The organism is Sphingomonas arabinosi, assembly GCF_036663715.1.
Lineage (GTDB): Bacteria > Pseudomonadota > Alphaproteobacteria > Sphingomonadales > Sphingomonadaceae > Sphingomonas.
Map to the genome: position 1 here is coordinate 171,652 of NZ_JAXOJN010000005.1, position 56,332 is coordinate 227,983.

56 protein-coding genes and 1 tRNA gene (2 of these 57 running past the window's edge) are annotated in these 56,332 nt (G+C 65.5%); 30 read left to right on the top strand and 27 right to left on the bottom strand.

Features of this window, described 5'->3' with window-relative positions:
- Positions 1-984, top strand: the 3' portion of a protein-coding gene (locus U1708_RS10715) for a Gfo/Idh/MocA family protein (RefSeq protein ID WP_332745463.1). Its footprint begins 114 nt before the window's first position; 984 of the gene's 1,098 nt are visible here — the last part of the coding sequence; the start codon falls outside the window, past its left edge; the stop codon is at positions 982-984.
- The gene (locus tag U1708_RS10720; protein WP_332745465.1) at positions 984-1,475 is read left to right on the top strand and encodes a cupin domain-containing protein; all 492 of its coding nucleotides are present in this window, start codon (positions 984-986) and stop codon (positions 1,473-1,475) included. Before U1708_RS10715 ends, U1708_RS10720 begins: the two co-directional genes overlap by 1 nt.
- Here the strand turns inward: U1708_RS10720 and U1708_RS10725 are convergent.
- From U1708_RS10725 to mutL, 11 genes are all read right to left on the bottom strand, one after another.
- Positions 1,454-2,395: a DUF979 domain-containing protein gene (locus U1708_RS10725; RefSeq protein ID WP_332745467.1), complete on the bottom strand. Its 942-nt coding sequence runs from the start codon at positions 2,393-2,395 to the stop codon at positions 1,454-1,456. The two genes, U1708_RS10720 and U1708_RS10725, sit on opposite strands and share 22 nt — an antisense overlap.
- Entirely contained in the window at positions 2,392-3,057 is a 666-nt protein-coding gene (locus tag U1708_RS10730; RefSeq protein WP_332745469.1) for a DUF969 domain-containing protein, read from the bottom strand. Before U1708_RS10730 ends, U1708_RS10725 begins: the two co-directional genes overlap by 4 nt.
- A 5-nt stretch (positions 3,058-3,062) precedes the next feature.
- Positions 3,063-3,887 carry a subclass B3 metallo-beta-lactamase gene (gene bla / locus U1708_RS10735; RefSeq protein ID WP_332745471.1) on the bottom strand — a complete coding sequence of 275 codons (825 nt, stop codon included), beginning with the start codon at positions 3,885-3,887 and terminating at the stop codon, positions 3,063-3,065.
- Between the two features lie 181 nt (positions 3,888-4,068).
- The gene (gene guaA / locus U1708_RS10740) at positions 4,069-5,625 is read right to left on the bottom strand and encodes a glutamine-hydrolyzing GMP synthase (protein ID WP_332745472.1); all 1,557 of its coding nucleotides are present in this window, start codon (positions 5,623-5,625) and stop codon (positions 4,069-4,071) included.
- Between the two features lie 159 nt (positions 5,626-5,784).
- Positions 5,785-6,207, bottom strand: a complete 423-nt coding sequence (gene rplQ / locus U1708_RS10745) for a 50S ribosomal protein L17 (protein WP_056482675.1) — start codon at positions 6,205-6,207, stop codon at positions 5,785-5,787.
- A gap of 252 nt (positions 6,208-6,459) precedes the next feature.
- Positions 6,460-7,530, bottom strand: a complete 1,071-nt coding sequence (locus U1708_RS10750; protein WP_176499632.1) for a DNA-directed RNA polymerase subunit alpha — start codon at positions 7,528-7,530, stop codon at positions 6,460-6,462.
- A 115-nt stretch (positions 7,531-7,645) separates the two neighbouring features.
- Positions 7,646-8,035 carry a 30S ribosomal protein S11 gene (rpsK, locus tag U1708_RS10755; RefSeq protein WP_031395237.1) on the bottom strand — a complete coding sequence of 130 codons (390 nt, stop codon included), beginning with the start codon at positions 8,033-8,035 and terminating at the stop codon, positions 7,646-7,648.
- 84 nt (positions 8,036-8,119) lie between these two features.
- Positions 8,120-8,488, bottom strand: coding sequence for a 30S ribosomal protein S13 (gene rpsM / locus U1708_RS10760; protein ID WP_056015521.1), 369 nt, complete (start codon positions 8,486-8,488; stop codon positions 8,120-8,122).
- 154 nt (positions 8,489-8,642) lie between these two features.
- Positions 8,643-8,888: a hypothetical protein gene (locus U1708_RS10765; protein WP_332745480.1), complete on the bottom strand. Its 246-nt coding sequence runs from the start codon at positions 8,886-8,888 to the stop codon at positions 8,643-8,645.
- Between the two features lie 169 nt (positions 8,889-9,057).
- The gene (locus U1708_RS10770) at positions 9,058-9,375 is read right to left on the bottom strand and encodes a hypothetical protein (protein WP_307086020.1); all 318 of its coding nucleotides are present in this window, start codon (positions 9,373-9,375) and stop codon (positions 9,058-9,060) included.
- 122 nt (positions 9,376-9,497) lie between these two features.
- The gene (gene mutL, locus U1708_RS10775) at positions 9,498-11,303 is read right to left on the bottom strand and encodes a DNA mismatch repair endonuclease MutL (protein WP_332745484.1); all 1,806 of its coding nucleotides are present in this window, start codon (positions 11,301-11,303) and stop codon (positions 9,498-9,500) included.
- A gap of 172 nt (positions 11,304-11,475) precedes the next feature.
- Between mutL and U1708_RS10780 the strand changes: the two genes are divergently transcribed.
- From U1708_RS10780 to U1708_RS10815, 8 genes are all read left to right on the top strand, one after another.
- Entirely contained in the window at positions 11,476-12,519 is a 1,044-nt protein-coding gene (locus U1708_RS10780; protein WP_055878614.1) for a rod shape-determining protein, read from the top strand.
- Positions 12,520-12,625: 106 nt separating this feature from the next.
- Positions 12,626-13,498 carry a rod shape-determining protein MreC gene (locus U1708_RS10785; RefSeq protein WP_332745488.1) on the top strand — a complete coding sequence of 291 codons (873 nt, stop codon included), beginning with the start codon at positions 12,626-12,628 and terminating at the stop codon, positions 13,496-13,498.
- 10 nt (positions 13,499-13,508) lie between these two features.
- The gene (gene mreD / locus U1708_RS10790; protein WP_332745490.1) at positions 13,509-14,039 is read left to right on the top strand and encodes a rod shape-determining protein MreD; all 531 of its coding nucleotides are present in this window, start codon (positions 13,509-13,511) and stop codon (positions 14,037-14,039) included.
- Entirely contained in the window at positions 14,036-16,108 is a 2,073-nt protein-coding gene (gene mrdA / locus U1708_RS10795) for a penicillin-binding protein 2 (protein ID WP_332745492.1), read from the top strand. The genes mreD and mrdA overlap by 4 nt, the downstream gene beginning before the upstream one ends.
- Positions 16,105-17,211, top strand: a complete 1,107-nt coding sequence (rodA, locus tag U1708_RS10800) for a rod shape-determining protein RodA (RefSeq protein ID WP_332745494.1) — start codon at positions 16,105-16,107, stop codon at positions 17,209-17,211. Before mrdA ends, rodA begins: the two co-directional genes overlap by 4 nt.
- Before the next feature lie 157 nt (positions 17,212-17,368).
- Positions 17,369-17,444: transfer RNA gene (locus U1708_RS10805), tRNA-Lys, on the top strand.
- A gap of 207 nt (positions 17,445-17,651) precedes the next feature.
- Positions 17,652-18,239, top strand: a complete 588-nt coding sequence (locus U1708_RS10810; RefSeq protein ID WP_332745496.1) for a hypothetical protein — start codon at positions 17,652-17,654, stop codon at positions 18,237-18,239.
- 159 nt (positions 18,240-18,398) lie between these two features.
- A complete protein-coding gene (locus U1708_RS10815) occupies positions 18,399-18,659 on the top strand; it encodes a hypothetical protein (RefSeq protein WP_332745498.1) in 261 nt (86 codons plus the stop codon).
- Positions 18,660-18,878: 219 nt separating this feature from the next.
- Here U1708_RS10815 and U1708_RS10820 read toward each other — a convergent pair whose 3' ends face one another.
- The gene (locus U1708_RS10820; protein ID WP_332745500.1) at positions 18,879-19,994 is read right to left on the bottom strand and encodes a nucleoside hydrolase; all 1,116 of its coding nucleotides are present in this window, start codon (positions 19,992-19,994) and stop codon (positions 18,879-18,881) included.
- 309 nt (positions 19,995-20,303) lie between these two features.
- Between U1708_RS10820 and U1708_RS10825 the strand changes: the two genes are divergently transcribed.
- Positions 20,304-21,617, top strand: coding sequence for a metal-dependent hydrolase family protein (locus tag U1708_RS10825; protein WP_332745502.1), 1,314 nt, complete (start codon positions 20,304-20,306; stop codon positions 21,615-21,617).
- Between the two features lie 24 nt (positions 21,618-21,641).
- Here U1708_RS10825 and U1708_RS10830 read toward each other — a convergent pair whose 3' ends face one another.
- Positions 21,642-22,907 (bottom strand): arsenic transporter, encoded by a 1,266-nt coding sequence (locus tag U1708_RS10830; RefSeq protein WP_332745504.1) that lies wholly within the window; start codon positions 22,905-22,907, stop codon positions 21,642-21,644.
- A gap of 488 nt (positions 22,908-23,395) precedes the next feature.
- On the opposite strand from U1708_RS10830, the gene U1708_RS10835 reads away from it, so the two are divergent.
- A complete protein-coding gene (locus U1708_RS10835) occupies positions 23,396-24,628 on the top strand; it encodes an MFS transporter (protein ID WP_332745506.1) in 1,233 nt (410 codons plus the stop codon).
- An 11-nt stretch (positions 24,629-24,639) separates the two neighbouring features.
- On the opposite strand, the gene U1708_RS10840 is transcribed toward U1708_RS10835, so the two are convergent.
- Both U1708_RS10840 and U1708_RS10845 read right to left on the bottom strand, forming a co-directional pair.
- Complete coding sequence (locus U1708_RS10840; RefSeq protein ID WP_332745508.1) at positions 24,640-26,196, bottom strand: amidase; 1,557 nt, start codon at positions 26,194-26,196, stop codon at positions 24,640-24,642.
- A 117-nt stretch (positions 26,197-26,313) separates the two neighbouring features.
- Complete coding sequence (locus U1708_RS10845; RefSeq protein WP_332745510.1) at positions 26,314-28,938, bottom strand: PAS domain-containing protein; 2,625 nt, start codon at positions 28,936-28,938, stop codon at positions 26,314-26,316.
- Between the two features lie 205 nt (positions 28,939-29,143).
- Between U1708_RS10845 and U1708_RS10850 the strand changes: the two genes are divergently transcribed.
- Both U1708_RS10850 and U1708_RS10855 read left to right on the top strand, forming a co-directional pair.
- The gene (locus tag U1708_RS10850) at positions 29,144-29,548 is read left to right on the top strand and encodes a DUF2147 domain-containing protein (RefSeq protein ID WP_332745512.1); all 405 of its coding nucleotides are present in this window, start codon (positions 29,144-29,146) and stop codon (positions 29,546-29,548) included.
- 162 nt (positions 29,549-29,710) lie between these two features.
- Entirely contained in the window at positions 29,711-30,196 is a 486-nt protein-coding gene (locus tag U1708_RS10855) for an Hsp20 family protein (protein ID WP_332745514.1), read from the top strand.
- 77 nt (positions 30,197-30,273) lie between these two features.
- Here the strand turns inward: U1708_RS10855 and U1708_RS10860 are convergent, their stop codons facing one another.
- The 6 genes from U1708_RS10860 to U1708_RS10885 form a co-directional block, all read right to left on the bottom strand.
- A complete protein-coding gene (locus tag U1708_RS10860; RefSeq protein ID WP_332745516.1) occupies positions 30,274-30,546 on the bottom strand; it encodes a hypothetical protein in 273 nt (90 codons plus the stop codon).
- 171 nt (positions 30,547-30,717) lie between these two features.
- A complete protein-coding gene (locus U1708_RS10865) occupies positions 30,718-31,002 on the bottom strand; it encodes a CsbD family protein (protein WP_307086055.1) in 285 nt (94 codons plus the stop codon).
- A gap of 237 nt (positions 31,003-31,239) precedes the next feature.
- Positions 31,240-32,253, bottom strand: a complete 1,014-nt coding sequence (locus U1708_RS10870; RefSeq protein WP_332745519.1) for a sensor histidine kinase — start codon at positions 32,251-32,253, stop codon at positions 31,240-31,242.
- A gap of 66 nt (positions 32,254-32,319) precedes the next feature.
- Positions 32,320-33,342 (bottom strand): patatin-like phospholipase family protein, encoded by a 1,023-nt coding sequence (locus U1708_RS10875; RefSeq protein WP_332745522.1) that lies wholly within the window; start codon positions 33,340-33,342, stop codon positions 32,320-32,322.
- A 26-nt stretch (positions 33,343-33,368) separates the two neighbouring features.
- Positions 33,369-34,382: an SDR family oxidoreductase gene (locus tag U1708_RS10880; protein ID WP_332745524.1), complete on the bottom strand. Its 1,014-nt coding sequence runs from the start codon at positions 34,380-34,382 to the stop codon at positions 33,369-33,371.
- A 5-nt stretch (positions 34,383-34,387) separates the two neighbouring features.
- Entirely contained in the window at positions 34,388-35,053 is a 666-nt protein-coding gene (locus U1708_RS10885) for an HAD family hydrolase (RefSeq protein WP_332745526.1), read from the bottom strand.
- Positions 35,054-35,470: 417 nt separating this feature from the next.
- Here U1708_RS10885 and U1708_RS10890 point away from each other — a divergent pair, with 417 nt between their 5' ends.
- From U1708_RS10890 to U1708_RS10905, 4 genes are all read left to right on the top strand, one after another.
- Positions 35,471-36,643, top strand: coding sequence for a zinc-dependent alcohol dehydrogenase (locus U1708_RS10890; protein WP_307086066.1), 1,173 nt, complete (start codon positions 35,471-35,473; stop codon positions 36,641-36,643).
- 79 nt (positions 36,644-36,722) lie between these two features.
- Complete coding sequence (locus tag U1708_RS10895; RefSeq protein ID WP_332745528.1) at positions 36,723-37,187, top strand: hypothetical protein; 465 nt, start codon at positions 36,723-36,725, stop codon at positions 37,185-37,187.
- A 115-nt stretch (positions 37,188-37,302) separates the two neighbouring features.
- Entirely contained in the window at positions 37,303-38,568 is a 1,266-nt protein-coding gene (locus U1708_RS10900; protein WP_332745530.1) for an NAD(P)/FAD-dependent oxidoreductase, read from the top strand.
- Between the two features lie 108 nt (positions 38,569-38,676).
- Complete coding sequence (locus tag U1708_RS10905) at positions 38,677-39,735, top strand: CaiB/BaiF CoA transferase family protein (RefSeq protein ID WP_332745532.1); 1,059 nt, start codon at positions 38,677-38,679, stop codon at positions 39,733-39,735.
- A 10-nt stretch (positions 39,736-39,745) separates the two neighbouring features.
- On the opposite strand, the gene U1708_RS10910 is transcribed toward U1708_RS10905, so the two are convergent.
- A complete protein-coding gene (locus tag U1708_RS10910) occupies positions 39,746-40,609 on the bottom strand; it encodes an HpcH/HpaI aldolase/citrate lyase family protein (RefSeq protein ID WP_332745534.1) in 864 nt (287 codons plus the stop codon).
- 232 nt (positions 40,610-40,841) lie between these two features.
- Between U1708_RS10910 and cysD the strand changes: the two genes are divergently transcribed.
- Genes cysD through U1708_RS10925 form a run of 3 tightly spaced genes read left to right on the top strand, consistent with a single transcriptional unit; the run spans position 40,842 to position 44,430 of the window.
- Positions 40,842-41,747: a sulfate adenylyltransferase subunit CysD gene (gene cysD, locus U1708_RS10915; protein WP_332745536.1), complete on the top strand. Its 906-nt coding sequence runs from the start codon at positions 40,842-40,844 to the stop codon at positions 41,745-41,747.
- Positions 41,747-43,684, top strand: coding sequence for a sulfate adenylyltransferase subunit CysN (gene cysN / locus U1708_RS10920; protein WP_332745538.1), 1,938 nt, complete (start codon positions 41,747-41,749; stop codon positions 43,682-43,684). Before cysD ends, cysN begins: the two co-directional genes overlap by 1 nt.
- Positions 43,681-44,430, top strand: a complete 750-nt coding sequence (locus U1708_RS10925) for a 3'(2'),5'-bisphosphate nucleotidase CysQ (protein WP_332745540.1) — start codon at positions 43,681-43,683, stop codon at positions 44,428-44,430. The genes cysN and U1708_RS10925 overlap by 4 nt, the downstream gene beginning before the upstream one ends.
- A 13-nt stretch (positions 44,431-44,443) precedes the next feature.
- Here the strand turns inward: U1708_RS10925 and U1708_RS10930 are convergent, their stop codons facing one another.
- Complete coding sequence (locus tag U1708_RS10930) at positions 44,444-44,701, bottom strand: hypothetical protein (RefSeq protein WP_332745542.1); 258 nt, start codon at positions 44,699-44,701, stop codon at positions 44,444-44,446.
- A 39-nt stretch (positions 44,702-44,740) separates the two neighbouring features.
- Complete coding sequence (locus tag U1708_RS10935) at positions 44,741-45,622, bottom strand: aldo/keto reductase family oxidoreductase (protein ID WP_332745740.1); 882 nt, start codon at positions 45,620-45,622, stop codon at positions 44,741-44,743.
- Positions 45,623-45,717: 95 nt separating this feature from the next.
- On the opposite strand from U1708_RS10935, the gene U1708_RS10940 reads away from it, so the two are divergent.
- The 6 genes from U1708_RS10940 to U1708_RS10965 all read left to right on the top strand — a co-directional run bounded on the left by U1708_RS10940 (position 45,718) and on the right by U1708_RS10965 (position 51,294).
- The gene (locus tag U1708_RS10940; protein WP_332745544.1) at positions 45,718-46,626 is read left to right on the top strand and encodes a LysR family transcriptional regulator; all 909 of its coding nucleotides are present in this window, start codon (positions 45,718-45,720) and stop codon (positions 46,624-46,626) included.
- Positions 46,627-46,684: 58 nt separating this feature from the next.
- Entirely contained in the window at positions 46,685-47,407 is a 723-nt protein-coding gene (locus U1708_RS10945; RefSeq protein WP_332745546.1) for a response regulator, read from the top strand.
- 41 nt (positions 47,408-47,448) lie between these two features.
- Positions 47,449-48,786, top strand: coding sequence for a sensor histidine kinase (locus U1708_RS10950; RefSeq protein ID WP_332745548.1), 1,338 nt, complete (start codon positions 47,449-47,451; stop codon positions 48,784-48,786).
- 75 nt (positions 48,787-48,861) lie between these two features.
- The gene (locus tag U1708_RS10955; protein WP_332745550.1) at positions 48,862-49,575 is read left to right on the top strand and encodes an EF-hand domain-containing protein; all 714 of its coding nucleotides are present in this window, start codon (positions 48,862-48,864) and stop codon (positions 49,573-49,575) included.
- 32 nt (positions 49,576-49,607) lie between these two features.
- Entirely contained in the window at positions 49,608-49,868 is a 261-nt protein-coding gene (locus U1708_RS10960) for a hypothetical protein (RefSeq protein ID WP_332745553.1), read from the top strand.
- Positions 49,869-49,998: 130 nt separating this feature from the next.
- The gene (locus U1708_RS10965) at positions 49,999-51,294 is read left to right on the top strand and encodes a glycoside hydrolase family 130 protein (protein ID WP_332745555.1); all 1,296 of its coding nucleotides are present in this window, start codon (positions 49,999-50,001) and stop codon (positions 51,292-51,294) included.
- An 87-nt stretch (positions 51,295-51,381) separates the two neighbouring features.
- Here the strand turns inward: U1708_RS10965 and U1708_RS10970 are convergent, their stop codons facing one another.
- Positions 51,382-51,996: a cysteine hydrolase family protein gene (locus tag U1708_RS10970; protein ID WP_332745557.1), complete on the bottom strand. Its 615-nt coding sequence runs from the start codon at positions 51,994-51,996 to the stop codon at positions 51,382-51,384.
- An 83-nt stretch (positions 51,997-52,079) separates the two neighbouring features.
- Between U1708_RS10970 and pncB the strand changes: the two genes are divergently transcribed.
- A complete protein-coding gene (gene pncB, locus U1708_RS10975; RefSeq protein ID WP_332745559.1) occupies positions 52,080-53,384 on the top strand; it encodes a nicotinate phosphoribosyltransferase in 1,305 nt (434 codons plus the stop codon).
- A 131-nt stretch (positions 53,385-53,515) separates the two neighbouring features.
- Here the strand turns inward: pncB and U1708_RS10980 are convergent, their stop codons facing one another.
- Together U1708_RS10980 and epsC are read right to left on the bottom strand one after the other, a co-directional pair.
- Complete coding sequence (locus U1708_RS10980; RefSeq protein ID WP_332745561.1) at positions 53,516-53,854, bottom strand: DUF2794 domain-containing protein; 339 nt, start codon at positions 53,852-53,854, stop codon at positions 53,516-53,518.
- Between the two features lie 13 nt (positions 53,855-53,867).
- A complete protein-coding gene (gene epsC / locus U1708_RS10985; protein ID WP_332745563.1) occupies positions 53,868-54,572 on the bottom strand; it encodes a serine O-acetyltransferase EpsC in 705 nt (234 codons plus the stop codon).
- 172 nt (positions 54,573-54,744) lie between these two features.
- Here epsC and U1708_RS10990 point away from each other — a divergent pair, with 172 nt between their 5' ends.
- Complete coding sequence (locus U1708_RS10990; protein ID WP_373458474.1) at positions 54,745-55,512, top strand: sulfite exporter TauE/SafE family protein; 768 nt, start codon at positions 54,745-54,747, stop codon at positions 55,510-55,512.
- A 116-nt stretch (positions 55,513-55,628) separates the two neighbouring features.
- A protein-coding gene (locus U1708_RS10995; protein ID WP_307086111.1) for a hydrogen peroxide-inducible genes activator crosses the window boundary here: on the top strand, positions 55,629-56,332 show its 5' portion. It continues 199 nt past the right edge of the window; the window shows 704 of its 903 coding nt (coding positions 1-704); its start codon is at positions 55,629-55,631; its stop codon lies beyond the right edge, outside the window.

The following is a 56,332-nucleotide window of genomic DNA, read 5'->3' on the forward strand; positions in this document are numbered from 1 at the left end:
GGCTATTACGGGTTGCAGACGATCCTGCCGCAGTTCGTCAATTGCGAACATTCACGGGTGACTGCGCTGGTCAGCGGCGACCGGACCAAGGCACTTGCGACCGCCGCCAAATACGACGTGCCCGAGCGGTCGATCTATACCTACGCCGATTTCGATCGCATCCGTGACAATCCCGATGTCGATATCGTCTATGTCTGCCTGCCCAATTCGATGCACGCCGAATACACCATCCGCGCGGCCGAGGCCGGCAAGCACGTGATGTGCGAGAAGCCGATGGCGATCTCTGTCGCCGAATGCGAGGCGATGATCCGCGCGTGCAAGACCGCGGGCAAGAAGCTGATGATCGGCTATCGCTGCCATTTCGAGCCGTTCAACCTTGAGGCGATGCGGCTGGCGAAGTCCGGCGCGGCGGGCAAGATCCGCTATGTCCGTTCGGAGCACGGCTTCGTCCAGAGCGACCCGAACAAATGGCGCCTGAAGCGCGCGATGGCGGGCGGGGGTTCGCTGATGGACATGGGCATCTACAGCCTGCAGGCCGCACGCTACATGACGGGCGAGGAGCCGATCGCGGTCACTGCCCGTGAATCCACCGACCGCCGCGATCCGCGCTTCCGCGAGGTCGAGGACATGATCGAATGGACGCTCGAATTTCCCTCGGGCGCGATCGCCGGCTGCCAGTCGATGTACAGCGCCAACCAGAACCATATCCTGCTGATGGGCGACAAGGGTCGCGTCGAGCTTGAACCGGCGACACGCTATGACGGTAACAAGATGTGGACCGGACGCGATGGTCGCGAGACTGCTATCACCAGTCCTCCCCCGGGGCCCGGCAAGACGCAGTTCGCGGGGCAGCTCGATCATCTGGCGGAATGCATTCTCGACGGACGCGAGCCTATCGTTTCAGGTGAGGAAGGCCTGCGCGACATGCGGATCGTCGAGGCGATCTATCGCTCCGTCCGCGAAGGCCGGACGGTGAAGCTGTGATGCGGTCGTTGCTTGCGGTTGCGGTGGCGTTCGTTTCAGCCTCTGCCCTGCCCGCGCAGACTGCTACCGATCCGACGAGCTTTGCCGCATCGGCGGATGTTCGCGCACGGATCGTGGCGCTCGAAAAGACGATGAAGCCGGGCCAGGGGTTTGCCATGGCTTCGCTGGTGGAGGCGGACGGGACGAGTGCCGCGCTCGAATATTGGAAGGCGCCGGGCAAGCCTGCGGTGCATCCCGACGAGGCCGAATATGCGACGGTAATGGCGGGGTCGGGGACGCTGGTCTCGGGCGGTACGCTGGTCGCGCCGAAGCTGCGCTTTGCGGGGCTCGTCGAGGGGGATCGGATCGAGGGCGGGACGACCCGGAAGCTCGCGGTCGGCGACGTGTTCCTGATTCCGGCGGGGGTGCCGCACTGGTTCGGCATCGACGGCAAGCTGGTCATGCTCGGGACGAAGATCAGGACGTCAGGTCAGCGGAAACCCAGCCAGTAGAGCAGGCCGATATTGATTGCGAGCAGTGGCAGCGCGGTCGGTATCTGCGCGCGGATGACGGCGTTCTTGTCCTTGAGCTCGAGTAGTGCCGCGGGGACGAGATTGAAGTTCGCCGCCATCGGCGTCATCAGCGTGCCGCAGAAGCCGCTGAGCATACCGATCGCGGCCACTACGGCCGGATCGCCGCCATAGTGGCGCACGAGCAGAGGGATGCCGATCGCCGCGGCCATGACGGGGAACGCCGCGAAGGCGTTGCCCATGACCATCGTGAACAGCGCCATGCCGAGCGTGTAGGCGAGGACTGCGCCGATCAGGCTGCCCTCGGGGATCGCGTGCCCGGCGAGCCCGCCGACGACGTCGCCGACGCCGGCCAGCGCGAAGACTGCGCCGAGACTCGCCAGCATCTGGGGGAGCACGGCGGCCCAGCCGATCGCGTCCATCAGCCTCACACCTTCGGCGAGCGGTGTCGCGATGCGGGGGCGGAACCAGAGCTGCATCGCGATCAGCGCGATCAGGACGCCGCAGGTGAGCGCGACGAGCGTGGCCTGTTTGGGATCGACGAGGCTCGGGACTGCGCGGAAGAGGACGGTCCCGCCGAGTGCCGCGGCGGGGATGATCAGCGCGGGCAGGAATATCCGGTTGCCGAGCCGTGCGGCTTCGGTGCGACGTTCGTCTAGTGTGGTGGTGGCACGTCCGCACCGCCCCATCGCGCCCGATCCGGCGATCGCGACGAGCGCCAGGACCAAGACGCCGTTACCGACGTCGCCTAGTCTTCCGCCGAGCAGGAAGCTGATTGCCAGCACCGCGTAGAAGGCTGCGTTGCCGAAGCGCTTCGGGTTGGTGCGATCGGTCGCGCTCAGGATCGCGAACGCCGCGAACATCAGGCCGGCGACGCCGTAGATGAAGCCGGTGCCGATCACTTGCCGAATCTCCGGGCGCGCGCCAGACGGCGATCGAGCAGCCAGAGGCGGAAGCCGTGGATCAGGAACGCGGCAATCGCTGTCGGGATCGCCCACATCGAGAGGTGGAGCGGCTGGATGACGATGTCGTATCCCTCCAGCACGCCCTTCATCAGCAGGATCGAGCCGATCGCGATGAAGATGTCCTCGCCGAAGAACAGTCCGATGTTGTCGGTCGCCGCCGCCATCGCAGGGATTCGGTCGCCACCGGGCGCGACGCCCTGCGCTTCGGCAGCGGCTTCGGCCATCGGCGCGACCAGCGGGCGGACGCTCTGTGCCGGGCCGGCGATCGAGGTGAGGCCGAGGGCTGCGGTGAGCTGGCGGAACAGCAGATAGCCGATCAGCAGGCGGCCGACCGTCGCGCCTCGGAGCTTAGCGATGGCGAGCCGCGCACGCTCCTGCAGGCCGTGACGTTCGAGCAGGCCGATCACCGGCAGGACGATGTAGATCACGGTGACGTAGCGGTTCTCGTTGAACGCCTTGCCGAACGCGGCGAGGATCGCGAGCGGTGCGATGCCGGCGGCGAGGCCAGTGACGAGCGCGGAGACGGCGACGACGAGCAGCGGATTGAACCGGAGCAGGAAGCCCGCAACGATCACCGCGATGCCGCACAGGACCAGCATGGCGTCTAGCGCGCCTGCTTGGCGAGGTCGGCGTCGAACGCGATCTTGGCCTTCGCGACGATCCTCGGGAGCAACGTTGGGTCGACGAACGCGTCGGTCTCGCCGGCTCCGTAGCGTTCGCCGCGGGCGATCACGTCGGCCAGTTCGGGATGCGACGGGAGGACGATGTCGGCGTGCAGCGTGCCGAGCATCGCGATACTGCGGCGGTAGTCGGCGACGATGCCGGGATAGGCGCGGTTGCCGATCAGGCGGTTGCCCGCGACGCTGACGCTGCACGGGAAGACTATGTCGAGCGGGCGCGGCTTGGCGGGGATACGCATCGTCCAGGTGGTGCAGCCCGGCGTGTGGCCGGGTGTCGCGCGCGCGGTCAGCGTGGTGGTGCCGAGGGTCACCGTTTCGCCATCGCGTATGCCGCGGTCGACGTGCACCTTCGGGAAGCGGATGACGCCGTAGTTGGTCTCGCCGGGCGGCGTGCCGGTTTCAAGCGCGCGGACATCGCGGATGCCGGCGACAACGCGCGCGCCGGTTGCGCGCTTGAGTGCGGCAACTCCGGCGGCGTGATCGAAATGGGCGTGGGTGACGAGGATCAGCTTCACGTCGCGGAGACGGACGCCGGCCTTCTCGATGTTGCGCCCGATCATGCCTGCATTCTCGGCGAGCGTACCGTCGATCAGGATCGCGCCGGCGCTGGTCTTGATGAGGTAGGCAGCGATGCCTTCGCTGCCGACATAGGTGATCGGGCCGGCGATGGGGAACGGCGCCTGCGGACGCGTCCAGGCGGGCGGGTCTGCCGCGCCGAGCAGTAACGGGGCGCTGGCAGCGACGGCCATTGCGCCGACCAGTGATTTGGTGCGGCGACCTAACAATCCTCCCCCGCCAGGACGAGGTGGCAGGCGTAGCCTGACGGAGGGGGCGGTAAGCGCTAACGTCTGCATCATGTCCTCCCCCTCCGTCTGGCAAGGGCCAGCCACCTCCCCCTGGCGGGGGAGGATCGCGTAGTGCGCGTCTAGCTTATTCCCACTCGATCGTGCCGGGTGGCTTGGAGGTGTAGTCGTAGGTCACGCGGTTGATGCCCTTGACCTCGTTGATGATCCGGGTCGCGACGCGCGGCAGGAAGTCGCCGGGGAACTGGAACGCCTGTGCTGTCATGCCGTCGGTCGAGGTTACCGCGCGCAGGGCCAAGACGTTGTCGTAGGTGCGGCCGTCGCCCATCACGCCGACGCTGCGGACCGGGAGCAGCACCGCGAACGCCTGCCAGATCGTGTCGTAGAGCCCCGCCGCGCGGATCTCCTCGAGGTAGATCGCATCCGCCTTGCGCAGGATGTCGCAACGTTCCTTGGTGACTTCGCCGGGGATGCGGATCGCGAGGCCGGGTCCGGGGAACGGATGGCGGCCGACGAAGATCTCGGGGAGCCCGAGCTCGCGTCCCAACACACGGACCTCGTCCTTGAACAGTTCGCGCAACGGCTCGACGAGCTTCATGTTCATGCGCTCGGGGAGGCCGCCGACGTTGTGGTGGCTCTTGATCGTCACCGAGGGGCCGCCGGTGAAGCTGACGCTCTCGATCACGTCCGGATACAGCGTGCCCTGGGCGAGGAACTCCGCACCACCGAGCTTTTTCGCCTCGGTGTCGAACACGTCGATGAAGGTCTTGCCTATGAACTTGCGCTTCAGCTCGGGGTCGGTGATCCCGGCGAGGCCGCTGAGGAACAGTTCCTCGACGTTCACGTGGATGAGCGGGATGTTGTAGGCGCCGCGGAAGAGGCTGACGACCTGCTCGCTCTCGCCGGCGCGCATCAGGCCGTGGTCGACATAGACGCAGGTAAGCTGTTCGCCGATCGCCTCGTGGATCAGCACGGCTGCAACCGCGGAGTCGACGCCCCCGGACAGGCCGCAGATGACGCGGCCCTTGCCGACCTGCGCGCGGATCTCGGCGATCTTGTTGTCGCGGAACTCGGCCATCGTCCAGTCGCCGCTGAGGCCGCAGACGTGGCGGGCGAAGTTGGCGATCAGCTTGCCGCCATCGGGGGTGTGGACGACCTCGGGATGGAACTGGACGCCGTAGAAGCGCCGCGCCTCGTCGGCGACGATCGCATAGGGCGCGCCGGTCGAGGTGGCGACGGGGGTGAAACCGGGCGGGATCGCGTCGACCTTGTCGCCGTGGCTCATCCAGACCTGGTGGCGTTCGCCCTCCGCCCAGAGGCCGTCGAACAGCGCGCATTCGGATTTGATGTCGATAAACGCGCTGCCGAACTCGCCGCCGTCGCCCGAGACGATCACGTTGCCGCCGAGCTGCGCGGACATGACCTGCTGGCCGTAGCAGATGCCGAGGATCGGAATGCCCGCCTCGAAGAAGCGCTGCGGCACGCGGGGGCTGTCGATCGTCGTCACGGAGGCGGGGCCGCCGGAGAGGATGATGCCCTTGGGTTGCATCCGGTCGAACGCGGCCTCGGCGGACTGGAAGGGGGCGATCTCGCTATAGACGCCAGCCTCGCGCACGCGGCGGGCGATCAGCTGGGTTACCTGGCTGCCGAAATCGACGATGAGAATGCTGTCTGGGTGCTCCATGTCGGGCGCATAGCCGGATGGGACCCGTAACGAAAGAGGCCGCGCCCATTGCTGGACGCGGCCTCTACGGTTTCCGTGTTCTCCTGCGGACGCAGGAGGCCAGGGTAACGGACGATTGCGCTTGTGATCCTGGGCTCCTGCGTTCGCAGGAGAACAGTCTTACGCTGCGTCGTCGTACTCAGCGTCCGACATTACCGGACCCGAATCCTGGCCCTTCGCCGAGACGTCGCGGTCGACGAACTCGATGACGGCCATCGGCGAGGCGTCCGACATGCGGATACCGGCCTTGATGACGCGGGTGTAACCGCCGTTGCGATCCGCATACCGGGTCGCGAGCGTGTCGAACAACTTGATCAGCTGCGCATCGTCGAGCAGCTTGCCGTGCGCGAGACGACGGTTGGACAGGCCGCCCTTCTTCGCGAGCGTGATCAGCTTCTCGACGTAAGGACGCAGTTCCTTCGCCTTGGCGACGGTGGTGGTGATCTGCTCGTGCTTGATGAGCGCCGCGCTCATGTTGCGGAAGAGAGCAAGACGGTGGGCCGAGGTCCGCTGAAGCTTACGGCCGCCTACGCGATGGCGCATGTTTAATACCTTTTCGTTCGTTCAGGGGCCGTGTGAGGTACCCGGGAGCTGGTCGCCGTTGAGGCCGCGACCGATCGCCTTTCGTAAAAGAAGGTTAGGCCGGGTTCCGCCAACGACGCTTCCTTGGCCATGCCGTCTTCATCTTCAACCGGGTGGCGCCGCAGCAAAGCCGCGTCGTCGGTCGGGTGAAACCCGCCGGCCGGGCTGGCGTCGTCTCCGGGTTAGCTTGCGCTAACCCGGTGCGACTTGGCCTTACCCCATTATTTCCTGCTCGAGCTTCTTGGCCATCTCTTCGATGTTCTCAGGTGGCCAGCCCGGGATTTCCATGCCCAGGCGAAGACCCATCGACGACAGCACTTCCTTGATCTCGTTCAAGGACTTGCGGCCGAAGTTAGGCGTACGCAGCATCTCGGCTTCGGTCTTGCCGACCAGATCGCCGATGTAGATGATGTTGTCGTTCTTGAGGCAGTTCGCCGAACGCACCGACAGTTCCAACTCGTCGACCTTCTTGAGAAGGTAACGGTTGATCTGCTGGGTATCGCCTGCTGGCTCCGCACCACCGGCAGCGGGTGCTGCCTGGCCGATCGGGGCCGACGAACGCGTCACCGACGAATCGTCGAAGTGGACGAACAGCGCGAGCTGGTCCTGAAGGATGCGACCGGCATAGCCGACTGCGTCTTCGGGGGTGATCGTGCCATCGGTTTCGATCGTCAGCGTTAGCTTGTCGTAATCCAGGTCCTGACCGACGCGGGTCGGGTCGACCTTGTACGAAACCTGACGTACCGGCGAGTACAGCGCGTCGACCGGGATCAGACCGATCGGCGCATCGGCCGGACGGTTTGCGGCCGCGGGCACGTAACCCTTACCGATGTCGGCGGTCAGCTCCATGTTGAGCGTCGCACCCTCATCGAGGTGGCAGATCACGAGATCCTTGTTCATGATCTCGATGTCGCCCGAGACGGCGATGTCGCCGGCCTTGACTTCACCCGGACCCGTTGCCGAGAGCTGGAGGCGCTTCGGCCCCTCGCCCTGCATGCGGATCGCGATCTGCTTCACGTTGAGGACGATGTCGGTCACGTCCTCGCGGACGCCGGCCAGAGACGAGAACTCATGCAGCACGTTCTCGATCTTGATCGAGGTGACGGCCGCGCCCTGCAGCGACGAGAGCAACACGCGACGCAGCGCGTTGCCGAGCGTCAGGCCGAAGCCACGCTCGAGCGGCTCGGCGATGAAGGTCGCCTTGCGCTTGGTGTCGCCACCGGCCTTTTTCTCCAGGCCGCTGGGCTTCTTAAGTTCCTGCCAGTTCTTTGCGTTGACAGACACATGCTTCCCCTAATTTGGGGGCCGACGAAAAGGACTTCCGCCGGCCATTAAAATGCATCCGCGACGCACGTTCGACCTGATCAGGGACGACCGCGCGCGGACAACGTCGGAGAAATCAGACGCGACGACGCTTCGAAGGGCGAACGCCGTTGTGCGGGATCGAGGTCACGTCGCGGATCGACGTGATCTGGAAACCGACTGCCTGAAGTGCGCGCAGTGCCGATTCGCGACCCGAGCCGGGGCCCTTGACCTCGACTTCGATCGTGCGGACGCCGTGCTCGGCGGCCTTCTTGCCGGCGTCTTCCGCTGCGACCTGGGCCGCGTACGGAGTCGACTTGCGCGAGCCCTTGAAGCCCATTGCGCCCGCCGACGACCACGAGATCGCGTTGCCCTGGGCATCGGTGATCGTGATCATGGTGTTGTTGAAGCTGGCATTCACGTGAGCGACGCCAGAGGTGATGTTCTTGCGCTCGCGCCGCTTAATGCGCTGAGGTTCGCGTGCCATGGTGTATTTCCTGACCTGTATCTGCGTGGAGCCGGGCGGCCCGTTGGGCCCAGCGCCGGCGGAGTAATCCATTCGAAAAGTGGATTACTTCTTCTTGCCGGCGATCGGCTTGGCCTTGCCCTTGCGGGTGCGCGCATTGGTATGCGTGCGCTGGCCGCGGACCGGGAGGCCCTTGCGATGACGCAGGCCGCGATAGCAGGCGAGATCCATCAGGCGCTTGATGTTCATCGAGGTCTGGCGGCGCAGATCGCCCTCGACGGTGTGATCGGCGTCGATCGTCTCGCGGATGTGCAGGACTTCCTGGTCGGTCAGGTCCTGGACGCGTGCGGTGTCGGCGATGCCGAGCTTCGCGACGATTTCCTTGGCCTTGGTCGAACCGATGCCGTGAATGTAAGTCAGCGCGATCACCACGCGCTTGTTGGTCGGGATATTAACACCCGCGATACGTGCCATGAACTTGGTTCTCCTGCTCCACGAGGTCCGGCATGGCTGCACGAACCTCATCTCTTAGCGATGAACCGAAACGCACGATAGCGACGAACGCAAACAAGCGCCGCCGGAACCGTCGTGTCGGGGAGAATTCGAATAAGCGCGCGCCAACGCGCTGTCAAGCGAGCGGTTCCGCAGGAACGGCCACGGCCTGGCGCATCGCGAGCCAGCGGCGGAACGAGACGACCGTCCAGATTATCTCGACCACGCCGAACGGCCACGCGCCCTGGAGGAACCCGTAGATCGAGCCGAGCACGCACCCGAACGCGAAGCCGAGCGTCCACCAGTGCGGACCGGCTTCCTTGGCGTAGCATAGCAGGGTGAAGGATACCGCGGCTAGGCCGAATAGGGAAAGAGCGTCCATATTGCCCCTATGGCGACAACTAACGGCCGGTGCCATGGTTGGTACGGCACCGAGGACGAACGTTCATTTCGTGACGCTGTCCACTCTTACGGATATCCAGGGTACGCCGTGGATACAAAAAAGGCCCCCGCCGGACGGCAGGGGCCTTCGTATTTCGGTAGTGCGTGACTTACTTCTCGCCGTTGTCCTTGACGCCGACGGTCGGCACTTCGACGGTTTCGGTCTCGGTCTTCACCTTAGGGACCTCGACCGTCGTCTTCGACGTTCCGACGACGACTTCCTTCGAGTCCATATCGACCTTGGGCAGGGCACCGCCCTTGACCGAAACCTCGGGAAGCGCGCCGCTCTTGGTGACGTCGGCGCTCCAGAAGCCGGTAGCGAACAGCAGGCCGACGATCACGGCGATGACCAGCAGGACGATCGCGATCGTCCGGCCCGGGCCGCGGCGTTTCACGACAACGGTATCGGTGGTGCGGTAATCTGACATCATACTCTCCCTGTTACTGATCGGAAAAACACTCCGAAGAACAGGTTGTTCCGTCGTCGCAACGGTATCGGTGAAAGATGGAATTCGGTCAGGCCCCGCGTGTCGCGCTTACACCCCTCCACTCATTTTCGTCCGAACAGTTTCTCGATGTCACCGTGCGCGAGCTTAACCCAGGTTGGGCGGCCGTGATTGCATTGGCCCGAGTGCGGAGTGACTTCCATTTCGCGGAGGAGCGCGTTCATTTCGGTGACGGACAATATGCGGCCGGCGCGGACGGAGCCGTGGCAGGCCATCGTGCCGGCTACCGCGTCGAGGCGTTCTTTCAGGGAGAGCGCTTCGTCGAAGGCAGCGAGTTCGTCGGCGAGGTCGGTCACGAGGCCTTTGGGGTCGCTTTGGCCTAGGAGCGCGGGGGTGGCGCGGACAAGTATTGCGTGGGGGCCGAAGCGTTCGAGGTCGAGGCCGAATTCAGAGAGTTCTTCGGCGCGGGATTCGAGCCGGTCGCAGGCGGATTCGTCGAGTTCTACGACTTCGGGAATCAGGAGGGCCTGGGACGCGATGGTGCCGCCGATCAGGGCTGCGCGCATGCGTTCTAGGACGAGGCGTTCGTGGGCGGCGTGCTGGTCGACGAGGACCAGGCCGTCTTCGGCTTCGGCGACTATGTAGGTTTTTGCGACTTGGCCGCGCGCTACGCCCATGGGGAAGGCGGTGGTTTGGGGTGGGGGCGTCCAGGCGGGTTCGGCTCTTGCCTGTGGGGGGGACGCGAAGAAGGTTGGGCGGGAGTCGTTTACTGCGCCGTAACTGCGGTTTTCTAGCGGTAGCCTTTGGGGCGTGCCCTCACCTTCCCATCCGCTTTGCGGACGGGCCCCTTCCTCTCCCCCGAGGGGAGAGGAGGTTTGTTCGGGTTGCCACATCGAGAGGGCGGACTCGCTGGCGCGTTGGCTGCGGTGACCCGCGGCGTCCAGGGCTCGGCGGAGGCCGGAGACTATGAGGCCTCTGACCATCGCGGGGTCGCGGAAGCGGACTTCGGTCTTGGCGGGATGGACGTTGACGTCGACCTGGTCGGTGGGGATGTCGAGGAACAAGGCGACGACGGCGTGGCGGTCGCGCGGGAGCATCTCGGCATAGGCGCCGCGGATCGCGCCCATCAGCAGGCGGTCCTTCACGGGCCGTCCGTTGACGAAGAGATACTGGTGGTCGGCAATGCCGCGATTGTAGGTCGGCAGGCTTGCGACGCCGCCGAGTACCAAGCCTTCGCGTTCGAGATCGATCGCGACCGAATTGTCGGCGAGCGCGCGGTCGGTGAGCGTCGCCACCCTGCCCGGCCGGTCCTCGACCTGCGTCGCCGACAGCGCGCGGCGGCCGTCATGTTCCAGCGTGAAGCCGATATCGGGCCTAGCCATTGCGAGCCGGCGGACGACGTCCAGGCAGGCGGCGTACTCGGCGCGGGGGCTGCGGAGGAACTTGCGGCGGGCGGGGACGCGGGCGAACAGGTCCTCGACCACCACGCGCGTGCCGGGCGGAAGGGCTGCGGGGCCTTCGCGCTCGACCCGGCCGTTGTCGACGGTGCGCGCCCAGCCCTCGCCGCCGCGGATCCGGCTTTCGATCGTGAGCCTCGCGACGCTCGCGATCGAGGGCAACGCCTCGCCGCGAAAGCCCAATGTCACGACCGACTCGATATACTCGTCGGGCAGCTTGGACGTCGCGTGGCGTTCGAGCGCCAGGGCCATGTCGGCGGGGGTCATCCCGCAGCCGTCGTCGGAGACTTCGATCCGCGAAGTTCCGCCCTCCACGAGGAGAATCGCGATGCGCCCTGCGCCTGCGTCGATGGCGTTTTCGACTAACTCCTTCAACGCGCTGGCGGGTCTTTCCACCACTTCACCGGCGGCGATACGATTGACCAGATGCTCGGGGAGACGCCGTATTGACATGGGTTTGCGTCTAGACCAAGCGACGGCATCCCGCGACCCGCAAACGCCACTTAATATAGTATAGGCACCCGGTGCTCGAAAACACCGGCGGGCTCCGCGAGATGATGTGTGTGCGCATGTTTTGCTGGCGGTTCGCCCCGTCCGGCGGACAGGATTACGGGACCCTGATTGAATGGCCTTCTACTCGCGTTTCTTCAAGTTCATGTCGCACGACATGGCGATCGACCTCGGCACCGCGAACACCGTCGTCTACGTCCGTGGCCGCGGCATCGTCCTGAACGAGCCGTCGGTGGTCGCGGTCGAGACGATCAACGGGATCAAGCGCGTCAAGGCTGTCGGCGACGACGCCAAGATGATGATGGGCAAGACGCCGGGCAACATCGAGGCGATCCGGCCTTTGCGCGACGGCGTGATCGCGGACATCGACGTCGCCGAGCAGATGATCAAGTATTTCATCCAGAAGGTCCACGGCCCACGCAAGTTCGCGCGCTGGCCCGAGATCGTGATCTGCGTGCCGTCGGGCTCCACCAAGGTCGAGCGCCGCGCGATCCGCGATGCCGCGTCGAACGCCGGCGCCTCGCAGGTGTGGCTGATCGAGGAGCCGATGGCGGCGGCGATCGGCGCCGACATGCCGGTGACCGAGCCGATCGGTTCGATGGTCGTCGACATCGGCGGCGGCACGACCGAAGTCGCGGTGCTGTCATTGCGCGGGCTCGCCTACACCACGTCGGTGCGCGTCGGCGGCGACAAGATGGACGAGGCGATCGTCAGCTACGTCCGCCGCAACCACAACCTGCTGATCGGCGAAGCGACGGCGGAGCGGATCAAGAAGGAGGTCGGCATCGCCAAGCCGCCGGTCGACGGAATCGGCATGATCATCCAGATCAAGGGTCGCGATCTCGTCAACGGCGTGCCGAAGGAGATCCAGATCAACCAGGGTCAGATCGCCGAAGCGCTGAGCGAGCCGGTCGCGACGATCGTCGAGGGCGTTCGCGTCGCGCTGGAGAACACCGCGCCGGAACTGGCCGCGGACATCGTCGATCAGGGCATCGTGTTGACCGGCGGCGGCGCATTGCTGCAGGGGCTCGACGAAGTGCTGCGCGACGAGACCGGGTTGCCGGTGACGGTTGCCGAGGACCCGTTGACCTGCGTCGCGCTGGGCACTGGTCGCGCGCTGGAGGACCCGTTGTTCCGCGGCGTGCTGATGAGCGGATAAGAGTTTGGTTTTGCTTTAAGACACACGGACACGAAATCGCGTCGACCGAGTCGCAGGGGTAGGTCCCCCAGCGCTTCGGCGGCGCCAGAGACAGGGGGACAGGCGCATGGCGCCAGCCCGCGACCGGCGCACGGGGTTTTCCCGGCGTCGGCAATATGGTGTGTTCATGGGCTATGTGCTCGCCGTCGCCGGAGCGGTGGTGGGCCTGGTGCTGCTCGTCGCGTCCACGTTCAATCCGCCCGCGTTTTCGGCGCTGCGCATGGGTGTCGCGGGGGTGACGACGCCGGTGTCGACGGGGCTGGCGACGTTCGGATCTTCGATCTCCGGCATCCCGGATGCGATCGGCAATTACTTCTTCGTGAAGCAGGAGAACGTCGCGCTACGCGCCGATCGCGAGCGGACGCGGGCGCTGCTGATGCGCGCACGAACGATCGCCTACGACAATCGCCGGTTACGCAGCCTGCTCGCGATCCGCGAACGCTCGACCGTGCCGGTGGTGACCGCGCGGCTGGTGAGTTCGAGCGCGTCGAGCGGGCGGCGTTATGCCCTGCTCAACGCAGGGCGCTGGAGCGGCGTCCTGCCGGGCATGCCGGTGCGCGGGCCCGATGGGCTGATCGGTCGCGTGGTCGAGACCGGACCGAACGCGGCGCGCGTGTTGTTGCTCAGCGACGGCGACAGCATCGTCCCCGTGCGCCGGACGCGCGACGGCCTGCCCGCGATCGCGGCGGGGCGCGGCGACGGGATGATCGATATCCGATCGGTCAACGCCACCAACGTCCGCTTCAATGCGGGCGACCTGTTCGTGACGACCGGCACCGGCGGTATCTACGCGCCCGGCGTGCCCGTCGCGCGGGTGACCAAGGCGGGTTCGGATTCGGTGATGGCGCGCGCGTTCGCCGATCCCGACACGCTCGACTTCGCGCTGGTCGAGCGGATGTTCATGCCGGTGCCGCCGCCCCGCCCGGTGACCCAGCAATGAGCGCACTACGATGAGCAGGGCCCGCGTCGTCGACAGCGTCGATTACAAGCCGTTCGAGACCAAGATCCCCGCCGGCCGATCGCGCGCGATCCCCTGGGCCACGGTGATGGCCGGATCGTTGATCACGATCATCCCGGTGGTCGCGACGATCCCGTTGCTGCCGCCATTCGGGTTCGTCATGCTCCTCGCGTGGCGGCTTCTCGCGCGGTTCGCGTTCAGGCCGTGGGCCGCAGCGCCGCTCGGCTTCTTCGACGATCTCGTCAGCGGCCAGCCGCTGGGCAGCGCAGTGCTGATGTGGTCGCTCGCGTTCGTCGCGATCGACATGATCGAGCAACGCCTCGCCTTTCGTGACTATTGGCAGGACTGGCTGATCGCCGGCGGGCTGATCGCGGCGTGCATCCTGGTCGGCCGCTTCATCGCGGTGCCGGTCGGCGCGCATGTCGACACGATCCTGATCGCGCAGATCGCCGTCACGATCCTGATGTTTCCGCTCGCTGCGCGGATCGTCGCGGCGATCCAGAACAAGCGCGGCGCCGAATGAGGAATACCCCGCGCATCGTCACCGAGATGTCGCAGGCGTACAGCTTCTCGCGCCGCGCGTGGATGCTGGGCGCGGCGCAGGGTGGCGTCGGGTTGATGCTCGCCGGGCGAATGGCGTGGCTGTCGATCGCACAGAATGAGCGCTACACGATGTTGTCGGAGAGCAACCGCGTCAACATGACGCTGTTGCCGCCCCGCCGCGGCTGGATCATCGACCGCCACGGCGTGCCGATCGCCAACAACCGCACCGATTTCCGCGTCGACATCATCCCCGATCGCCTGCGCGACAAGGATCGCGTGCTGCCGCTGCTCGGTCGTATCCTCCAATTGCCGCCCGAGGAAGTCGAGCGGATCGCGATCGACCTGGAACATGCCGCCGGGTTCCAGCCCGTCCAGGTCGCGGAGAATCTCGACTGGGAGCGGTTCGCCGCGGTGAGCGTCCGCCTGCCCGAGCTGCCGGGCGTCGCGCCGACCCGGGGGTTCGCGCGCAGCTATCCGGCGGGCGCCGCGGTCGCGCATCTGACCGGCTATGTCGGCGTGCCCAACGCGGAACAGTATAAGAGGACGCGCGACCCGCTGCTCGTCACGCCGGGCTTCAAGCTCGGCAAGGACGGGTTGGAAAAGATGCTGGAGGACGAACTCCGCGGCGTCGCCGGGGCCAAGCGCGTCGAGGTCACCGCGCGCGGCAAGCTGGTCGCCGAGCTCGCGACGAAACCGGACGTGCCGGGCAAGACCGCGCGGCTGACGATCGACGCTGGCTTGCAGGAATATGCAGCGCGGCGTCTCGGCACCAACTCGGGATCGGTCGTGGTACTCGACACCCGCACCGGCGAGATGCTCGCGATGGTGTCGATGCCGGCCTATGATCCAAACAGCTTTTCGGACGGTATCAGCCATCTCGAATGGCAGATGCTGAGCGACGACGATCACGTGCCGCTGATGAACAAGGTCACGCAGGGGCTGTATCCGCCGGGCTCGACCGTCAAGCCAATGAACGGTCTCGCGCTGATGAACGCGGGCGTCGATCCGTCGACGCGCATCAATTGTTCGGGCGCTATGCGGCTCGGGACCAGCGTGTTCCATTGCCACAAGAAAAGCGGCCATGGTCCGCTCGACCTCAAGAACGCGATCATGCAGAGCTGCGACATCTATTTCTACGAGATGGCGCGGCGGGTCGGGTACAACGCGATCGCGCCGGTCGCGCGCGTCCTGGGAATGGGGCAGAAGTTCGACCTGCCCTTCTCGACGCAGCGGTACGGGACGGTGCCAGACCCGGCGTGGAAACTGAAGAAATACAAGCATGACTGGACCGTCGCGGATTCGCTCAACGCGTCGATCGGCCAGGGCTATGTGCTGGCCAATCCGTTGCAGCTTGCGGTGATGGCGGCGCGGATCGCGTCGGGGCGTGCCTTGCAGCCGAGCATATTGGCGAGCCACGTCCACCGCGACTCCCCTGCCCTAGCGATCGATTCCGAGCATCTCGCGCGCGTCCGCGACGCGATGTTCGGGGTGATCAACCAGGGTGGTACCGGCGGCGCGGCCAAGCTGCTGATCCCGGGCGTCGCGATCGCGGGCAAGACCGGTACCGCGCAGGTCCGTCGCATCACGATGGCGGAACGGCGTTCGGGCGTGCTCAAGAACGGGCAGCTGCCGTTCAAGATGCGCGACCATGCGCTGTTCATCGGCTTCGCGCCCGCGGATAACCCGCGCTATGCGCTGGCGGTCGTGCTCGAGCATAACGGCCACACCGTGCGCAATCTCGACACGCCGATGATCGGCCGCGACATCATGACCTATATGCTCGACCGCGAGCGCGCGCTGAAGTCGCTCGCCGAGGTCGAGCCGACCTGGGGCGGCGACATCCACACCCGCATGGCGGCGACCGCCGACGCCTATCGCAAGGCGCAGTCCGCCCCGCCGGCGGCCATCGCCACCAAGACCGACGCCACGGTGCCGAGCGACGCCCCCGCGGTCGAGAACGCCACCGACCTGGCCAACGCGACGCAGGAAGCCCTCACGACTCCGGGCAACACGGTCGCCGAGGACGAATCCCGGGACCGCCAGCAATGAACCGCATCGTTCCCGAGCCGCTCGCCAAGCTGCCGTGGCGCGTTCTCCTGCTGGTCGTCGCGATCGGCTGTTTCGGGCAGGTGGTACTCTATTCCGCGGCGGGCGGCTCGCTCAAGCCCTGGGCGCTGTCACAAGGCGTCCGCTTCTTCGTTCTGCTCGCGGGGGCGATCGGGCTCTCCTACATCCCCGAGCGCACCTGGAAGGCGGCCGCGCTGCCTGCCTACACGCTGATCGTGCTGTCGCTGATCGCGGTCGAGATCCTCGGCAAGGTTTCGGGCGGATCGCAGCGGTGGCTCGATCTCGGCTTCATCCGCCTCCAGCCGTCCGAGTTCATGAAACCTGCGATCGTGCTGGCGGTCGCGAAATTCTACGACATGCTCCCGCCCGGCGAGACGCGTCGGTTCGGCGGCGTCTGGCCCGCCGCGCTGTTGATCGCCGTGCCCGCGGCGATCGTGATGAAACAGCCCGACCTCGGCACCGCGCTGATGATCTGTGCGGGCGGTGCGACGGTGATGTTCCTCGCCGGCGTCCCGTTGCGGCTGTTCGTCGGGGGTGCGATCGGAGCCGCGGTCGCGATCCCGCTCGCGATCAACTTCGCGCTGCACGATTACCAGCGCAACCGCATCCTGATCTTCCTCGATCCCGAGAGCGACCCGCTCGGCACCGGCTATCACATCAGCCAGTCGAAGATCGCGATCGGCTCGGGCGGTATGTGGGGCAAGGGCTTCCTGCAAGGCACGCAGAGCCACCTCGACTATCTTCCCGAAGGCCATACCGATTTCGTCTTCGCGACGATGGCGGAGGAATGGGGACTGGTCGGCGGCTGCCTGCTGATCCTCGCCTTCCTGCTGGTGATCCGTTGGGGGATCGAGGTCGGCCAACGTGCGCAGACCCGCTTCGGCCGGCTTACGGCGGCGGGCCTGTCGACGACGATCTTCTTCTACGTCGCGATCAACCTGATGATGGTGATGGGCCTGGCCCCCGTCGTCGGCATCCCGTTGCCGCTGGTGAGCTTCGGCAGTTCGGCGCAGATGACGGTGCTGCTGTGCCTCGGCATCCTGATGTCGATCGACCGCCAGAACCGCAAGACGGTCGGCTGGTAGGCGGGAAAACCGGCTAAATTCGCGAAAAAGCGGCTCGATCGAGGAAAACGGACTCGGATCGACGAAAAGGGGGTTGCGGCCCCCGATGAGTCTGCTAACAGCGCGCCTCCAGCAGCGGGGCGCCACACCAGGGCGCTACTCAAAACCGCCCCGGAATGGACGCATAGCTCAGTTGGTAGAGCAGCTGACTCTTAATCAGCGGGTCCTTGGTTCGAGCCCAAGTGCGTCCACCATTCTTCACATTGTCGGATCGACCGTGCAGTGGCAGCTGTGATCTCGACTTGCTTCGCGGTGGCGATATTCCAGCCTGCATTTGAGCCGAGCCTCCGTGCTATCTCCGCGCATACTCAAGAGTGCGGCGAGCCGTATGCGAACGGGGCTTTCGTCCGGATCTCCGACGAACGACTTTCGATCACTTCGCCGGCGCGCTATCGGCGGGTATGGCGCGCGCGCAGAAACTGAAGGTGTATCGCACCGTTGCCGGCTTCTACGATGCGTATGTCGCCGCACCGAGCCAGAAGGCGGCGTTGGAGGCCTGGGGAAGCGAACGGGACCTGTTCGCGCGCGGGATTGCGGAGTTGGTTACCGACCCGGCGTTGATGGCGGAGCCGCTGTCCTCCCCCGGTACGGTCGTGAAGCATTCTCGCGGGACGACGGCGGAACAGATTGCCGCACTGCCCGAACCGACGACGCGCGCGAAACCGGTCGATGCCGGACCCGACACGGACGACGGGTCTCGGTCGAAACCAGAAACGGTATCGAAGCCTAAACCCAAACCCAAACCGCCGCCAAAGCCGAAGCCCAAACGTGACGAGATCGATGCCGCTGAAGAGGCGCTCGACGCGCTGAAGGCGGATCTCGACCGAAAGACGAAGGATCTGGTCAAGCGCGAAGCGGCGCTTGCGCGGGAGCGGCGCGCGTTGGAGCAGGAACGATCCGCGGGATTGCAGGACGCGGAAGACACGCTGATCAAAACGCGCCGCGCGTATGACGACGCTCTACGCGCGTGGCGGACGTCACAGGACTGAGGCGCCGTTCGAGGAGGCGCAGTTACCGTATCAATGCGTGACATCCGTTGAGCGGCACTGCGCTGCGCCGGCGTGACATTTGCCGGCGGAAGGAACCATCAGCCGGCAAAACTGTTGTGGCGAGGCGGCCGAACCGGCTCGTACATGAGAGAGTGACTTATGATTAAAACATGGATTCTGGGCGCTTCGGCCATCGCAATGACCGCGATGCCGGTTGCAGCCACCGCAGCACCCGTCGGCGCGAACTCGGCGGGGTCGCTCTCGCTAGCTCCCGCAACGCGTGCAGGCACGTCGACCAAGAAGTCCAGCAACCTTGCTGGTCAGAGCATCGTTCCGCTCGTTATCGGCGCAGGCATCATCGCCGGCGTTGCGTATCTGATCATCGACAAAGAAAATGACGACGATTCGGACAGCAACTGACTGTCGGGGCCGGTGTTAACGCACTGGCCCATTCTCTTGCCGGCGACGAGATCATCTCCGGAGCGACGCGTAAAGCGTAATCTCTACTCTTACTTCTCCAGTACGATGGCTCGAGTTCACGCCATCCCATCCCGCCGAAGCGGCAGCCTGCGGTCGGTGTTATCACCGCCAGCGCCGACATTAACATCACCAAAACGCGAACTGTCACCGTGCTGACGGTCAACGCTTTAGAGGTCGCTTGTAGAGTGCGCGCATCGCCGCCTCCATCTTCACGCGATCGATACGGAGCACGACGATCTGCGCGCGTTCGCCGAGATGCGGTCGGTACGCCTCGTGCCACGACAGCGTATCACCGTATCCGGCGGTCTGGTTCGTGTCGAAATCTATGTAGAGCGTCTGGGTGCGGGTAACGATCGCGGGCTCCAGCCAGACCATTGCGGCAATCTCGTCCCACATCGGAAACCCCGGTTCGAGCCCGGTCTGCAGCGTGTCGGTCAGCGCGGTATGCGCGGACCTCAGGCTGTCGAGAAAACTGCGCGTCCACTGCGTGCCAGTCGACGGATCGATCGGGACCATCGTCACCTTAGGCCACGCGCCATGCGCCATGATCCGCGCCGCTTCGGGATCCCAGCGGATGTTGAACTCGCGTCGCGGCGTGTTGACGAACTCGCGCGCGAACGCAGCGGCCGCCGGCCTGTCGAGCGTTTGCTGCGGATTGAGACTGCCGCCCATATAGACCAGCTCCTTCACGTTCGCGGCGAAGCTCGGATCGAGGCTTTGCGCGAGCGCGATGTTGGTCATCGGACCGGTGGCGAACAGCGTGATCTGGTGCGGGTGCGCGCGGACCATCCGGACGAGGAACGCGGCGGCGATCTCGCGGGAAGGCTTGGTGACGGGATCGCCGATCGGCAGGCGGGGCACGACCGAAGGCGACGGCGTACCGGGCGAACCGCCGGACGCAGGCTCGGTCCAGGGTCCCTTGAACTCGAGCCGTCCGTACAGCCCTTCCCACCGCTTGGTCGACTCCTGCGTGTTGAGCAGCGGATAGGTCGCGCCCGGCACTACCGGCACGTCGGTTCGCCCAAGGATCTCGACGGTCCGCAGCGCATAGGCCGTGGCGGTATCGCGCCAGACCGACCCGCTGGTCGTGGTGATCCCCAGCACCTCGACACCGGGTGCGTGAAGCAGCAGCGCGGGCGCGCCGTTCAGTCCGACGACGTCGTCATCGATGAGGACGAGCCGCTTGGCTGGTGCCTCTTTCGCTACGGTGGCGACAGGCGTTGCGAGGGAAAGCAGCGCGACCAAGCATGCCGCGGAGACGAAACGAAAGGCCATCGCGCAACTCTTCCCTGCCAGATCGGAACGCCCGTCACGCCGGTTCCTGGAGGCGATGGTGGGCGCAGCCGGTATGCTTTCCGATCAGATCAGCACCTTGTCCAGCGTGATCGGCAGGTCCCGCACGCGATCGCTACTCTCCTGTTGGGCCGGCGGGGTCCTTGCAGCCGCCGAGTCCGTATTTCACTACCGATCGTCGCCGCGCGGTCTGCCAAGCGGCTGCTCGCACCATTTCGAAGATAGATCGATGCCCTCTTGCCGCCGTGTCGCGCATCGGCGAGCATCACGTATCAAAAGGGGGAATATGTGATGATCAGGGCATTGATGATCGGGCTGACGGCGATCGCCGCGGTTCCGGCACTGGCGCAGGGCAAGCCATCGACAACGACCTATATCCAGGCGGGCACGGTGCTCGACCGGCCCGGTCAGTCGCCGCGCGGCAACACCACGATCATCGTTCGCGACGGCAAGATCGTCGAACTGCGCGACGGCTTCGTCGCACCGGAACAGGGCGCGACGCTGATCGACCTGCGCACCGCGTTCGTACTGCCCGGAATGGTCGACATGCACGTCCATCTCTGGGGTATCGGCGGCGATCCGATGCGCGCGCGACTGGAGGCGCTCAACCGCGACCGGTTCGACGACGAGATGACCGCGGTCGCCAATGCGCGCACGACGCTGGCGGCGGGCTTCACCTCTGTGCGCGACCTGGGCGGCGATCCACGCGGTATCAGGGCGCTGCGCGACGCGATCGATGCCGGGGCGGTCGAAGGGCCGAGCATCACCAATGCCGGCGAGATGATCTCGGTGACGGGCGGGCACGGCGACGGCGGCAACGGGTTGGCCGAGGAGTTCGCGGACATGGTGCATGCGAAGGAAATGAACCTGTGCGACGGCCCCGACGATTGCCGCCGCGCCGTGCGGGCGCAGGTTGCGCTGGGCGCGCGCGTCATCAAGTTCGCGGCGACTGGCGGCGTGTTGTCGAACGTCAGCGGTGGTCTCGGCCGCGCGATGACGCCGGAGGAAATGCACGCGATCATCGAGACGGCGCATGCACTCGGCCGCAAGGTCGCCGCGCACAGCCACGCGGCCGAGGGCACCAAGGCCGCGCTGGAGGCCGGGGTGGACTCGATCGAGCACGGCACCTTCCTCGACGACGAGACGATCCGGCTGTTCAAATCCAAGGGCGCCTATCTGGTGCCGACCGAGATCGCCCCCGTCGCGGCACTGGCCCAGGCCCGCGGCGGTGCGTTGCCGCCCGCGACGATCGTCAAGGCCGAGGCAGCGGCCGCAGCGATGGCCGCCAACCACCGCCGCGCCTATGCGGCTGGGGTCAAGGTCGCGTTCGGGACCGATACCGGCGTGTCGAAGCACGGCGACAACGCCACCGAGTTCGCGCTGATGGTCAGGAACGGGCTTACCCCGACCCAGGCGATCGCCGCCGCCACGGTGGGTGCAGCGGACCTTCTCGGGCGCGACGACATCGGTACGCTCGCGCCGGGCAAGACCGCGGACATCATTGCCGTGACAGGCTCCCCGCTGCAGGACGTCACGCGGCTCGAACACGTCGAGTTCGTCATGCACCGTGGGACGGTCGCGAAGACGTCGGCGGCCGGCATCTGATCGGCCACCGTCCGGCGCGCGCGGTCAGCCGATCAGTAGGCGCGCGCCGAGGGCGGCGAACAGCGCGGGCGGCATCACCACCGCGCCGACTTTGAGGAACCGCCAGAAACCGACGTCCTCGCCCTCGCGGCGGATCGCGGTCAGCCACAATATCGTGGCGAGCGAGCCGGTGATCGACAGGTTCGGCCCCAGGTCTACGCCGATCAGCAAGCCGTCGGTGACGATCTGCGGGACGTGCGCCTGTTGCAGCGTGGTGCTGGCGATCAGCCCGGCTGGCAGGTTGTTCATCAGGTTAGATCCGAACGCCAGGACCGTCCCCGCGACGCCGGCGGTCGTCGTCGGCGATCCGGCGGCGCCGTCGGCGAGCCAGCGGGCCAGCATCGCGATGACGCCGGTGCTCGCCAAGGCCTCGACAAGGACGAACAGGCCGGCGACGAGTGGCAGGACCGCCCAGGATACCGACCGCAACGTCTCGACCGGCGACCGCCGCCGACCGATGCAGATCGCGACCATCGTCGCGATGCCGGCGATGCAGGTCGGCAGGCCGAGATCCAGCCCCTCGGCGGACGCGACGATCAGCACCACCGCCGTCGCGACGATGCCGCCAAGCGCGATCTTGCCGCCGGGCGATAGAGTGCTGGTCTCGACGAGCGTCTCGCACGTGCCCGCCAACCGCTCACGCTCGACCCAGCGGAGGACGAGGAACGTCACGCCTATCGACAGCAGCGATGGCAGCGCGAACGACGCCATCCACGCACCGAGCGACGGCATTGCGCCACCGTACAGAACGAGGTTCGCCGGATTGGAGATCGGCAGCACGAAGCTCGCCGCGTTGGCGATCAGCGCGCAGGCGAACAGCATCGGCAGCGGATCGGCCTTCGCCCTCTTTGCCGCGGCATAGACGGCAGGGGTTAACACTACTGCGGTCGCATCGTTCGAGAGGAAGGTCGTGACGACGATGCCAACGCCGAAGACTAGCGCGAAAAGGCGGCTGGTCGATCCGTTCGCCAGTCTGACGGCGTGCTCGGCGACCCAGTCGAACAGCCCCTGCTCCCGCGCGACTTCGGAGAGCAGCATCATGCCGATCAGGAACAGGTAGACGTCGCCGCCCTTCAGAACCGCAGCCCACGCGTCGCTGACCGGCATCAGCCCGAACAACAGCAACAGCGCCGCGCCCGCGACCGCCCATACCGCTTCGGGCAACTTGAGTGGGCGCGTGATCACGCCGACCGTCGCGACGAGGCAGATCAGCCAGATCGTGTAGGTGGCGAGCGTCGGCAACACGCTCATGCAGCGGTTACCGGGGCTGGGGCTGAGGCGCAGCGTGCAGGTTCGGTCATTGCGGGGTTCACCAATCGAGTCCGTTCCTGTTGGGTCCGCGTTGCACCGGAGCCCATCCGATACAATGCCGATAGCTGCGGTCCACAGCGCGAATGCCGCTGCAACCCGTGTCATCTGAGGCGCGCACATCGCCAAGGTAAATCCGGGTCAGCATTCCTGTCATTGAACGCTGTTCAAGTCGTTTGACAGATGATCGGCACATGCCGCCCATAGCGAGACTGGGCACCGATCGTTCCGTGACAATAGCGTCATGATTCGCGACTTAACCGGTTGGTTCAGTTTCGGTTTAGCTTTTGACATCATTAGGGATTATCTGGTCGAACGAAATTTTGGCAGCGCGGAAACTTTGTCTTCGCTCCGCAGCTTTAGCGGTCCGATGGGCGGCGGGGTTTCCGTGCGGCGCCGGTTCCGACGACACCGACTTTCAGGATATCCTCATGGCCACAACGGACACGGCATCCACGCCGAACAAGACGCTCGACGCGCTGAACTTCTTCCTGGCCGACGTCCGAGACGGGCTCGGGCCGTACCTCGCAATCTACCTCGTCGCGGTGCGTGGGCCTGCGCATGGCTGGAACGAGGCGACGGTGGGCATGATCCTGACGATCGCCGGGATCGTCGGCCTGATCTCGCAAACCCCCGCGGGCGGCCTGATCGATCGCAGCAGGAACAAGCCGCGGATCGTGATGATCGCCGCGTTGCTGGTCACGCTCAGCAGCGTCTCGTTGCCGATCGTGAGCGGGTTCACCGCAGTGGCCGTCACCCAGTCGATCGCGGCGATCGCTGGTGCAGTATTCGCCCCGGCGATCTCGGCGATCACGCTTGGACTGGTCGGCCCCAAATTGTTCGCCAAGCGCGTCGGTCGCAACGAAGCGTTCAACCACGCGGGCAATGCGGTGTCGGCAGCGCTGGCGGGCGTGCTCGCGTGGAAGTTCGGACCGGTCGTCGTCTTCTACCTGATGGGCGCGCTGACCGTAGCGAGCATCGTGACCGCGTCGCGCATAAGGAACGACGACATCGACAACGCGGTCGCACGCGGTCTCGATTGCGAGCCCGAGGACGATTGCGAAGAGCCGAGCGGCTGGAAGGCACTCGCCGAGAACACGCCGCTGATGATCTTCGCGGGGACGGCGTTCCTGTTCCACCTCGCCAATGCGGCGATGCTGACGTCGGTCAGCCAGTTGCTGGCGCGCACCGTCGGCAAGGATCAGGCGACGTCGCTCACCGCCGCGTGCATCGTCGCGGCGCAGTTGGTGATGGTACCGGTCGCGATTGTGGTCGGCCGCAACACCGAGAAATGGGGCACCAAACCGTTGTTCCTCGTCGCCTTCGCGTTCCTTAGCGCCCGCGGTGCGCTATACACCGTGTCGGACGATCCTTGGTGGCTGGTCGGCGTGCAGGCACTCGACGGTATCGGCGCGGGTATCTTCGGTGCGCTGTTCCCGGTCGTGATCGCCGACCTGACCAAGGGCACCGGACGTTTCAACGTCAGCCAGGGTGCAGTCGCCAGCGCGCAAGGTCTGGGCGCGGCATTGTCCGCGACGCTGGCCGGCGCGATCATCGTCTGGGCGGGATACAGCGTGAGCTTCCTGACGCTGGCCGCGATCGCGGGCGCGGGTTTTGCGCTCTATTTCTTCGCGATGCCCGAGACGAAGCGGAAGGCCGGGTAAGCCCCCTCGCCTTACCGGTCGACCGCGATGCTCGGCAGATACCGCGGCGCTGATCTGGCCTTGGCGCGCTGTTCATAGGCATAGCCGGCACGCAACACTGTCTCGTCCGAGTCCTTGGTGGCGATGAACGACAGGCCGACGGGTAGCCCCCGCACCAATCCCATCGGGACGGTCAGATGCGGATAGCCGGCGACCGCGGGCAGCGTCGCGGCAGAGGGGCCGCCATAGGTATCGCCGTAGACCGGATCGCTCAGCCACGCCGCGTCGTAGGTCGGCTCAACGAGGATCTGCGCGCCCGCCGCGCGCAGCATCGCGTCGATCCCCTGCGCGCCCGCCAGCCGAAGCGACGTCGCGCGCGCGGTCTTGTACGCGGGATCGTCGAGCCCCTTGGTCTTGTCCGCATCCTCGAACAATTCCTGCGCGAAGAACGGCATTTCGGTCGCGGCGCTCGCGCGGTTGAACGCGATCACCGCGCTCAACGTCTTCGTCCGGACCGCCGGTGGCGTGGTGGCGAGATAGGTGTTCAGATCGGCCTTGAGTTCGGTTTTCAAGACCGTCAGTTCCGCTTCGCCGAGGCCGGCCAGCTTCGGCGTCTTCACCTCGACCAGTACGGCGCCCGCTGCGCGCAGGACGTCCAGCGCCGCATCGTAGCGGGCTGTGAGATCCGCGGACATGGTGTCGGGCCGGACGACGCCGACCCGAATCCCGGCCAGTGCGTTGGCCGAGAGCCCTGCGGCATAATCCTTGGTCACCGCAGCCGCCGTTACGCGGTCCGCCGGGTCCGCGCCGACCATGCCCGACAACAGCATCGCGACATCGGTCACGCTGCGCGCCATCGGCCCCGGCGTATCCTGGCTGTGGCTGATCGGCACGACGTGCGTACGACTGACCAGGCCGATCGACGGCTTGAAACCGACCAGCCCGTTCAACGACGACGGGCACACGACCGATCCGTCGGTCTCGGTGCCGACAGCCGCTGCGGCAAAACTCGCGGCAACCGCGGCGCCCGATCCTGACGACGAGCCGCACGCGGTGCGGTCCAGCGCATACGGATTGCGCACCAGCCCGCCGACCGCACTCCAGCCGCTCATCGAATGGGTCGAGCGGATATTGGCCCATTCCGACAAGTTGGTCTTGCCGAGGATGACCGCGCCCGCACGCCGCAGATAGGCGACCATCGGCGCGTCCCGGCGTGTCATGTTGTCGCGCAACGCCAGACTGCCCGCAGTCGTCGGCATGGGATCCGCGGTCTCGATATTGTCCTTTATTAGGATCGGGATGCCGTGCAGCGGACCGCGCACATGCCCCGCCTTGCGCTCGGCATCGAGTGCCCGGGCTTGCGCAAGGGCATCGGGGTTGACCGCGATCACGCTGTGCAGCGCCGGTCCCTTGCGATCCATCGCGGCGATCCGCGCGAGATAGGCCTGCGTGATGTCGACGCTGCTTGCCGAGCCGTCGGTCATCAGCGTTCTCAATCGATCGAGCGAGACCTCCTCGACGGCGACCGTCCTCGCGACCGTGGGTGTCGCGACGCAGGCGAGAAGTATGGCAGTGAACAAACGACGCATGATGCCCCCCGAAGACGATGCCGCAGGATGGTCTCGTCGCGCACATCGACGCAAGCGGCATCTTCCCACCGCGTATCCTGCTCAGATCCCATCAGGACGTGGGCCGAGTGGCGCGGGCTATTCCGAAGCGCCATCCGACTGTCGGTCCGCGCTTGCCCAGCCGGCCGCCTTGCGCAGTACGCGGGACAATTGCTCGACCGAATAGGGTTTGTGGAGCAGTTCGAAGCCGTGCGTGCCGTCCTGCGCCAGGACGTTGCTGTAACCGGATGTGAGCACCACCGGCAGGCTTGGGTAATCGGCGCGGATCGCCTTGCCGAGTTCGATGCCGTTCATCCCCGGCATCACCACGTCCGAAAAGACGATGTCGAAGCGCGATACGTCTTTCGCCAGCTCCGCCAATGCCTCCTGCGCATTGGCGGCCCAGACCGTGACGTAGCCCAGCTCGGCCAGGGACTGGGTCGTGAACGTACCGACTTCCTTGTTGTCCTCGACGACCAGCACGCACGTGCCGTGGCCGTCCGCGAGCGTCTGGACAGCGTCGTCGTCCGCCGGGCGGTCGGTCTCGTCGACTTCGGGCAGGTACAGCGTGAAGGTTGCACCCTGGCCCGGTGGGCTTTCGACGATGATGTCGCCTTCGGACTGTTTGGCGAAACCGAAGACCTGACTGAGGCCAAGGCCGGTGCCTTGCCCGACGCCCTTGGTCGTGAAGAACGGTTCGAAGATCCGCTCCAGCTTCTCGGGCTCGATGCCCGATCCGCTGTCGGTCATCGAGATCGCGACATAGCGACCCTGCACCGCCGGATGCGAGCGGACCGCCGGGATGGCCTCGGCGTGCCGCACGGCGATGCGGATATGTCCCGCACCGTCCATCGCGTCGCGCGCGTTGACCGCCATGTTCACCAGCGCCGTATCGAGCTGGCTCGGATCGACGCTGGTGAACAGTGGCGTCTCGGGCAGGTCGATGTCGATGACGATCCGCGATCCGGTCAGCGTCCCCAGCATATCGGCGATCACGCGCAGGCTTTGCCCGACGTCGATCACTTCGGGCTGGAGCGCTTGCCGCCGTGCAAAGGCCAGCAACTGCCCGGTGAGCTTCGCGGCGCGATCGGCGGTGTCGGAGATCGCGTCGACGTAGCGTTCGCGACGTTCGGCGCTGAGGTCGGGCCGCTTGAGCAGATCGGTCGCGGATCGGATGACGGTCAGCAGATTGTTGAAGTCGTGCGCCACGCCCCCGGTGAGCTGGCCGACCGCCTCCATCTTCTGCGACTGGCGCAGCGCGTCCTCGGCATGCTGGAGTTCGCCGGTCCGGTCCGTGACCTGCTGCTCCAGCGACGCGGCGAGCGCGGCGAGCTCCTGCTCGGTCCGTCGGCGCTCGGTGGCGATCCGGGTGCGCTCCGCGACTTCGCGAACGAACCCGATCTCGTCCTCCCGCCAGCGGCGTTCGGATGCGTTGCCGAGATACAGCATCGCCACGAGTTGCCCGTTCTCCATGATCGGCATGTTGATCAGTGCGCGCGCACCCAGCGTCTCGAGCGCGACGGCGGAGGATTGCGTCCGCGGATCGGTCCGCGCATCCTCGATGCACACTTCCTCGCCACGCTTCAGGTCATCGATATACGATCCGTAATCGCGCAGCGCGAAGCTGCCGATGAGCGGCTTGACGCCGGGCGCGCTCCAGTCGCGAACGATCGTGATCGTCTCCGTTTCGTGTTCGACCTCGCCGTAGCCTACGCGGCTGACCTCGACGGTCCGGCCGATGATCCGCGCCGCCGCGAACGAGATATCCTCCGGCTGTTCGGTATCGCGGAACACGTCCGCCAATTCGACCAGCGCGGCGCGCATGATCTCGCTGCGACGCTGATCGGTGATGTCGGTCGAGACACCCGCGATCCGCAACGCCACGCCTTCGGTATTGAAGAAGGGCTGGCCGCGTGACGCGATCCACCGCAATTCGCCGTCGCGATAGATGCGATAGACCACGTCATAGTCGGTACCCTCGTCGACGCAGCGAAGGACTTCGGCGATGCTTTTCGCACGATCGTCGGGGTGGATCGCCTGGAGCCGGTCTTCATAGGTGAAGGGTTCGTCGAGCGGTCGACCGAATATTTCCTTGCACGTCTCGGATGCGGTCAGACGGTTGCTGGCGATCTCCAGGCTCCACGTCCCGAAACGCGCCGCCCGCAACGTGAACGCAAGCTCGAGTTCCTGTTCCTGCTGCATCCGCAACCGGTCGGTCAGTTCGGCCAGAAGCGAAGCATTGCTCGATTCGAGACCCTTCAGCCGATCCCGCTCCAGCGTCACGTCGACCTGGCTTGCGAAGAAATAGGCAAGGACGCCTTCGGTGTCGTAGACCGGCGCCATCAGCAGGCGGTTCCAGAACCGCTCTCCGTCCGCGCGGTGGTTCTGAATGTCGATCTCGATGGATTCGACGCGTCTGACAGCCTCGCGGATCTTCGCGATGGTCGCGGGATCGGTCTCCGGCCCCTGGAGGAAACGACAGTTGCGGCCGAGTATCTCCGCCCGACTGTACCCGCTGAGCCGGCAGAACGCGTCGTTGGTGAAAACGACCGGGTTGTCGGGCAAGCGTGGATTGGTGATGATCATCGGCATCCGCGTGGCGCGTACCGCCGCGACGAACGGATCGGTCCCGACATCCTGTGCGATCAGTTCGGCCGCGATACGCTCGGCATCCGCCGTCATTTTTGGGGCGCTTCCGGCGGCGCGATCGGTTGTGTCAGTCAAGGCCGTCTACCCGTCGGTTGTCGCGTCAAGATCGACATTTAGGATGGTGTCAAAGTCACCGCAACGCTGCGACATACAACACGAGGCAATTCAACACGGTACCCGGCAATATACAAGTGCGCGAAGTCTGTTTCGACACGCCAAAAAGCGGGGCTCGAAGCGGGGCTTCGTACGTTGGAAGCCGGTGGAATTTGCGAGAGGTAGCATGGTGTTCAAATGTTCGACTGCGATCGTGGCGATGGCGCTGATCGCCGCACCGGCATCGGCGCGGACGTCGCCGCCCGCCGGGGTCTGGGCCAACCCGCGCAATACGGTGCACGTCACGTTCAAACGGTGTCGCGATGCGATTTGCGGCACGGTCATATGGGCCAGCCGAACCGCGATCGAGGACGCTCGGGCTGGCGGCGCCGATCGATTGGTCGGCGAGGAACTGTTCCGTGATTTCGTCGAGGACGAACCCGGTCGGTGGAGCGGCGAGGTCTTCATCCCCGATGTCGGCCAGACGGTCTCCGGTACCATCACCCAGATCGATGCGCGCACGCTGATCGGCGAAGGCTGCATGTTCGCTGGGTTCGGCTGCAAGACGCAGTCATGGAAGCGGATCAAATAGGCGCTTCGGTCCAGCCGAAAAAAATTTCGTGGGCAAATCTTGAAGGCCGATATCGCGCAATTATTTCCCCGGACGCCGGACGCGTCGATCGGTCCGGTGACTGAGGGCACCGGCTTTACCGGTGCTCCTTGTGCTCAGATTGCTCATGAGGAGGATTTGGATATGAGGACGAACTTCGACTTTACGCCGTACCGTCGGTCCACGGTTGGTTTTGACCGGCTGTTCGACTTGCTGGAGGCTACCGCGCGGACCGAGACGGTCGATGGCTACCCGCCGTTCGATATCGAGCGCGAGAGCGAGGACAGCTACCAGATCACGCTCGCGGTCGCCGGGTTCCGGGCCGACGACATAGAGATCGTCGCGCAGAACAACCAGTTGACGGTCAGCGGACGCAAGCCCGACGAGCGTGACGATGGCCGTTTCGTCCACCGCGGGATCGCCACGCGCGCGTTCGAGCGGCGCTTCCAGCTTGCCGATTTCGTGCAGGTGCGGAATGCGAGCTTCGACAATGGCCTGTTGCGCATCGCCCTGAAGCGCGAGGTACCCGAAGCGATGAAACCGCGCCGGATCGAGATTACCGGACCGGCAGCCAACGACCGCAGCGCCGATCGCATCGAAGATCAGCAGGCGGAACGCTCCGCGGCATAATATCGAAAGCGACTGCCGGCTTGCGCGCCGGCAGTCGCTTTCATCGCGACATCAAAATCGAATTCGAGGCAAAATATCTAGCGCGGGGTCGGCAGGCACACATGAATGTCGGCAGCGGACGGCACGACGTGCTTTGGTCGTGATGTCATCCGCAGCCACCCCGCACGCACGATTACGAACGCCACGCCTGCAGCAATGACCGCGAGGCCCAGCTCGATCTTGTGGAGCGTCTCGCGATTGCGGTCGTCGCTGTTCCATACGTCGTCCCAGTCCTGTTCGGACCGACGTTCGCGGTGCGCGAGGACGAGATCCGAGTCCAGGTCGGTGTCGTAATCGGTATGATCCGCCATGCGCGGCTCCGTATTTCTAGGTTCGACCGTTCGTCTCACGAGGGACGGAACGTCTGTTTCGGCAACATTGCGCCGATGCACCACCATTTGGCCTGTTCCAACCGGAACGAGTCGAGATAGTACTTGGTGACGACGGGATGTTGCGGCATCCCGTCGCCCTTCCGTCGTGGCTTACTTGCCGCGGAGCGTATTGATCAGTGCGATCCCGAGAACGCCGGCGACTGCCGCTGCGGCGAACGGACGCTCCTTGGAAAACTGGCGGACATAATCGACCAGCGGGCGGACGTTCTCTTCGACGACGTCCTTGGCCTGGCCAACCGTCTTCTGGACGGTACCGGACAGCTGATCGGCTACGCCTTCGTTCTGCAGCGACTTGTCGCCGATCGCGCCGCCAAGCGTTTCCTTGACCTTGCCGCTGGTGTCGGTTGCCGTGCCGCTGAGGGTATCGGTGTTCATGAATGATCTCCTTCGATGAGTGGACGATGGGGCTTCAAACGATGAAGCCGACGGGAATATCCCGCCCCCCGTCCAGCTGGTTAAAACGCTGGCGCGCACAAATTCGTGAAGTTCGGGTCCTGACGAACCAGAAACTCATATCGCACAGCTACATAACCCATCGATCGGCGGATGTTTCCGCAGTATTCCTGCACCCGAACCCGGTACTAAAATACTAGGCGGGATCGGTACGCTCCGTCACGACGACAGCCTGTCCCGCCGCATCGTGAGCGTCACGATCACGCCCCCGGCCGACCATTCATACGCGATCGAGCCGCCGAGTTGCCCAGCGACCGATCGCCGCACGAGCTTGCTGCCAAAGCCTTCGCCGGCGTTCGGGCTCTCGACTTCGGGGCCGCCGCGCTCCAGCCAGGTCAGGATCACGTCGTCGTCGGTCGCCGTGCTGGACAAGTCGAGCGTCCCGGTCGGCGCCGACAACGCACCGTATTTCATCGAATTGGTCGCGAGTTCGTGGATGACCAGTCCCAGGCCGGTCGCCGCTGCCTCGCCCACGCCCATCCGTTCGACCGCGACACGGATGCGCCCCTTGAAGGCACCCATGTCGTCGTAGGGCGCCAGCAGCACCGACAACAGGTCGCCGAGCAACGCGGCATTGCCCTGTCCGCCCGGCAGCGGACGGACGAGATCGTGCGCCCGACCCAGCGCGCTCAGCCGCTCGGTCAGTTCGCGCGCCATGTCCTGCGTATTGGGCGCGGTTCGCGAGGTGATCGCCGTCAGGCCGCTGGCGATCGCGAGCAGGTTCTTGACGCGGTGGCTCATCTCGCCGGCGAGGAGTTCGTTGCCCTCTTCCGCCTGCTTGCGACCGGTGACGTCGAGGAAGATGCCGAACATCGTCCGCCCGACGATCCCGACGTCCTCGCCCTGCCCCCGCGCGGAAATCCAGCGAACCTCTTCGCCGATCATGATCCGGAAATCGGTTTCGTAACTGCCGAGCACGGCGCGCGTCGCTGCAAACGCCGATCGGACGCGGTCGCGATCGGAGGGATGGATATGCGCCGACAATTCCTCGAACGTCACTTCGGCACGCCACGGCAGCCCCCAAAGCTCGAAGCCGCGCTCGTCCATCGTGAAGCCGTCGGTGTCGACGTTCCAGGCCCAGAGCGCGACCCCCGCCGCACCCACGGCGAGGCGGAGATGTTCGGGCTTCCAAGCATGCGCCTTCGGTATCTCGGCAGTTTCGTCCGCAGTCACTTCGGCAATCCCCCGTCCGAACGAAGGGCCCGGTACGCTGCTCATACACAGTGCGAGCAGTTTACGTTAATCGCGCGCCGAGACCGGATGTTTGCCAAGTTCGACCGCGTTGAGACCGGGAACGCCGATCGACAGCGTCCCTGCTTCGATCGCTTCGACCGCCAGCATTCCAGCCCGCTTTCCCGCGGACCAGCGCCGCTCGACCGTGATGGGCGAAAAGTCGAGTGCCTTGCCGGCGACCTCCTCCTGCTGCTCGGTATAGGCAAGCCGAACGAGCGACACCGCAATGTCCTCGCGGCCGGCATGCGCGACCTGCCACCGCTCGATCGTACGACGGGATTGGGCGGCGAAGATCAGGTCCTGCATGCGACTGGCAGCTTCGCCAAGCGTCGTCGGTCGCGGCCCGTGGAGTGGCAACAGGTCCACCGCGATGCACAGCGTCGGTCTCGACGGTGGGTCACGGAAAACCGGGTCGAGCGGCAGGTTCGCGGACAGGCCGCCGTCGACTAGCCAGCGGCCATCGACTTCGACCGGCGGAAACGCGACCGGCAGCGCGGCACTGGCGCGAATGTGCTCGGGTCCGATCTGCGTCGTGGTGCTGTCGAACATGACGTCCTCGCCGGTTTCGAGATCGACGGCGGTCGCGGTGTAGCGGCACGCGCCGGCGTTGAGTCGGTCGAAGTCGACCAGCGTTTCCAGCGTCGTCGCGAGCTGGTTGGTTTCGAAGATCGACGGACGGTTGTCGGTCCACGGCATCGCGCCGGACAGAATTGGTCCAAAGATCCCGGGGCGACCGAGGGCGGTGGACCAACCCACCGCATTCGTCCGGCGACTCGTTTCGAACGCACTTGGCCAAGGGAAATCGAACGCTCCGGGCGACCGAGCCGGTGCCCAGAACGTCCGCAAGGTTTCGATCCGGCGATCGGGGGCCGAACCGGCGATCAGCGCGCCGTTGATGGCACCGATCGATGCTCCGATGATCCAGTCGGGTTGGAGGCCATGGTCATGCAACGCTTCGTAGACCCCGGCCTCGAACGCGCCGAGCGCATTGCCGCCACTGAGGACGAGCACGACGTCGAAGTCGCGCACCGCCCCTTCCCCTTCGACGCCTGGTGTCATCGGCGGGTAGGTTTCGGCCGGCTGAGCGCCACCGCGATACCGGCGCCGACGACACCGAGCATCAGGAAGGCCGGGTGGAGCTTCTGCGCCTGCAACACGGTGCTTGATGTCCGCGCATGGACGTTCTGGCTTCCGCGCAACGCATCGACACGCGGTTCATACAAATTGTCGCGGCGCGTCGGGTCGCCGGGATCGCCCGGCTTCTGCTGCGCGGCCGTACCGACCAGTTCCATGATCCTGTCGCTAAACCGCGGTGCGGCGCGCGAAAGAAGCGACGACACCAGACCTCCGCCCCCCGCATACAGTGTCCGCCGCGGCGTCTCGCACGCGAACAGCACCGCGTCGGCGACGACCGAAGGCGCGTAGAGCGGCGGCGGCAGGCGCGGTGGCTGGTCCATGAAGTTGCGCGCATGTTCGGGAAACGGCGTGTCGATCGCACCGGGCTTGATCAGCGTGACCGAGATCGGGGCCCCCTCCTGCTCCAACTCCATCCGCAGCGTATCGGTCAGCGCCTGCACCGCATGCTTGGTCGCGCAATACGGGCCCTGATCGACGATCGCGCGATCGCTCAGGATGGAGCCGATATTGACGATCGCGCCGCCACGCCCGCGCAGGTGACGCGCGGCGACGAGCGATCCGTGCAACAGGCCGAAGTAATTGACGTCGAACACCCGGCGGTGATCGGCGACCGGCACCTGTTCGAGCGTGCCATAGGTGCCCGTGCCGGCATTGTTGACCCAGCTGTCGAACCCGCCGAACGTTTCGATCGCGACGGCGGCGACCCGCTCGACTGCCGCCATGTCGCCGACGTCCGCGACGCAGATCGCGATACGTCCCCCGTCGGCGGACAAGCGATCGCGAAGCGCCTCCAATGCCGCCTCGTTCCGCGCCGTCGCGACGACCGCGGCACCGCGCCTTACCGCATCCTCGACGATCGCGAGGCCATTGCCGCTGGTCGCGCCGGTGACGACGATGACCTGATCGCGCAGACGTTTCAGAGTAACAGCCATGTCGGTCAGCGTCCCAGCGGCGAGGTTGCGTAGCCGGCAAGCAAGGCCGCCACGTCGTCATAGATCGCGACCGCACCCGCAGCCTCGAGTTGTGCGTCGTCGAACTTGCCCGACCGTACGGCGACCGCAGCGACACCGCACTTCGCGGCTGCCTCGATATCATAGGGCGTGTCGCCAACCACGATCACCTCGCTCGGATCGACGCCCGGCAGCTTCTTAAGGGCGGTCGCGAAGATGTCGGGAGCAGGCTTGGTCTTCTCGACGTCGTCGCTGCTCGTCGTCGCGGCAATCAGGTCGCGCGCGTCGAGCAGGTCGATATAGTGGTCGAGTTCCGGCCCCGACGCCGACGATGCCAGCACGACGCGTTGGCCGAGACTGTGCGCGTGCGCCAGCAGGTCGTGCGCGCGTGCGAACGGCTTGGCGGTCTCCAGATACTTCGCCTTGAACACCGCGCCATGCGCATCGCCGAGCGCCTCCTGCTGGTCCTCGTCCGCATCCGGCAGGAGCGTCGGCACGAGCATGTCGGTCCCCTTGCCGATCTGATCGTGGATCACCTGGCGATCGAACGACGCATCGATACCCGCGAACGCCTCCTCCCAGGCAAGAACGTGCATGTCGTTGGTGTCGACCAGCGTGCCGTCGATGTCGAAGAATATCGCTCTGATCTGCATGGTAAAATCCCGGAATGAATGTGCGCCCGATCGCCAGGTCCCGGAACGATTACGGTCCGGTTTCCCCGGCGCGTCGGCGAATTGCGACACGGCTCAAACGGTTTGCAGGGGAAATTGGCCCCAATCTTCTTCGTTATCCTGGTACAATCTCGCCAATACTGATGCCGATCAACATGAAATATAAATGACCGTTAATGCGGCTTCGCAGGAACGATGACGCGGTTACAAACGCTATGCTCTTCGAAGCGTAGACTTGGCGGCATCCGCAGGGTCGCTTGCTACCCGGTGCCACCCTCGCGTCACTTAAGCAGACCGATGATGATCGGCGATGACCGACCTGGTTTGTGATCGGCCGGCATAAACATGTCGCGCTGACCGTATTTCTACGACCCGTTACTATGAATTGGAGACGTTCTGATGCGCGCACTTGTTTGGCATGGAAAAGGCGATGTTCGGGTCGATACTGTCGCGGATCCCGAGATCAAGCATCCGCGCGATGCGATCATCAAGGTCTCGGCCTGTGCGATCTGCGGATCCGATCTTCATCTGCTCGACGGCTACCAGCCGACGATGCAGGCGGGCGACATCCTCGGCCACGAGAACATGGGCGTCGTTGTCGCACTCGGCTCCGAAGTCACCAATCTGAAGATCGGCGACCGCGTCGTCGTGCCGTTCACGATCAGCTGTGGCGATTGCTTCTTCTGCCGCAAAGGGCTGTTCTCCGCATGCGAGCGGACCAACCCGAATGCCGAGATGGCGATCAAGGCGATGGGCCATTCGCCCGCCGGCCTGTTTGGCTTCAGCCACATGCTGGGCGGCTATTGCGGTGGCCAGGCCGAGTATCTGCGCGTGCCGATGGCCGATATCGGTCCGATCAAGGTGCCCGACAACGTCACCGACGACCAGGCGCTGTTCCTCTCGGATATCTTCCCGACGGGCTATATGGCGGCCGAGAACGCGAACATCGAGGCGGGCGATACCGTGGCGATCTGGGGTTGCGGTCCGGTCGGCCAGTTCGCGATCCGCTCGGCGCTGATGCTGGGTGCGGGCCGCGTGATCGCGATCGACGAAGTACCAGAGCGCCTCGCAATGGCCGAGGCCGGCGGTGCGGAGACGATCAACTTCGCCGAAGTCGACAGCGTCTATGACGAACTCCAGTTCCGCACCAAGGGTCGCGGTCCGGATAGCTGCATCGATGCGGTGGGTGCGGAAGCATCGGGTCATGGCGCCGTCGATGCGGTGATCGACAAGGTGAAGGCCGCGACCTTCCTCGCCACCGACCGCGTACACGTGCTGCGTGAGGCGATCATGAGCTGCCGGATGGGCGGCACGGTGTCGATCCCCGGCGTCTATGTCGGGATGGGCGACAAGATCCCGATCGGCGCGATGATGAACAAGGGACTTACGATCAAGACCGGTCAGACCCACGTCCAGGCCTATACCAAGCCGCTGCTCGCACGGATCGAGGCGGGCGATATCGACCCGAGCTTCGTCGTGACGCACCCGGCCAGCCTCGAGGATGCGCCTGAAATGTACCAGAAGTTCCGCGACAAGCAGGACGGGGTCATCAAGGTCGTGCTGCGGCCGTGACACTAATGGCGATCCGATCCGTTCTTATCGAGCGGGTCGGATCGGCACGGCGTTCCGACCCATTCAGAAGGACAAATCCATGAGTGACAAGGTTCAAACTCCCGTTCCCGGCAATCCCGCAACCAAGGGCCAACCCGACGGCGTTTCGGACTCGCCACGGGGAGACACCACCCGCGACGTTCACGGCCGGTCCGAGGGCGGCGAAAGCGGCGGTGGCGCCTATCCCAATCCCCACGCCGGCAAGACCCCGACCAACACGGGTTTCATGGCACATGGCGGCCAGACCGACATCGCCTATCATGGCGGCGGACAGGCTGGCGAAAACGGTGGCAGCGCGGCCAACGGCGTGGCCGGATCGGGTGGCGACGCACCGTCTACGATCGCGTCCGACCCAGATGCCGACCGTAAACCCCATGCGATCGCGGCAGAGGGCAAGACGATCGAGGTCGTCGAGACCTCCGGCGTTGCAGAAGCCGAAGCTGCCGGGAAGGTCGGGACGGATGCCGACTATGAGGAAGAGCAGAAGAAGCCAGGCGCGGGTTGACCGGCAGGTAGCCGGTTCGCGGATTGAGGTCTCGTCGGATCAGCCATAGGAGTGCCGTCTCACGGATGGGCGCCGGGCAATTTGGCCAAGCGCACCCCGTGGACGAGGATGTCGAATGGCCAGCACGATAGGCGACACGTCACATCTAGTTCCCGTTTTTGCGGACGTCGTTATCGTCGGAGGCGGGCACGGCGGTGCGGCCTGCGCGATCGCACTACGCAAGGCAGGCTTCGAGGGATCGGTGCTGATCGTCGGCAAGGAAAGCGAACTTCCCTACGAACGGCCGCCACTGTCGAAGGAGTATCTGTCGGGCGAAAAGGCATTCGGCCGAATCCTGATCCGGCAGGAGGCGTTCTGGGACGAGCAGCGGATCGATCTCCGGCTCGGATACCGCGTCGTTTCGGTCGATCCGGTCGCGCATGAGTTGACCACCGCAGACGGCGCGACGATCGGTTATGGTCGACTGGTCTGGGCGACTGGCGGTACGCCGCGGCGACTGACGTGCGCGGGCCATCACCTCACCGGTGTCCACACCGTCCGCGACCGCGCGGATGCCGACCGGATGATCGCCGAACTGCCCGACGTCGGGACCGCGGTCGTCATCGGCGGCGGGTATATCGGACTCGAAGCCGCGGCGGTGCTGCGCAAGTTCGGCAAATCCGTCATTTTGCTCGAAGCCCTCGACCGCGTGCTAGCGCGGGTCGCCGGCGAAGACCTGTCGCGGTACTTCGAAGCGGAGCACCGCGCGCACGGCGTCGACATACGGCTCGGTCAGTCGGTGGACTGCATCCTGGGCGACAACCGCGTCACCGGAGTCCGGCTGGCGGACGGCACCGTCATCGCCGCCGACATGGTGATCGTCGGCATCGGTATACTTCCCGAAGTCGCACCGCTGATCGACGCAGGTGCGGCGGGCGGCAACGGCGTCGCCGTCGATGGCGCTTGCCGGACCGACCTGCCGGACGTGTATGCGATCGGCGACTGCGCGTTGCATGCCAACCGGTTTGCCGGCGGCGCGGTGGTGCGCGTCGAATCGGTGCAGAACGCGAACGACCAGGCGACCGTCGTGGCGAAGGACATCATCGGCCAGCCAGCGGTGTATGACGCGGTGCCGTGGTTCTGGTCGAACCAGTATGACCTGAAGCTGCAGACCGTCGGATTGTCGATCGGCTATGACGACGCGGTCCTGCGCGGCGATCCGGCGACGCAAAAATTCTCGGTCGTGTACCTGCGGGACGGCCGCGTCATCGCGCTCGACTGCGTGGGTGCCGTCAAGGATTACGTCCAGGGTCGCAAGCTGGTGGAGACCGGCGCGGTGATCGACCGGGCCATCCTCGCCGATCCCGCCGTCACGCTGAAAGACATGGTGCCGATTTCTTGACTCCGGTTCGGCATCGGTCGCACCTTGCGGTCGAACAGCGCGGATATCGGATCGCATGGCAATGACGCTCACCAAGACGCCTGCTGTCGTATCCGGCAGTATCGGCGCATGACTGCGCTCGCCGGCCTCCGCGTCGTCGAGTTCGCCAGCATCGGGCCCGGCCCGCACGCGGCAATGCTACTGTCGGACCTCGGTGCGGAGGTACTGCGGATCGAGCGGGTCGGCGGCGGCTTTCGCAATCCGGTGCTCGACCGTGGCCGCGCACGACTCGCGCTCGACATCCGCACGTCGGAGGGCCGCGACCGGGCGCTCGCGATCACGGACCGCGCCGACGTCGTGATCGAGGGGCTGCGACCGGGCGTCATGGAGCGGCTCGGGCTCGGTCCGGACGTGATGATCGAACGCAATCCCCGGCTCGTCTACGGGCGGATGACCGGGTGGGGACAGACCGGGCCGCTTGCGCAGGTTGCAGGGCACGACCTCAATTACATCGCGCTCAGCGGAGCGCTCGCGGCGATCGGCACGCCGGGAACGCCGCCGCCACCACCGCTCAACCTGATCGGCGATTTCGGTGGCGGGTCGATGTATCTAGTCACCGGTATCCTTGCGGCGTTGCTCGAACGCGCACGATCGGGGCTGGGGCAAGTCGTCGATGCGGCGATCGTCGACGGGGTTTCGTCGATGATGGCGCTGTTCGCCGGAATGGTCCCGGCGGGCGTGATGTCGATGGACCGCGACCGCAACCTGCTCGGCGGCGCGGCGCCTTTCTACCGCTGTTACACCTGCGCGGATGGACGGTATGTTTCCGTCGGCGCGATCGAGCCGAAATTCTATGCCGAACTGCTCGATCGGCTGGGGCTTCCAGCGGACCTCGCCGGGGACCAGATGGTCATCGAGCGCTGGCCAGAGACCGCGCGACGTTTCGCCGCAGTATTCGTGACCAGATCGCGGGACGACTGGTGCGACGCGCTGGAGGGGACCGACACCTGCTTCGCGCCAGTGCTTGAACTCGACGAAGTGCCGACGCATCGCCACATGGCGGATCGCGGCGTCGTCGTCGACGGCATCTGGCAGGCGGCCCCTGCCCCGCGTCTGTCCCGCACGCCCGGAAGGATCGCACCGACCTCCGATGGCGCGGCGCTGCTGGCAGGCTGGGGCGTCGGCTAGATCGCCTGGATCACGCGCGTCCGACTTGCCGCAACAGATGCTCTGCGCGCGACAAATACGGCCGGTCGAGCATCCCCCCTTTGTAGCCGATCGTACCGACGCCGGGGTTGGCCGCGAACAGATCGACGATCGCCTGCGCCTCGGCAATCTCCGCCTCGGTCGGTGTGAAGGCGGCGTTGATCACATCGACCTGCGCCGGGTGGATCGCGAGCATCCCACGGTAGCCGTCACGGCGTACCTGCTCGGCACGTGTCCTCAGCGTATCGAGATCGCGGAAGTCGCCCTGGATCGTCTCGATCGCGGTCACCCCCGCAGTCGCGGCGCCCAGCAGGCACATCGACCGCGCGAGTTCGTAGGTGAACCGATAGCTTCCATCCGGATTGCAGTTCGCACTCGCGCCGATCGAGTCCGCCAGATCCTCCGCGCCCCAGGTCAGCGCGACCACCCGCGGGGCACCCTTGTAATCGCCGGTGTGGAACATCGCCTCCGCGGTTTCGGTGATCAGCACGATCACCGGCGTCGATCCGATCGCGATGCCGTTCGCCGCCTCGAACGCGGACAGATAATGGTCGAGCCGCTCGACGTCCTGTCGCCCGGCGACCTTGGGCAACATGATCCCGCCCGGACGCGCGGGCATGATCGCGGTGAGATCGGTCAGCGTGTACGGTCCGTCGAGGGGATTGACCCGCACCCACATCCGCGCGCGCTGCGCGACGTTGGCGGTCAGCACGTCGTGAACGGTCTGGCGCGCGAGCGGCTTGTTCTCCGTCGTCACCGCGTCTTCGAGGTCGAACAGGACGATGTCGGCGCTGCCCTCGACCGCCTTGGTCATCTTGCGCTCGCTGTCGCCCGGCGCGAACAACCAGGAGCGCATTTTCAACGATGCAACGGACATGGCGTCATGGTCCCAGACGGATCGAAACAGGCGCGTTTCGTACGGCGTCGATCGCGAGCGGGCAACTCCGGCCTATGGTCCGCGGCTAAATCGTGCAGGGTGTGCGATGCCATCGCCAAGTGCATGAGATAGCGAAGCGTTCCCCTGCCGAAGAATGCATTGATTGCCCACACCGCCCCATGCCGGGCAAACGGCGCCGCGGAGACACATCATGGCGAAGACACTCACCCATCTGGAACGGCTCGAGGCGGAGGCGATCCACATCCTGCGCGAAGTCGTCGCCGAGGCCGACAAGCCGGTGATGCTGTATTCGGTCGGCAAGGATTCGGCCGTGATGCTGCATCTCGCGCGCAAGGCTTTCTACCCGTCGCCGCCGCCCTTCCCGCTGCTGCACGTCGACACGACCTGGAAATTCCAGGAAATGTACCGCTTGCGCGATCGGATGGCGGCCGAAAGCGGCATGGAGTTGCTGGTCTACAAGAATCCCGAGGCGATCGCGCGCGGGATCAACCCGTTCGATCACGGCGCGCTACATACCGATATGTGGAAGACGGAAGGGCTGAAACAGGCGCTCAACCTGCATGGGTTCGACGCGGCGTTCGGCGGCGCGCGGCGCGACGAGGAGAAGTCGCGCGCGAAGGAACGCATCATCTCGTTCCGCACCGCGACGCATGGCTGGGATCCGAAGAACCAGCGGCCGGAGCTTTGGAACCTCTACAACGCACGCAAATCGAAGGGCGAGAGCATCCGCGTGTTCCCGATCTCGAACTGGACCGAACTCGACGTCTGGCAATATATCCAGCTCAACGACGTGCCGATCGTACCGCTATACTTCGCCAGCGTCCGTCCGACCGTGGAGCGCGACGGCATGCTGCTGATGGTCGATGACGATCGCTTCCCGCTGCAACCCGGCGAGGTGCCGGTCGATCGCTCGATCCGCTTCCGGACGCTCGGCTGTTACCCGCTCACGGGTGCAGTCGAGAGTACGGCGTCGACTCTGTCCGAGATTATCCAGGAGACGCTGCTGACCACCACCAGCGAACGCCAGGGTCGCGCGATCGACAAGGATGCCGGCGGCGCGGGCATGGAGAAGAAGAAGCAGGAGGGCTATTTCTGATGAGCGACATCGCAACCCAGGAGTCGGCCTACCAGACCGAGGCGCTGATCGCCGAGGATATCGACGCGTATCTCGACCAGCATCGCAACAAGACGATGCTGCGCTTCATCACCTGCGGCTCGGTCGACGACGGCAAGTCGACGCTGATCGGCCGGCTGCTGTATGATTCGAAAATGATCTTCGAGGATCAGCTCGCCGCGCTCGAAGCGGACAGCAAGCGGGTCGGTACGCAGGGTGGCGAGATCGACTTCGCGCTGCTCGTCGACGGGCTCGCCGCAGAGCGCGAACAGGGCATCACGATCGACGTCGCCTACCGCTTCTTCTCGACCGAAAAGCGCAAGTTCATCGTCGCGGATACACCCGGCCATGAACAATATACGCGCAACATGGTAACCGGCGCATCGACCGCAGACCTCGCCGTGATCCTGGTCGACGCGCGCAAGGGCGTGCTCACGCAGACCAAGCGGCACAGCTATCTGGCGCACCTGATCGGCATCCGGAACCTCGTACTCGCCGTCAACAAGATGGACCTGATCGGCTTTGACCAGGCGCGGTACGACGAGATCGTCGCGGAGTATTCGACGTTCGCGAAGAGCATCGGCATCACCAGCTTCACGCCGATGCCGATCTCGGGCTTCAAGGGCGACAACATCTCGATCGCGTCCGACACCATGCCCTGGTATTCGGGGCCAACGCTGATGGAGCATCTCGAAGCCGTCGACGTCGACGTCGACGACGACCAGGCCAAGCCGTTCCGGATGAGCGTGCAGTGGGTCAATCGCCCCAACCTCGATTTCCGCGGTTTCTCCGGCCAGATCGCCGCCGGCACGGTCAAGCCCGGCGATGCGATCCGCGTGCTGCCCGGCGGCAAGACCTCGACGATCAGCCGCATCACGACGCTCGACGGCGACCTCGACGAAGCGGTCGCGGGGCAATCCGTCACGCTGTCGTTCGACGACGAGATCGACTGCTCGCGCGGCAACGTCATCGCCGCCGCCGATGCGCCGCCCGAGACCGCCGACCAGTTCGAGACGACGATCGTGTGGATGGACGACGAGCCGCTGATCGTCGGCCGCTCCTATTGGCTGAAGCTCGGCACGCAGATGGTGTCGGCGACGGTCCGCGAGCCGAAATATCAGGTCAACGTCAATACGATGGAGCGGCTTGCGACCAAAACGCTGGAGCTGAACGCGATCGGCGTCGCGGAAATCTTGACCGACCGCGCGATCGTTTTCGAGTCCTATGCGCAAGAGGGGGCGGCGCCGAACAAGGTGCTCGGCGGGTACATCCTAATCGACAAGATCACCAACGCGACGGTCGCGGCGGGGATGGTCCATTTCAGCCTGCGCCGCTCGCAGAACGTGCACTGGCAGGCGACCGACATCGGCCGCGAGGCGCATGCCGGGCTGAAGAACCAGAAACAGGCGGTGCTGTGGTTCACCGGGCTGTCGGGCGCGGGCAAGTCGACGATCGCCAACGAGGTCGAGAAACAGCTCAACCTGATGAACCGGCACACCTTCCTGCTGGACGGCGACAATATCCGGCACGGGTTGAACAAGGATCTGGGCTTTACCGAGGCGGACCGGATCGAGAATATCCGGCGTGTCGGCGAGGTGGCGAAACTGATGGCGGACGCGGGGCTGATCGTCCTCACCGCGTTCATCTCGCCGTTCCGCGCCGAGAGGGACATGGTGCGGTCGATGCTGCCGGCGGGCGAGTTCATCGAGATCTTCGTCGACACGCCACTCGATGTGGCGGAAGGTCGCGACGTGAAGGGGCTCTACAAAAAGGCGCGGGCGGGTGATTTGAAGAATTTTACCGGGATCGACAGCCCTTACGAGGCGCCGCTCAATGCGGAGATCCGCGTCAACACCGTCGAGATGACACCGGTCGAAGCCGCCGCGTTCATCGTCCGCCAGATCATGCCGCTCAAGTGACGGTCATCGGGAGCGACGTCCGCCTCGCCGAACGCTTGGCGACCGAGGCTGGCGAGATCTTGCTCGCGTTGCAGAAAAGCAGCGGGCTGACCGGCAAGGACCTCGGCAAGGCGGGCGACGAGCAGGCCAACGCCTACTTGATGCGCAAATTGCGTTCAGCGCGGCCCGACGACGCGATCCTGTCAGAGGAGGAGAAGGACAATGGCGAGCGGTGTTCGGTGCGGCGCGCGTGGATCGTCGATCCGCTCGACGGTACGCGCGAATATGGCGAGGGGCGGACCGACTGGGCGGTGCACGTCGCGCTAGCGATCGACGGCGTGGCGACAGTCGGTGCGGTCGCGCTACCGGCGCTCGGGCTGACGCTGACCTCGGGTTCTCCGAAGCCGCTTGAGCCCGCAGGCGATCCGTTGCGGATGCTCGTCAGCCGGACACGGCCCGCGCGCGAAGCGGTCGCGGTGGCCGAGACGATGGGCGCGACCCTGGTACCGATGGGCTCGGCAGGCGCGAAGGCGATGGCGGTGGTGCGCGGCCAAGCCGACATCTACCTGCACACCGGCGGGCAATATGAATGGGACAATTGCGCGCCGATCGCGGTCGCGCAGGCGGCCGGGCTGCACGTCAGCCGCGTCGACGGATCGCCGCTCGTCTATAATTGCGCCGATCCGTATCTGCCCGACCTGCTGATCTGTCGGATGGAACTCGCGGCGCAGGTGCTCGAGCTGGTAAAGGCGTTGCCGCCAGCCTGAACGGCGGACGGTATCAGCCGTCGGACGCCACAAGCTCGACGAACTCGAAGTCGTAGCGCTGCCAGCCGCGTTGCGCCGCCGCCTCGGCGAGTGCGTTGCGCTTCTTCTTCGCCTCGGCGAGCGACTTGGTGTGGCCCCAGAATATCTCGGTCTTGCCGTTGGCCAGCACCGCGACGATCCGCCAGTAATGCGTGAATGGCGTCGACGTCGGGCCGATCGTTTTTACATAGCCGTCGGGCAGCGTCGCGGTGAGGTAGCGTTTCTTGGCCATGACGCTGCCGTTAGCCGCCCGTGGGTTCGGCGGGAATGTTTAGTCGCTGGCGGCATCCTTCCCGATGCGGTCTAGCGTAGCGATCGCATCCGCAGGCAACACGATGTCCCCCGCCGCAAGGTTCTCGCGCAGATGACCGAGCGACGACGTGCCGGGGATTAAAAGGATGTTCGGCGAACGCTGCAACAGCCACGCGAGCGCGACCTGCATCGGCGTCGCGTCCAGATCGCGCGCGACGTCGGACAGCGCGGTCGACTGCAACGGCGAGAACCCACCGAGCGGGAAGAACGGCACATACGCGATCCCTGCCTCGGCCAACTCGTCGATCAGCGCGTCGTCGTCGCGGTGCGCGAGATTATACTGGTTCTGCACGCACGCGATGGTCGTCATCGCGCGTCCTTCCGCGACCTGCGTCGGCGTGACGTTGCTGAGCCCGATATGGCGGACCAGACCCTGGCGCTGGAGATCGACGAGCGTCGCGAGCGGCTCGGCGATCGAGCCCTCGGCAGGTCCATGAGTATCGAACATCGCGCGCAAATTGACGATGTCGAGCGTCTCCAGCCTGAGGTTGCGCAGATTGTCGTGGACCGCGCTGGTCAGGTCCGCAGCCGAGAAAGCGGGCTGCCATGAGCCCTCGGGTCCCCGCCGCGCTCCGATCTTCGTGACGATTACGAGGTCGTCGGCATACGGATGCAGCGCCTCGCGGATCAGGCGATTGGTGACGTGCGGGCCGTAGAAATCACTTGTGTCGATATGGTTCACGCCTGCCTCGACCGCCGCACGCAGTACCGCGAGTGCCGCGTCGTGATCCTTGGGCGGCCCGAACACGCCGGGTCCAGCGAGTTGCATCGCGCCGTAGCCGAGACGGTTGACGGTGCGGCCCGCGAGCGGGGCGGTGGTGGCGATGCCGTGCGTGGTCATGATCCGGTCCTTGTGAAGTGTGACCTTCATATGGACCGCGTTGGCTGTTACGATAACGCGGCAGTATCGGCACGGGCTGTACGGGAGGACGCACAATGGCAGTGGATGCAGGCGATCTCTCCGCGTTCGTGACGGTCGCGCGGGCGGGCGGCTTTCGCGACGGCGCGCGGATCAGCGGCGGCAGTGCGTCGGGGTTGAGCGAGGCGGTGCGGCGGCTGGAAGCGAAGCTCGGCGTGCGGTTGCTTAATCGGACGACGCGGAGCGTAGTGCCGACCGAAGCCGGTGCGCGCCTGCTCGACCGGCTCGGCCCCGCGCTCGCCGAAGTCGACGCGGCGCTGGACGTCGTCAACGGCTATCGAGACTTGCCGGCGGGACCGTTGCGGCTGAACGTGCCGGTCAGCGCCGCGCGGCTGGTCCTGCCCGCGATCGTACCCGCGTTCCTTGCCGCCTATCCCGATATCCGGCTGGAGATAATCGCGGAGGACAGCTTCGTCGACATGCTCGCCGCGGGGTGCGACGCCGGCATCCGCTATGACGAGCGGCTCGAAATGGACATGATCGCGATACCCATCGGTCCGCGCGAGCAACGGTTCGCGACGGCGGCGTCACCCGACTATCTCGCGCGTCGCGGCATGCCCGTACATCCCCGTGACCTACTCGATCACGCGTGCATCCGGGGACAGTTCGCGAGCGGGGCGATGGACGATTGGGAGTTCGAACGCGACGGCGAGATCGTCAGGGTCGCGACGAGCGGACCGCTGATCGTCCGGATCGGCGCGGCTACCGATCTCGCGGTCGATGCGGCGCTGGCGGGGACCGGAATCATCCACCTGTTCGAGGACTGGTTGCAGCCGCATCTCGACAGCGGTGCGCTGGTGCCGGTGCTGGAACCGTGGTGGCAGCGCTTCTCGGGTCCGTTCCTCTATTACTCGGGACGGCGGTATCTCCCCGCACCACTGCGCGCGTTCATCGATTTCGTTGCATCTCGGCGCGTGGAGACATGACCCGCTTCCAGTCGTCCACAGAAATATGTCGAACACACTCGTGCGGCAGGACCGGGGAATGATCCCACGTCCCGTGCCCGACCCTGCGAAACCCGTGCTGCTGGTGGTCGATGACGACCACATGATCCGCACGCTGCTGGCCGAGAGCCTCGGCATGCACGGCTTTCAGGTCGAGACCGCGACCAACGCGCAGGAGATGGACGGCGTGCTCGCGCGGTGTGCGGTGTCGTTGATCCTGCTCGACGTGATGATGCCGGGTGAAGACGGGCTGTCGGTGTGTCGCCGGCTGGCGCGGACGGGCGCGCCGCCGGTGGTGATGCTGAGCGCGTTGGGCGATGAACCCGATCGGATCCTGGGGCTGGAGATCGGTGCGAGCCATTATCTTTCCAAGCCGTGCAGCCCGCGCGAGATCCTGGCGACGGTGCGTGCGGCTTTGCGAGCGCGCGAGATGCAGGATGCGGGCGACAGCCGCGCCTTCGGGTTCCTCGGCTGGCGAGTCGACTTCGCGGCGCACGAACTGTTCGATCCCGACGGTACGCTGATCGACCTGACCGATGGCGAGTTCGCGGTGTTGCGCGCGTTCGTCGAGCGACCGCGGCGGGTGCTGGCGCGCGATGCTTTGCTGGAGGCGGCACGCGGCCCGGACACTGACGCCTTCGACCGTGCGATCGACGTCCAGGTCAGCCGGTTGCGCCGCAAGCTGCGCTCGCGCGACGACGAGATCATCCGGACGATCCGCAACGAGGGCTATTTCTTCGTTCCCCGCGTAGTGCGCCTGTGATGCGAGACGAGAAGGGCACAGCCGGCAGGATAGGCCTGCCGATGCGGCGCAGCCCGCAGCGGTCCTGGCCGATGTTCCTGCGCATCTTCGTGCTGGGGCTGACGACCGTGCTGCTCGTCCAGATCCTGAACTTCGCAATCGTATTGCTGATGCCCCCGCCCCGGCCGCAGATCTTCACCGCCAACCGCGTCGCAGCGGTCGCGCGGACGGGACGCGATCCGGCCGGGCAGTTGAAAGTCGAGATAGCGACGGGCCCGCCCCAGCCGACCGACAATCCGCGCGACGGCCGTCTCGCCGAATCGATCGCCGCCGATCTCGGACTGCCGCGAACCAAGGTGACCGTCGAGACCGAGCGGTCGGCGATGCCGCTGTTCGCAGGCCCGCTTCGGCCGCCGCTGCCGCTGGGGATGGGCCGTTCGGGGCATGTGCCGCAATCGTTCGACAACGCGCTGTTCGGCCCGTTCGTCGTGTCGATCGAGATGCCGAACGGCCGGTGGCGCGTGATCCGGCCGACGCACACCACGATCGGTCCTTGGCGGATGCGGATCGTTCTGTGGTTCCTCGTCGCGATGGTGGTCGCCGCGGCGGTGGCGTGGGTGATGGCGCGCCGTGTCGTCAGGCCGATCGGGCTGTTCGCCGCCGCTGCCGAGCGGCTCGGCCGCGATCCGCGCGCCGAACCGCTGCCGATCGTCGGCCCTCCCGAGATCGCCGAGGCGGCGACCGCGTTCAACCTGATGCAGGAGCGGCTGAACCGCTATGTCGAGGATCGCACCACGCTGATCGCAGCGGTGGCGCACGACCTGCGGACGCCGTTGATGCGTCTGTCGCTGCGGCTCGAAAAGGCGCCCGAGGACATTCGCGCGGCGAGCGAGGGCGACATCCAGGAAATGAGCCAGCGGATCGGGTCTGCGATGGCGTTCGTCCGCGACATGACGCGGCACGTCCGCCGGCAAAGGCTTGATCTGCGGTCGTTGGCCGAGAGTGTCGCGGATGATTTCGCGGATCGCGGCGATGCGGTGGCGTTGCATCCGGGCGAACCGCTCGCGCTGGAGGGCGATGCGCCGTCGTTGAAGGCGTTGCTCGCCAATCTGGTCGGCAATGCGGTAAAATATGCGGGCCATGCCGAAGTCGAGGTGCGCCGCGAAAACGGGGTCGCGATCATCGAAGTATCCGATTCGGGACCGGGCATGGCACCGGCGGATTTGGCGCGCGCGTTCGAACCGTTCTTCCGCGCCGAACAATCGCGCAACCGCGATACCGGGGGCAGCGGGCTCGGTCTGGCCAGCGTCCGCGCGGTGGCGCGCGCGCATGGCGGCGATGCGACGATCGAGAACCGACCGGGCGTCGGGTTGCTCGCGCGTGTGACGTTGCCAATCTGAGCGCTCGCGGACACGCGAAACATCGCGGCAACGAACGCCGTGCCAGACGGAAATTACCGCATTTCGGGAGGTTGCATGCGTATTCTTTATATCGGCATCGTCGCCGCGCTGGCGGGGTGTACCGCACAGACCCAGCGACCACATGACGGACATGGTCCCGCACATGGACGGGGGCAGTTGTTCATCAGCCCGATGGGCGAACCGTTTCGCGCGTCGCTTAAGCCGGGCGCGGCGCGGGACCTGTGGTTCGCGGGCGCCGATACCGATGGCGACGGGCGTATCACGCTGGCTGAATTCCAGCATGACGCGGCGCGCTTCTTCGGGGTGCTCGATCGCGGCAAGGACGGCGAGATCGATCCCGAGGACATCGCCTATTACGAGAACGTCCTGGTTCCCGAGATCCGCGTTGCATCAGGCGGCCGTGGGTCCAGGTCCAGGTCCGGCGGTGGCGAGCGAGGTCGAGGCGGTAGTGGCAGGTCCGGCAGTCAGGGCATGCAGTTCGGCAACGGCGACGGAAAGAAGAGCGCGGCCGTCGTCCACGAACGCATCGGCGCCGGGCGCTTCGGCTTCTTCGACTTGCCCGAGCCGGTGATCTCGGCCGACGCAAACCTGAACCGCGGTATCGACGCAGGCGAGTTCGCGAAGGCTGCGGCAACCCGCTTCGCCGCGCTCGACCGGAACCGTGACGGGGCGCTGACCCGTGGCGAACTGCCGCGCGCAGGCGGCGAGACGTGGCGGAACGGCTCGGACGAACCTACCGCCCCGCCACGGGAACGCGGCGAGCCCTGACGCTACGGACGCGGCGACCGGATCAGCCAAGCATGCCCGATACGATCCACCGGCGACTGACTGCGGATTTGACGATCGCCGCGCCGCAGCACCGGCAGGCGGAGCGCTGGATCGGCTCGTCCTCGACATCGCGATGTCGGGATCGCGGGAGATGGCGGCCGATCGCACAGCCGCCGGGTCGTGATGGTCGAGCCTGCATGCCGTTTCCCTCGTGCGCCGGTCGTCGAATGATCGAGGCGATGGCTTTGGCAGGCGAAGTTTTCCACAGTATTTCGGCAGCGTTGCAACGGTAACCCGGCAGCCGCCCGCGTGACGCCGAATTCATGTAGCCACCGCGCTGGTTTCCGCGTTCAGTGCCCGGCAACCATCGCAGTGCCGCGCGTCCGTCTCGGCGCGGCGGCACCGCGTCACTTGGAGCCGATCATGGCCGAAGCCGAACTCGTTGCCTATTCCGATATCCAGTTGCGGCCCGACCCGTCGCGGACTGTCATCCGGCCGTTCAACATCGAATATCCCGGCGCGTTCAGGGTCGATGGCCACCCGCGTGTCGTCCACGTGATCGACCGCGTGCTGTCGCTGTCGTCCCACGAACTCCGCACCGAGCGCCTCCGCGTGATGGAGTCGCTCGACGAACGTCACCGCGACGTCGACGAACTCCTCCTGCACCGGTTCGGAGAGGTCATGGCGGTGCTGAAGGATCCGCGCGACTTCGATATCAATCAGAAACTGTTGATCGGTGCCTATCTCAGCGGCGAATATTCGTTCGAGGCAGCGGCGTTGTTCAACCCGAGCATGGTCCTCGATCCGGACCAGCGCCGCGCTCCGGCCGGCGGCTTGCGCTTTATCCTGTCGCTACGCGGGATTGGCGAAGGCCATGTCTCGTCGATCACGTTCCGCACCGGCACCTGGTCGCCCGATGACGGCTTCACGATCGACCCGGCCAGCCAGACCGCGGTGCCGCCGCGCGTGACGCCGACCGACGAGGGCGCGACCGATGGCGGTCCCACCCGCCTGGAATGCGGAGGCAGTCGCGAGCTGTCGGAAACCGTGATCTTCCCGATCCTGCCGAGCCAGCACCAGGGGATCGAGGACCTTCGCCTCGTGCGTTTCGAGGACGAAGGCGAAGTCCAATATCTCGGCACCTATACCGCGTTCAGCGGGTCGGAAGCGCGTTGCGAACTGCTCCGCGGGCAGGACTTCAAGACGTTCGAGATGCAGCCGATGCGCGGTGCGGTCGCGGCGACCAAGGGCATGGCGCTGTTCCCGCGCAAGATCGACGGGCGCTACGCGATGCTCGGGCGGCAGGACAACGAGAACATCTGGTACCTGACCTCGGACGACCTGCTGACCTGGGACGGCGGCACCAGGATCGTCGAGCCCAAATGGCCGTGGGAATTCATCCAGATGGGCAATTGCGGATCCCCGATCGAGATCGACGAGGGCTGGCTGGTGTTGACCCACGGCGTCGGCAGCGTCCGCAATTACTGCATCGGCGCGTGCCTCCTGGACAAGGCCGACCCGACCAAATTGCTCGCGCGGATGACCGATCCGCTGATCGTGCCGAGCCCGGCCGAACGCGACGGCTATGTGCCCAACGTCGTCTACAGCTGCGGCGGGATCGTCCATGATCGCACGCTGTTGCTGCCGTTCGGGGTGGCAGATAACTTCGCCTCGTTCGCGACGGTCGATGTCGGTCGGTTGCTTGCAGCGATGGCGTGAGGGAAGCCGATCGGCAGTCGGTACCAACATGTTTTCCCGCCAAGGCGGGGACACAAACTGGGCTCCCGCCTTCGCAGCAGAACAATTCTACGCTGGACTTGGCGTACTTGCGCGTTCGACGATCAGCCCGGTTCCGGCGAAATCGTCGGCCGCAACGGCGTCGATCTGGCGCTCGATACCGCGCGTGAGACCCGACGGAACAGTCACCGCGAAGCCCCGTGCCAGCAGCCCGTCGACGGCCCAGCGAACGCAGTAATCCGCGGCGACGCCGATCACCGTGACGTCGGTGACGCCGCTTGCGGCCAGCGTGGAGAAGAAGTCTTCGCGCAGGATCGTCGGCTTGCTCGCGTCGCGCGCATACTCGATCGCGAGACCCGGTTCGGCCCACATATCGAACACCCCCTTCTCGATCCGCCATGCCGGGATCGCAGGGTCGACCAGCGCAACGTCGAGCATGTTGCTCCACCCTCGCGTGCCGCGAACGCAGTGGATCGGGAACATCCGCGCTTCGGGCGACGCGGCGTAGGTTTCGGTGAAATGCGTGTCGAAGGTGAACAGGACGCCGGCGGTTTCGCCCGGTTGCAACGCGGACAGCAAAGCCTGCATCTGCGGTACCAGCACCTCGGCGCCCGCGACGCTCAGCGCGCCCTCGCCCGCCATGAAATCCCACTGCGTATCCACCACGACCACGAACCGCGCCATCGCCCGTCTCCTTTGCCCGCTGCTTGACACAAACGCGTCTTCTCGGACACCCGCAGCCCCACGCAACGCAGGAGTTCATGCGCATGGCCGTGACCGATATCGCCACCCGGACGTACAATCATAATTTCCGGCTCGATCCGATCGTGCGCAGCTTGCTCGATACCGATTTCTACAAGCTGTTGATGTTGCAGATGATCCGGCAGACGTATCCCGACGTCAACGCCACCTTCGCGCTCATCAACCGGACGAAGACGGTGCGGTTGGCGGAAATCGTCGACGAGGACGAACTGCGCGCGCAGCTCGATCACGCACGGACGCTGCGGTTCGCGAAGAAGGAGCTGATCTGGCTGGCGGGCAACAGCTTCTACGGGAAGCAGAAGATGTTCGGGCCCGAGTTCCTCGCCTGGCTCGCGGAGTTTCAATTGCCTGCCTACGACCTGCGCAAGGTCGACGGGCAGTATGAACTGCATTTCGAAGGACCGTGGAGCCACACCACGATGTGGGAGATTCCCGCACTGACGATCATCAACGAACTGAAGTCGCGCGCCGCGCTGCGAGACCGCGGCCGGTTCGCGCTCGACATCGTCTACGCGCGCGCCAAGGCGAAGCTGTGGGAGAAGGTCGAGCGGCTGCGCGAGCTTCCCGACCTCGTCCTGTCGGACTTCGGCACGCGGCGGCGGCACGGGTTCCTGTGGCAGCGCTGGTGCGTCGAGGCGCTGAAGGAAGGGCTTGGCGACCGGTTCATCGGTACGTCGAACGTGCTGCTGGCGATGGACGCCGACCTCGAGGCGATCGGCACCAACGCGCACGAACTGCCGATGGTGACCGCCGCGCTCGCCGACAGCGACACCGAACTGGCCGACGCGCCGTACCGCGTGCTCGAGCATTGGCGGCAACATTACAACGGCAATTTGCTGATCGCCCTCCCCGATGCGTTCGGCACCACCGCGTTCCTGCGCAACGCGCCGCACTGGCTGGCGGAATGGACCGGCTTCCGTCCCGACAGCGCGCCGCCGATCGCGGGTGGCGAGCAGATCATCCGCTGGTGGGAGGAACAGGGCGTCGATCCGAAGACCAAGCTGCTGATCTTTTCCGACGGGATGGACATCGACACGATCGAGCAGACTTATCGCCATTTCCACGGTCGCGTGCGGATGAGCTTCGGCTGGGGGACCAACCTCACAAACGACTTCCGCGGCTGCGATCCCGACGGCGCGGCAGCGCTGGAGCCGATCTCGCTGGTCTGCAAGGTGATCGCCGCGAACGGCCGTCCGGCGGTGAAGCTGTCCGATAATCCCGCCAAGGCGACCGGCGAACCTTCCGAGATCGAACGCTATCTGCGGGTGTTCGGGGAAGCGGATCGGGCGAGCGCACCGGTGCTGGTTTAAACGTCCTTCCCCCCTCCCTGGAAGGGAGGGGTCGGGGGTGGGTCGGCTTCCGTATCAGGCGACTTCGGCGACACAATTGGGCCTACCCACCCCCAGCCCCTCCCTTTCAGGGAGGGGAGCAGGATCACTCGTCAGTCCTCGACCAATTTCATAAGTCGCCGCTCTACCGGAGCCAGTACCGGGCCCAGTTCATGGCCGCGCTTCACCACTGCGCCGCCTTCGCCGATCAGCGCCCACATGCCCTGCTTGTTACGCAGCGACGGCCGTTTCTCGATCCTGAACTCAGGCCGTTCGGCGGCGCGGCGGAAGGCGGCGAAGACCGCGGCGTCCTTGCCGAGATCGATCGCATAGTCGCGCCAGTGTCCCGCCGCGACCATCCGGCCGTAGAGGTCGAGGATCCGGTTCAGTTCGAGGCGTTCGAAGCCGACCTGCGTCGCCTTGGACGGTGTCGGGAAGGGTACGACGCCCATCAATTGTCACCCATCATGCGCGGTCGCGGCGGTCCTCTGGACGCTCGTCCACGCGGCCATCGTCAAGCAGCGCGTCGAGCCGCTTGCGCATCGTCTCGAGTTCGCAGCGCATCAGCTCCATCTTCTGCGTCGCAGGATCGAACGCCTCGCTGCACGGCGTACCATAGGGTACGAAGCGCGGCAGTTCGGGTGCGTTGCCGCCCTCTATCGTGGTCGCGCGAGCCGGAATGCCGACAACCGTCGTTCCCGCCGGCACGTCACGCGTGACGACCGCGTTGGCACCAACGCGCGAGCGCTTGCCGAGCGTGATGGGCCCGAGCACCTGCGCACCCGAGCCGATGATGGCGCCGTCGGAGATGGTCGGGTGGCGCTTGCCCTGCACGCCGTTATCGGGGCTGGTGCCGCCCAAGGTGACGCACTGGTAGATCGTGACGTCGTCGCCGATCTGCGCGGTCTCGCCGATCACGACGAAGCCGTGATCGATGAAAAAATTGCGACCGATCGTCGCGCCGGGATGAATGTCGATCGCGGTCGTGAAGCGCGACCAGTGGTTGACGCAGCGTGCGAGGAAATAGAGTCTCGCCTTGTACAGTCGATGCGCGATGCGGTGGTATCCGAGTGCCCAGACGCCAGGATACAGCATGATTTCGGCGCGCGAATGCGGGGCGGGGTCGCGGGCGCGGATCGAATCCAGATAGGCCAGTAATCCGCTCGACATCCGCAGTCCCCTTAGCGATTTCCGTATCTAGGGTCTCGAACCGCCGATTTCCAGAACCGCACGCACGAGGGGATCGGAGGGTGCTTCCCATCGTTGGGATCGGGGTAAAGCCTATCTTTGTTGTGGGATAAGCCGGCGCGTTGCAGTTTGGGCCGATATTGAGGGGATGCCGATGTTCGACCTGACGACCTTGAGCTTCGAGACGCTGCTGCCGTTCATCCTCGTGGGGTTCGCCGCGCAGGTCGTCGATGGCGCGCTGGGGATGGCGTTCGGCGTAATCTCGAACACGCTGTTGCTGTGGGTCGGCGTGCCCCCGGCTGCTGCCTCTGCGGGGGTGCATACCGTCGAGACGTTCACGACCGCGGTGTCGGGGATCAGCCATGTCCTGCACAAGAACGTCAACTGGACGCTGTTCCTGCGGCTGATGATCCCGGGCGTGATCGGCGGCGTGCTGGGTGCGTACGTGCTGTCGAACATCGACGCGAGCACGGCCAAACCGTTCATCCTCGCCTATTTGACGTCGATCGGCGTGTATCTACTCTACCGCGGGCTTCGCTATCCGCCCAAGCAGAAGGAGCCGAAGATCGTCGAGCCGCTCGGGCTTGTCGGCGGGTTCCTGGATGCGGCGGGTGGTGGCGGCTGGGGGCCGGTGGTGACGTCGAACCTGCTGGTGCAGGGTGCGGCACCGCGGACCACGATCGGCACGGTCAATACCGCCGAGTTCTTCCTGACCGCGACGATATCGGCGACGTTCATCACACAGCTCGGCTGGGCGGCGTTTACGCAGGCTACGGTAGGGCTGCTGATCGGTGGAGTGCTGGCGGCGCCGTTCGGCGCGATCCTGGCGAAGCGCGTGCCGGCGAAAACGCTGATGGTGCTGGTCGGCGTAATCCTGACGATCACCAGCCTGTTCGGTCTCTACCGCGCGATCTGGCACTAAGGATCTGGCCATGAACCGCCGAACATTGGCGCGGGCGTTGTGCGCTGCGGCATGCCAGGGCTGGTGTTATCGACTCCGCACTCTATCTAGTGTCGGATGATCGATAGAGGCGATTAATGGCAGCCACCTACCTACCCACGTTGAAACAGTTGCAGTATCTGGTTGCGCTGAAGGAACACGGACATTTCGGTCGTGCGGCGGAGGCGTGCTATGTCACGCAGTCGACCTTGTCCGCGGGCTTGCGCGAACTGGAAACGCTGATCGGCGTGGTGCTGGTCGAGCGCACCCGGCGAGTAGTGCGGTTCACGCCGCTGGGCGACGGGATCGCCGACAAGGCGCGGCGCGTGCTGCGCGAGGCGGAGGAACTGGGCGACATGGCGCGGGCCGCTGGCCAGCCGCTGTCGGGCGACATGCGGATGAGCGTGATCCCGACGATCGCGCCGTTCATGCTGCCGAGGATCCTGCCGCGGTTGCGTAAGGATTATCCGGACTTGAAACTGTTCCTGCGCGAGGAACCGAGCGGTCCGGCGTGCGAGGGTCTGCACAACGGTCGGACCGACTGCGTTCTGCTCGCCCTCCCCTATGCCTGCGGTGAGGTCACGTCCGAGACGCTGTTCGAGGATCGGCTGTTCGTTGCGTATCCCTCCGGCGAGGTGCCGTCGGCCCGTCCTGCGATCCCGGCGTCGGCGATCGACGAGACGCGGTTGTTGCTGCTCGAGGACGGACATTGCCTGAAGGATCACGCGCTGGGCGCCTGCAACCGGCCGGAGTTGCGCGCGGAGGCGACGATGCTGGGTACGTCGCTGCATACGATCGTGCA

Excerpts from the sequence above, each read along its gene's own strand:
- U1708_RS10825 (WP_332745502.1), top strand. The coding sequence starts at position 20,304 with ATGATCAGGGCATTGATGATCGGGCTGACGGCGATCGCCGCGGTTCCG.
- U1708_RS10910 (WP_332745534.1), bottom strand. The coding sequence starts at position 40,609 with ATGCGCTCCTGGTTGTTCGCGCCGGGCGACAGCGAGCGCAAGATGACC.
- U1708_RS10965 (WP_332745555.1), top strand. The coding sequence starts at position 49,999 with ATGGCCGAAGCCGAACTCGTTGCCTATTCCGATATCCAGTTGCGGCCC.
- U1708_RS10730 (WP_332745469.1), bottom strand. The coding sequence starts at position 3,057 with ATGCTGGTCCTGTGCGGCATCGCGGTGATCGTTGCGGGCTTCCTGCTC.
- U1708_RS10885 (WP_332745526.1), bottom strand. The coding sequence starts at position 35,053 with ATGCAGATCAGAGCGATATTCTTCGACATCGACGGCACGCTGGTCGAC.
- U1708_RS10830 (WP_332745504.1), bottom strand. The coding sequence starts at position 22,907 with ATGAGCGTGTTGCCGACGCTCGCCACCTACACGATCTGGCTGATCTGC.
- mreD (WP_332745490.1), top strand. The coding sequence starts at position 13,509 with ATGAGCAGGGCCCGCGTCGTCGACAGCGTCGATTACAAGCCGTTCGAG.
- U1708_RS10960 (WP_332745553.1), top strand. The coding sequence starts at position 49,608 with ATGCCCGATACGATCCACCGGCGACTGACTGCGGATTTGACGATCGCC.
- U1708_RS10895 (WP_332745528.1), top strand. The coding sequence starts at position 36,723 with ATGAGTGACAAGGTTCAAACTCCCGTTCCCGGCAATCCCGCAACCAAG.
- U1708_RS10950 (WP_332745548.1), top strand. The coding sequence starts at position 47,449 with ATGCGGCGCAGCCCGCAGCGGTCCTGGCCGATGTTCCTGCGCATCTTC.
- rpsK (WP_031395237.1), bottom strand. The coding sequence starts at position 8,035 with ATGGCACGCGAACCTCAGCGCATTAAGCGGCGCGAGCGCAAGAACATC.
- U1708_RS10990 (WP_373458474.1), top strand. The coding sequence starts at position 54,745 with ATGTTCGACCTGACGACCTTGAGCTTCGAGACGCTGCTGCCGTTCATC.
- bla (WP_332745471.1), bottom strand. The coding sequence starts at position 3,887 with ATGGCCGTCGCTGCCAGCGCCCCGTTACTGCTCGGCGCGGCAGACCCG.
- U1708_RS10940 (WP_332745544.1), top strand. The coding sequence starts at position 45,718 with ATGGCAGTGGATGCAGGCGATCTCTCCGCGTTCGTGACGGTCGCGCGG.
- mrdA (WP_332745492.1), top strand. The coding sequence starts at position 14,036 with ATGAGGAATACCCCGCGCATCGTCACCGAGATGTCGCAGGCGTACAGC.
- U1708_RS10880 (WP_332745524.1), bottom strand. The coding sequence starts at position 34,382 with ATGGCTGTTACTCTGAAACGTCTGCGCGATCAGGTCATCGTCGTCACC.
- U1708_RS10980 (WP_332745561.1), bottom strand. The coding sequence starts at position 53,854 with ATGGGCGTCGTACCCTTCCCGACACCGTCCAAGGCGACGCAGGTCGGC.
- U1708_RS10900 (WP_332745530.1), top strand. The coding sequence starts at position 37,303 with ATGGCCAGCACGATAGGCGACACGTCACATCTAGTTCCCGTTTTTGCG.
- U1708_RS10930 (WP_332745542.1), bottom strand. The coding sequence starts at position 44,701 with ATGGCCAAGAAACGCTACCTCACCGCGACGCTGCCCGACGGCTATGTA.
- guaA (WP_332745472.1), bottom strand. The coding sequence starts at position 5,625 with ATGGAGCACCCAGACAGCATTCTCATCGTCGATTTCGGCAGCCAGGTA.
- U1708_RS10955 (WP_332745550.1), top strand. The coding sequence starts at position 48,862 with ATGCGTATTCTTTATATCGGCATCGTCGCCGCGCTGGCGGGGTGTACC.
- U1708_RS10770 (WP_307086020.1), bottom strand. The coding sequence starts at position 9,375 with ATGTCAGATTACCGCACCACCGATACCGTTGTCGTGAAACGCCGCGGC.
- U1708_RS10850 (WP_332745512.1), top strand. The coding sequence starts at position 29,144 with ATGGTGTTCAAATGTTCGACTGCGATCGTGGCGATGGCGCTGATCGCC.
- U1708_RS10860 (WP_332745516.1), bottom strand. The coding sequence starts at position 30,546 with ATGGCGGATCATACCGATTACGACACCGACCTGGACTCGGATCTCGTC.
- U1708_RS10905 (WP_332745532.1), top strand. The coding sequence starts at position 38,677 with ATGACTGCGCTCGCCGGCCTCCGCGTCGTCGAGTTCGCCAGCATCGGG.
- U1708_RS10945 (WP_332745546.1), top strand. The coding sequence starts at position 46,685 with ATGATCCCACGTCCCGTGCCCGACCCTGCGAAACCCGTGCTGCTGGTG.
- U1708_RS10835 (WP_332745506.1), top strand. The coding sequence starts at position 23,396 with ATGGCCACAACGGACACGGCATCCACGCCGAACAAGACGCTCGACGCG.
- U1708_RS10820 (WP_332745500.1), bottom strand. The coding sequence starts at position 19,994 with ATGGCCTTTCGTTTCGTCTCCGCGGCATGCTTGGTCGCGCTGCTTTCC.
- U1708_RS10785 (WP_332745488.1), top strand. The coding sequence starts at position 12,626 with ATGGCGCCAGCCCGCGACCGGCGCACGGGGTTTTCCCGGCGTCGGCAA.
- cysD (WP_332745536.1), top strand. The coding sequence starts at position 40,842 with ATGGCGAAGACACTCACCCATCTGGAACGGCTCGAGGCGGAGGCGATC.
- U1708_RS10855 (WP_332745514.1), top strand. The coding sequence starts at position 29,711 with ATGAGGACGAACTTCGACTTTACGCCGTACCGTCGGTCCACGGTTGGT.
- U1708_RS10815 (WP_332745498.1), top strand. The coding sequence starts at position 18,399 with ATGATTAAAACATGGATTCTGGGCGCTTCGGCCATCGCAATGACCGCG.
- U1708_RS10720 (WP_332745465.1), top strand. The coding sequence starts at position 984 with ATGCGGTCGTTGCTTGCGGTTGCGGTGGCGTTCGTTTCAGCCTCTGCC.
- U1708_RS10765 (WP_332745480.1), bottom strand. The coding sequence starts at position 8,888 with ATGGACGCTCTTTCCCTATTCGGCCTAGCCGCGGTATCCTTCACCCTG.
- U1708_RS10780 (WP_055878614.1), top strand. The coding sequence starts at position 11,476 with ATGGCCTTCTACTCGCGTTTCTTCAAGTTCATGTCGCACGACATGGCG.
- cysN (WP_332745538.1), top strand. The coding sequence starts at position 41,747 with ATGAGCGACATCGCAACCCAGGAGTCGGCCTACCAGACCGAGGCGCTG.
- epsC (WP_332745563.1), bottom strand. The coding sequence starts at position 54,572 with ATGTCGAGCGGATTACTGGCCTATCTGGATTCGATCCGCGCCCGCGAC.
- U1708_RS10890 (WP_307086066.1), top strand. The coding sequence starts at position 35,471 with ATGCGCGCACTTGTTTGGCATGGAAAAGGCGATGTTCGGGTCGATACT.
- U1708_RS10840 (WP_332745508.1), bottom strand. The coding sequence starts at position 26,196 with ATGCGTCGTTTGTTCACTGCCATACTTCTCGCCTGCGTCGCGACACCC.
- U1708_RS10865 (WP_307086055.1), bottom strand. The coding sequence starts at position 31,002 with ATGAACACCGATACCCTCAGCGGCACGGCAACCGACACCAGCGGCAAG.
- rodA (WP_332745494.1), top strand. The coding sequence starts at position 16,105 with ATGAACCGCATCGTTCCCGAGCCGCTCGCCAAGCTGCCGTGGCGCGTT.
- U1708_RS10970 (WP_332745557.1), bottom strand. The coding sequence starts at position 51,996 with ATGGCGCGGTTCGTGGTCGTGGTGGATACGCAGTGGGATTTCATGGCG.
- rplQ (WP_056482675.1), bottom strand. The coding sequence starts at position 6,207 with ATGCGCCATCGCGTAGGCGGCCGTAAGCTTCAGCGGACCTCGGCCCAC.
- rpsM (WP_056015521.1), bottom strand. The coding sequence starts at position 8,488 with ATGGCACGTATCGCGGGTGTTAATATCCCGACCAACAAGCGCGTGGTG.
- mutL (WP_332745484.1), bottom strand. The coding sequence starts at position 11,303 with ATGTCAATACGGCGTCTCCCCGAGCATCTGGTCAATCGTATCGCCGCC.
- pncB (WP_332745559.1), top strand. The coding sequence starts at position 52,080 with ATGGCCGTGACCGATATCGCCACCCGGACGTACAATCATAATTTCCGG.
- U1708_RS10810 (WP_332745496.1), top strand. The coding sequence starts at position 17,652 with ATGGCGCGCGCGCAGAAACTGAAGGTGTATCGCACCGTTGCCGGCTTC.
- U1708_RS10935 (WP_332745740.1), bottom strand. The coding sequence starts at position 45,622 with ATGACCACGCACGGCATCGCCACCACCGCCCCGCTCGCGGGCCGCACC.